This is a genomic window from Rhodovulum kholense, assembly GCF_003053725.1.
Classification (GTDB): domain Bacteria; phylum Pseudomonadota; class Alphaproteobacteria; order Rhodobacterales; family Rhodobacteraceae; genus Rhodovulum; species Rhodovulum kholense.
Genome location: NZ_QAYC01000001.1, coordinates 338,121 through 393,895, shown reverse-complemented (window position 1 = coordinate 393,895; position 55,775 = coordinate 338,121). Strand labels below are relative to the sequence as shown.

Genomic DNA, 55,775 nt, shown 5'->3' with positions numbered 1-55,775 from the left:
GCGCGGCTCTGCCGCCTCATAGGCTGCGGCGATACGGTCCGCGGCGCGGTCGGCCTCGGCCTGGGTCGCGGCATAGGCCACCGCGCTCGGCCCGCAATCGGGGATGTCGGCCGCGGGAAAGCCCATGAAAAGCGACGCCGACCAGGCGCCGGCGGCCTCCTCGGAGTCGAGTTCGGCATAGAGCCCGTCGGCCGGGGCCATCATCGTCGTCTGGAACGGGATCGGCACCAGATAGGACATCTGCCGGAACGCCTTGGCCGGCCGGGTGCCGGTCCGCATCATCCGGTCGAGCAGGCGCGCCGCCGCCGCCCCGGTCGCCGCCATGTCCACATGCGGATAGGTGCGAAAGCCGACGCAGGCGTCCAGGGCCTCGACGAAGGGCGCCGAGATATTGCCATGCAGGTCGAGCGCCGCCACGACCGGCACATCCGGCCCGACCGTGGCGCGCACGCGGCGCGCGATCTCGGCCTCGCCATCGTCCAGATGTTCGGCCACCATCGCGCCGTGCAGGTCGAGAAAAACGCCATCGAGCGTGCCTGCCCCGGCAAGGCCCGCGACGATCTCGTCGGCGATGGTTTCGAACGCCTCGCGGGTGACAGGGGCCGAGGGGATGGCGCCGGTCCAGAGGATGGGGGCTGCGTCCCAGCCCAGCTCCCCGGCGACGGCAAGCGCCCCCGATATGCCGAGGTTCACCCCCTGCGCGGCCGCCGCGATCCCGGCCCCCCGGGACATGGGGATATATCCGCCCCCCTGCCGAAAGGCTGCAAGATCCGCCGGGGTCGGCGCAAAGGTGTTCGTCTCGTGAAGGAAGCCGGCCAGGGCAACCCGCATCTTGTGTCTCCGCTGTTGGTGGGCCTTGCCGGTCTTTGCGCCGACATTGGCTTGTATATCGACTGCCGATACACTAGTATTGCCAATAGAGCGTACTGGCCCGTTTTTGGGTTCGTCAAGCCGGAGATTTTGATGGCGAGCATTCTTCGCGCCGAGCCGGCGCAGGTGACCGATTTTCAGGCAGCGGAAGAAGACAAACTTTTCGTGCGCGCGGCCGGCAGGGCGATGCGGGTGCTGAGCGCGTTTCACCACGCCAGCGGGCCTCTCAGCCTGTCCGAGATCGCAGCCCGGGCCGCGCTCGATCGCTCGGCCGTCCAGCGGCTTGTCCACACGCTGGTCAAGCTGGGCTACATGCGGCGCAGTCCCGACGACCGGGGCTATCTGCCGGGGATCCGGCTGCTGGATCACACGCTCGATGTGCTGCGGCTCGATCCGGTGGTGCAGAAGGCGACGCCCGTGCTGCTGGAACTGCGCAAGACCGTGCGCGAGCGCGTCGATTTCAGCCTCTATGACGAGACCCGGCTGGTCTATGCGCTGCGCATGCAGAGCAAGCGCGAGACCTTCTATGCGACCCTCGTGGGCCACAGCGTGCCGACCTTCTGCACCGCCGGGGGGCGTGCGGTGCTGTCGGCGCTGTCCGATGAGGCCGCCCGCGAGGTCGTGATGCGGTCGCGCCTGCACCAGTTCACCTCGAAGACCGTCAACGATCCCGACGCCATCCTGGCGCTGATCGCCCGGGCCAGGTCCGACGGCTATGCGGTCGTGGTCGACGAATTCGTGCAGGGCGAGGTTGCCATAGGCGTCGCGGTCGCGGGCCGCGACGGGGCGCCGCTCGGCGCGATCCACGTTGCGGGGTCGCTGTCGGAATGGACGCCCGAGGCCTTCGTGCGCCACGCCGCACCGGTGGCGACGGAGGCCGCCCGGGCCATCAATGGCAGCCTCTAGCGGAACGCCCGGAAGCCCATCCCGGACCGTCTTGCCGACGCGGGCACTTCGCGGCGGCTCTGTCCATCCATCCGCCTCGGCCCGGACCGGACGAGTCCCTGCAACGGCGCCCGGAACGCCGCTGCAGGCCGTGTCGGTCTTCGCGTCACGCCTTGCGGATCACACATTCGACATAGGCGCCCGGGACCGACATCGTCCCGTCGCGCGCCACATCAAACCGTGCGATCAACCCCAGAAGGTCTGTCTCCAGCGCCGCTTGCGCATCGTCGTCCAGCGACAGGAACGCCTTGTGGACCGGGCCATAGAGGCTGCGGAAGACCTCGATGAAATGGCCGGGCGCGCGATAGCGGAACACGAACTGCCGCGGGGTGACATCGATCGCGGCGGCGACGGGGCGGAAGGTGTGCTCGATCCAGTCGCGGTCGCCCCAGATCGCGGGCGACCGGAGCCCGGCCGGCGGGGCGACATGCGCGCCGAGCGTGCGGAACAGCTGCCCGATGAACCCGTCGGCGGTCCAGCTTGCAAGGCCGATCAGGCCGCCGGGACGGCAGGTGCGCGCCAGTTCCGCAGCGGCCTTCTGCTGGTTCGGCGCGAACATCACGCCGAAGGTCGAGACCACCGCATCGAAGGCCGCATCCCCGAATGGCAGCGCCTCGGCATCGGCCAGGCCGAAGCTCACGTCGAGGCCCTCGGCCTGCGCCCGCGCCCTGCCCTTGTCAAGCAACGCGGCAACGTAGTCGGTCGAGGTCACACGATGCCATCGGCGGGCAAAGGCGAGGGTCGCGTTGCCATTGCCCGCGGCCACGTCGAGAACGCGTGCGCCCGGGGGCAGGTCCATGCTTTCGGCCAGGGTTTCGCCGACGATCTGCAAGGTCGTGCCGATCACGGCATAGTCGCCCGAGGACCAGGCGGCATTCTGTTGCGCCTTGATCGCCGGGAAATCCGGTTGGACGTCAAGTCTGGTATCCATGATTTCAAATCCCGTGAACTATGTCTCAAATCGCTTTTCGCCTGACCGGGGACGCCGCCTGAAAGGGCCGCCTGACCGGACAGCTTCGGGGATCAGGTCGCCGGCAGGCCCGGCGCCCTGCAAGGCAGCCCCCCCAGTTCCGGCACCCGCAGCAGGCCGATATCCTTGCGCAGGTGATCGCCGAGCTTGGCCATCCCCCGCCTCTGGCGCGCCTTGCGCACCCGGTCGGAGCGGCACTTCATCAAGCGGCGGAACCGGCCCAGGGGCCCCGTCCCGGCCTCGCGGGTGCGGCCGCCCCCGGGCGGCGCGCACGAACGGTCCCGGCCGAGACCGGGGTGTTTCCAGAAGGTCATCGTCCTCTCCTCTCTCTGGACCGCCGAGACATACGGCCAGAGGGCCGGTTTCCGAATGACCGCACGGCCCGAAGACATGACCGATCGTCCGGCCCCGCGCGGCGGCGGGTTCGGCGGCGGGTCCGGCACTGGGCTCAGGGCGCTTGCGCGGCCCGCCAGTCTGCGGGCGACAGACCGGTTTCGCGCTTGAAGCTGCGCGAGAAAGCTTCGGGCGCCTCGTAGCCGACGCGGAAGGCGATCTCGGCGGCGGTGAGGTCGGTGTCGCGCAGAAGCAGGCGCGCGGCCTCGATCCGTTGCGCCAGGGCATAACGGGCGGGCCCCGATCCCATGAGGTCGGAGAAGCGCGCGACGAAGGCCGACCGCGACATCCCGGCCTCTGCCGCCAGCGCGCCGACCGAGACCGGGGCCGCGAGGCTCTGGTGGATGCGCGCCAGGGCCCGCGCGATCCGCGGATCGGCCATGCCCGCCAGCCAGCCCTGCGGCCGGGGCGTCCGCTCCAGATAAAGGCGCAACGCCTCGACCAGCAGCAACTCGGCCAGCTGCGCCATGACCGCAGCCGAAGAAATCCGCCCGGCCGTCAGTTCGCGGGCGACCATCCCGATCGAGGCCTCGATCCATTGCAGCGTCGCGACATGCTGGGTGCGGATCACCAGCAGCGTCGGCAAGGCATCCAGCAGCGGCGTGGGACCGGCATTCGCGGCGATGAACCCGCAAAGGAGCCGCGTGACATCGCCCCCGCCGCCAAAGCTGATCCGCGCCAGCCGGTCCCGGTCCGGCGGAAGGATCAGGTCCCGCCCGGGGACCGGATCGAGCCCCGGCCCGCTGGCAAGACTGTGCCGGGCGTTGGTGGGCAGAAACACCACATCGCCGGGGCCTGCCTCGCGCACCGAGCCGTCTTCCAGCCCGACCCGCATCGCGCCTTCGGTGACGATGTGATACGCGATCACCTGTTTCGGCACGTCCATGAACGGGCGGCAATCGGTCGGCGATATCCGGGCAAGGATCGCCCAGGGCGCGGTCAGTACGCCCTCCAGAAAGACGCCGCCCGCAAGATCGAGGGACCGGACGATCGCCGTCAGCGGATCGGATAGCATGCGCGTGCCCGCACCAGTCTGTCCCCTCGCCACGGGCGTCCTTGGGCCGCCCCCCCTGCGGTGTTCCTCCTCGGATGGGGCGGCACTATCGCACGAATTCGCGGCGGCCCCGGCGATTCTTTTCGCGCGGGCCGAACCGGCGGTCGGCGACCGGTGCGGCGGTCCTGGCAATGCCACGACGCAGCGCCCTCCGACCGGCGCGGGGCGCGCGACAGGGCGGCGCTAGCTGCGCCGGCCGCGCGGCCCGCCCCGGCGGCGGGCGGCGGGTTCTTCGGCAAGCCCCGCGCGCAGCACGGCTGTCATCGGATGATCGGCCGCGCCAGGGCCGTATTCGGCCAGAAGCCGGCGCAGGGCGCGGCTTGTGTCGACCGTCTCGGGCAGCCCCAGCGCCCAGTCGAGAAAGATCGAGCGGCATTCCGAGGGGCCGATCCCCTCGATCCGGTAGGATTCCCGGATCAGCCCCCGCGGGTCCGCCAGTTCAATCCGCATCATCGTCCTCCTGCGGGCTGCGCCCGATCGCCGCCTCGATCACCTCGGCCGCCGCAGCGCGCCGGTCGTCCAGCAGGGCCGCAAGCGCCCCGGCATCGGCCAGCCCCGTGCCCCGCAACAGGAAGGCCCGTCCGCTTTCGCCAAGGCTGCAAGGGTCGAGCGGCAGATCCGCGATCAGCTTGGCCGCGCCCTGCACCTGGCGCTGCAGCCGGTAGGAGGCGATCAGCGTCTGCGCCTCGGGGGCCTCGAGCCAACCCGCATCGACCCCGGCATCGAGCTGGTCGGGCACCGAGGTCGCGGGGTGGGCGGCGATCAGCGCCGCGGCCGAGGCGATCAGTTCGATATCCTGGCCCCGGCCCGGCCCCTGCTTGCCGTCCCAGGCCGATTTCGCGGGCTTGGCCTCGGCCAGCCGCCGCCGCATGTCGACAACGCCCGCCACGGTGCGCGCCACATCGGCCTTGTCGCGCAGCAGCGCCTGACGAAATGCCTCGACCTCGGCGCCAAGCGCGCTGTCGCCCGCCACCGGCCGCGCGCGGGTCAGCGCCAGATGTTCCCAGGTCCAGGCCTCGTCGCGCTGATAGCTGCGAAAGCTCTGCAGCGAGGTCGCGACCGGCCCCTGATTGCCCGAGGGCCTGAGCCGCATGTCGACCTCGTAAAGCCGGCCCTCGGCCATCGGCGCGGTCAGCGCCGTCACCAGCGCCTGGGTCAGCTTGGCGTAATAGGCGCGCGAGGCCAGCGGGCGGCGGCCGTCAGACGCCTCGACCCCGTCGGCATCGTAGATCACGATCAGGTCGAGATCGGACCGCGAGGTCAATGCGCCTGCGCCGAGCGAGCCCATGCCCAGCACCGTGGCCCCCTTGCCGGGCGGCGCGCCATGCTTGGCGGCGAACTGCGCGACGACCTTCGGCCAGAGCGCGGCCAGCACCGCCTCGGCCAGATCGGCATATTCGGCGCCCGCGGTCTCGGCATCGATCAGCCCGCGCAGGAAATGGACCCCGATCCGGAAATGCCATTCCTTGGCCCAGGCGCGCGCGGCATCGAGCTGGGCCTCGTAATCGCCCAGCGTTCCGAGCCGGTCGGCCAGCGCCCCGGTCAGCGCCGCGCGTCCCGGCCAGGCCTCGAAGAAGCTGCCGCCGATGACGGCGTCCAGCACCCGGGCGTTGCGCGACAGGTACTGCGCCAGTTCCGGCGAGACGCTGGTGATGTCGATCAAGAGGTCGATCAGATGCGGGTTGGCCTCGAACAGCGAGAACAGCTGCACCCCCGCGGGCAGCCCCGCGAGAAACCCGTCGAAGGCGGCGAAGGCCTCGTCGGGGCGCGGAGCCTTGGTCAGGCGCGAGAAGAGATCGGGTTTCAGCCGGTGGAAGATCTCGCGCGCCCGCGCGGTGCGCAGGCAGGGATAGCCGGGCCAGCGCTCGACGATCCCGGCCGCGGTCTCCGGGATCTCGGGCAGATCCTCGGCGGGCTTTCCGGGGGCGAAGAAGCCTTCGGTCAGGCCCGCGACCCGGCGCAGCCGCGCGGCCAGCGCGTCGCGCCACGGCCCGGTCTCGGCCGCGCCGCAGAACCGCGCGATCCGCTCGATCCCTTCGGGCGAATTCGGCAGCAGATGGGTCTGGGCGTCGTTGACCATCTGCAGCCGGTGTTCGACCTCGCGATGGGCGCGGTAGTCCTCGGTCAGCGTCCCGGCGATCTCGCGCGGGACCCAGCCCTTGTCGGCCAGCCGCGCCAGCCCCTCGACCGTGCCCCGGGCCCGCAAGTCCGGGTCGCGCCCGCCCGCGATGATCTGCCGGGTCTGGGTAAAGAACTCGATCTCGCGGATGCCGCCCTGCCCCAGCTTCATGTCATGGCCTTCAAGGCACAGCGCCCCATGCAGGCCCTTGTGACTGCGGATCCTCAGCCGCATGTCATGGGCGTCCTGGATCGCCGCGAAATCGAGATGCTTGCGCCAGACGAAGGGCCTGAGCCGGTCGAGATAGGCCCAGCCGGCCTGAATATCGCCCGCGCAGGGCCGTGCCTTGATATGGGCCGCGCGTTCCCAGGTGCGCCCGAGCGCCTCGTAATAGCGTTCGGCCGCCTCCATCGACATGCAGACCGGCGTGACCGAGGCGTCGGGCCTCAGCCGCAGGTCGGTGCGGAAGACATAGCCCTCGCCTGTGGCCTCGGACAGGATCGCGGTCATCCGCCGGGTGATCTTGACGAAGGCGCTGCGCGCCTCGTGGAAATCGGCGGGATCGAAGCGGTCCTGATCGAAGAGGCAGATCAGGTCGATGTCTGACGAATAGTTCAGCTCATGCGCGCCCTGCTTGCCCATGGCCAGCGCCACCATGCCGCCCGCCGTCCCGGCATCGGCCTCGGTCAGGCCGGGCAGCTTGCCGCGTGCGATCTCGGCCGCGACCAGCCGCCGGATCGTGACGTCGACGCAAAGATCGGCGAAATCGGTCAGCGCGCCCGTCACCGCCTCGAGCGGCCAGAGCCCGCCCAGATCGGACAGCGCGATCAACAGCGCCGCGCGGCGCTTGGCCTGGCGCAGCCCGGGCTTCAGCGCGTCGAGCGACAGGCCCCGGACCTCGTCCATGAGCGCCGCGAAGACCGGTTCGGGCCTGCCCGCCAGCAGCTCCTCCAGCCAGTCGGCCTCGCGCGTCATCAGCCCCCAGAGATAGGGGCTGCACCCGGCCGTGCCCTCCAGCAGGGCGCGGATCTCGGGCGGCTGGGCGGCGAAGCGGTCGGCCGCCTCGGCGGCGCGGTCGGGCTCGTAGGCAAGGGGCGCGCGGGTCAGTCGGGATGCGAAGCTCATGGCCGAGTGATGCCGCGCGCGGGCGGCCCGGTCAACGGGGCTTGCACCGGGCGGCGGCGGTGCCGATAGTCCGCGCCGACCGAAGGAGGATGCGATGTCGAAAAGCCTGAACCGGGTGCGCGCGGCGCTTAAGGCGGCGGGGCTGCCCGCGGACATCCGCGAGCTGGGCCAGACCCGCACCGCCGAAGAGGCCGCGGCGGCGGTCGGCTGCGCGCTTGACCAGATCGCCAAGTCGATCATCTTCCGGGGCGAGGACAGCGGTACCGCGATCCTGTTCCTGACTGCGGGCGGCAACCGGGTGTCGGAGGCCAAGGCCTCGGCGCTGGCGGGCGAGCCGCTGGGCAAGGCCGATGCCGCGCTGATCCGCGCCCAGACCGGCTTTGCCATCGGCGGCGTCGCCCCGGTCGGCCATCTGGGCCCGATCCGCGCCTTTCTCGACCCGCGGCTTCTTGATTTCGAAACGGTCTGGGCGGCCGCCGGAACGCCGCGTCATGTCTTCCCGCTCGACCCGCATGTGCTGCCGGGCCTGACCGGCGCCGAGGCGGCCGACTTCACGCTTTAGGCGCTGCGACGCCAGATCATCGGCCCGGAGGCGAACAGGCGCTTGCGGGAGCCTGCCTTTCCGGCAGACACTCTTGCCGAGGACCGGGCGGGAGGGCGACCAATGGGCATCACGGCACCCGATTTCACCATCGGCATCGAGGAGGAATACCTTCTTGTCGACCGCGAGACCTGCGCGCTGGCGCAGGCGCCGAAAGGGCTGATGGAGGCCTGTGCCGCCGACCTGGGCGATCAGGTGACGCCGGAATTCCTGCAATGCCAGATCGAGGTCGGCACCCGGGTCTGCCACACCGTATCCGAGGCGCGCGAGGACCTCAGGCGGCTGCGCGCGACGGTGGCGCGGCATGCCGAAAGCTATGGGCTGGCGCCGATCGCCGCCTCCTGCCATCCCTCGGCCGACTGGCTCGACCAGAATCACACCGACAAGGACCGCTATAACGATCTCGACCGGGCGCTGGCGGCGGTGGCGCGGCGGATGCTGATCTGTGGCATGCATGTCCATGTGGGCATCCCCGATCCCGACCAGCGCATCGACCTGATGGCGCAGTTTTCCTATTTCCTGCCGCATCTGCTGGCGATGTCGACCTCGTCGCCGTTCTGGAAGGGGGTCGATACCGGGCTTGCCTCCTACCGGCTGACGGTGTTCGACAACCTGCCCCGCACCGGGCTGCCGCCGCGGTTCGAAAGCTGGTCCGATTACGAACGCTCCGTCGGCGCGCTGACCCGGCTGGGTCTGATCGAGGACGCGACCAAGATCTGGTGGGACCTGCGCCCCTCGGCCCGGTTTCCGACGCTGGAGACCCGGATCTGCGACATGTGCCCCCGGCTCGATCACACGCTGTCGCTGGCCGCGCTGATCCAGTGCACGCTGAGGATGCTGTGGCGGCTTGCGGGCGAGAACCTGCGCTGGCGGGTCTATGAACGGTTTCTGGTGGGCGAGAACCGCTGGCGGGCACAGCGCTATGGCGTGTCCGAGGGGCTGGTCGATTTCGGTCGCAAGGAACTGGTACCCTTCGCCGATCTGCTGGAAGAACTGATCCAGCTGGTCGAGGCCGATGCGGCGGCCCTGGGCTGTCTCGACGAGGTCAATGCCGCGCGCGCCGTCATCGCCCATGGCACCAGCGCCGAACGCCAGCGCGCCATCCATGCCACGGCGCTGGCCGCGGGGGCCGACCGCGAGGGCGCGATGCGCGCCGTCGTGCAAGGGCTGATCGAGGAATTCGGCGCCGATCTCTGAGCGCATGCCGCGAAACGCAAGGCGGACGCCCCGGCAGGCGCCCGCCCGGGACCCGGCCCTCCCCGGGGTCTGTCAGCCGCGCGGCTTGCGGCGCAGCGCACCGAACCCGGCCAGCCCGGCCAGCAGCAGACCGCCCGCGGCCGGAAGCGGCACCGGCGCCGGGTCGGGCTGCAGTTCGGGCACCGTACCGAACACCTTGGACGACCCGTTGCCGCTGCACTGCGCCGGACCCGGATTGGCGCAGGGGCCGACCGTCTGGCCACGCACCGCGAAGCTCTGGCCGATGAAATCGGTCACGTCGAGATCGGCGCCATAGACGAGGAAGCTGAAGGAATTGTAGAAATCCCCGCTGGACCCGACCGCGCCGATGGCGATGCCGATATCGAACTCGGCCCCGATATTGCCGGCCTGGGCATTCTTGGTGTCGGTGGCGAAACCGAGCGTCGGGCCAAGGTCGGTCCATTTGATCGAGTCGACCGATCCGTCGCCGCCCAGATCGAAATAGACCGCCGCGATGTCGCCCTGGTTGACAGAATCGGTCACCAGAAAGCTCATCTTGACGCCGCCCGCCACGTCTTCCAGCGTGACGGTGGTTTTCATCGGGTCGCTGCCTCGCTGGTCGGCAAGGTCGAAGCTGATCGTGGCCGCGGACCCGGCCGAGGCCGCTGCGATAAACCCGGCAGCGGCGGCGGAAATCAGGAAAAGCCTTTTCAAAGTAAGCCCCATTAAAATGATTCCATACCGATTTCTTAATTCGGCCACGAATTTGACGCAAAGGAAATCTCTGGCGCGGACGCTTGCATGACCCCCTCCCCGGTCGCTAACTAAACGGGTGTTCATTTCTTTCGTGACGGGGGAGCAGCGACCATGGATTTTGCGCTAAGCGAGGAACAGACGGCGATCTTTGACATGGCCTGCGATTTCGGCGCGGACCATATCGCGCCCCATGCCCGGAAGTGGGAGGCCGAGGGCACGATCCCCAAGACGCTCTGGCCCGAACTGGGCGCGCTGGGCTTCGGCGGGCTTTACGTGCGCGACAGCTCGGGCGGCGCGGGGCTGACGCGGCTTGATGCGACGCTGGTCTTCGAGGCGCTCAGCATGGCCTGCCCGGCCGTGGCTGCCTTCCTGTCGATCCACAACATGTGCGCCAAGATGATCGACACCTTCGGGTCGGACGAGATGCGCGCGCGGGTGCTGCCCGAGGCGCTGCCGATGCGGACGGTGCTGTCCTACTGCCTGACCGAACCGGGCTCGGGCTCGGACGCGGCGGCGCTGAAGACCCGCGCGGTGCGCAGCACCGACGGCTGGGCGCTGACCGGGACCAAGGCCTTCATTTCGGGCGGCGGCTATTCCGACGCCTATGTCGTCATGGCCCGCACCGGCGAGGCCGGGCCGAAGGGCATCTCGGCCTTTCTGGTCGAGGACGGGCGGCCGGGGCTGTCGTTCGGCGGGCTCGAGGACAAGATGGGCTGGCGCGCCCAGCCGACGCGGCAGGTGCAGTTCGACAATTGCACCATTCCCGCGGCCAACCTGCTGGGCGAAGAGGGCAAGGGGTTTCGCTATGCCATGGCCGGGCTCGACGGCGGGCGACTGAACATCGCGGCCTGTTCGCTGGGCGCGGCGCAGGCGGCGCTTGACGCAACGCTGGCCTATATGGGCGACCGGCAGGCCTTCGGCCAGCGGCTTGACCGGTTCCAGGCGCTGCAATTCCGTCTGGCCGACATGGAGATCGAGCTGCAGGCCGCGCGCGTCTTCCTGCGCCAGGCGGCCTGGAAGCTCGATCAGGGCACGCCCGATGCCACCAAGTTCTGTGCCATGGCCAAGGCCTTCGTGACCGAGACCGGATCCAAGGTGGCCGATGCCTGCCTGCAACTGCATGGCGGCTATGGCTATCTGGCCGATTACGGGATCGAGAAGATCGTGCGCGACCTGCGCGTGCACCAGATCCTCGAGGGCACCAACGAGATCATGCGGCTGATCGTGGCGCGCCAGTTGCTGGAGGCGCGCGGATGAGCGAGATCGAGATCCGGAAAGAGGGCCGGATCGGCCGCATCACCCTGACCCGGCCGGCGGCGCTGAACGCGCTCGGCTACGAGATGTGCCTGGCGATCGAGGCCGCGCTGGACGCCTGGGCGCCCGATCCCGAGGTGCGGATGATCCTGATCGACGCCGAGGGGAACAAGGCGTTCTGCGCGGGCGGCGACATCGCGGTGATGTACGAGACCGGCACCAGGGGCGATTATGCCTATGGCCAGAAATTCTGGCGCGACGAATACCGGATGAACGCCAAGCTCTTCGAATTCCCCAAGCCCGTGGTCAGCCTGATGCAGGGCTTCGTGATGGGCGGGGGCGTCGGCGTCGGCTGTCACGGCTCGCACCGGGTGGTGGGCGAAACCTCGCAGGTCGCCATGCCCGAATGCGGGATCGGCCTCGTGCCCGATGTGGGCGGCTCGCTGATCCTCGCCCGTGCGCCGGGGCGGCTGGGCGAATATCTGGGCGTGACCGGCCGCCGGATGGGCCCGGCCGATGCGATCTTCGCGGGCTTTGCCGATTACTTCATCCCCGAGGCCGACTGGGCCGCGCTGACCGGGACGCTGGTCGAAACCGGCGACTGGGAGGCCGTCGACCGCGCGGCCCGGACGCCGCCGCCGGGCGAGCTGGTCGCGCTGCAACCCCGGATCGACGCGCTTTTCGCGGGCGAGCGGTTGCTGGACATCGTCAATGCGCTGACGGCCGACGGGTCTGACTTTGCGCTGTCGGCACTGAAGGTGATGGAGCGCAACAGCCCGCTGGCCATGGCCTGCGCCATCGAGATGCAGCACCGGCTGAAGGGCTCGGACGACATCCGCCGGGCGCTGGCGCTGGAATACCGCTTTACCTATCGCGCGCCGGAGCATTCGGATTTCCTTGAAGGCATCCGCGCGGCCATCATCGACAAGGACAGAAACCCGCGCTGGAAACATGCGGGGCTGGATGCCGTGCCCGGCGCCGATGTGGCGCGCATGCTGATGCCGCTGGGCGAGCACGGGCTGAAACTGGAGGAGGAACTGCAATGAAGATCGGGTTCATCGGGCTCGGCAACATGGGGGCGCCGATGGCGGCGAACCTGGTTCAGGCGGGCCATGAGGTGACGGGCTTCGACCTGACAGCCCCTGCCCCCGAGGGCGTCGCCATGGCGGACAGCGCGGCGGCGGCGGCCCAGGGCCGCGAGGTCGTCATCACCATGCTGCCGAACGGGCAGATCCTGCGCGCCGTCGCGGCCGAGATCCTGCCCGCGATGGCGTCGGGCGCGGTGCTTCTGGACTGCTCGACCGTCGATGTCGACAGCGCGCGTGCCGTGGCGGCCGCGGCCGAGGCGGCGGGGCTGATGGCGGTCGACGCGCCGGTTTCGGGGGGCGTCGGCGGCGCGTCGGCGGGCACCCTGACCTTCATGGCGGGCGGCAGCGACGCGGCCTTCGCGACGGTCCGGCCCCTGTTCGACATCATGGGTCAGAAGGCCGTCCATTGCGGGCCTTCGGGCAACGGGCAGGCCGCCAAGATCTGCAACAACATGATCCTCGGCGTCACCATGATCGCGACCTGCGAGGCCTTCGCGCTGGCCGACAAGCTGGGGCTTGCACGCGACAAGATGTTCGATGTGGTCTCGACCTCGTCGGGCTACAGCTGGTCCATGAACGCCTATTGCCCCGCCCCCGGCATCGGCCCGGCCAGCCCCGCCGACAACGGCTACAAGCCCGGCTTTGCCGCCGATCTGATGCTGAAGGACCTGCGGCTGTCGCAGCAGGCGGCCGAAGCCGCCGATGCCGACACGCCGATGGGGGCCCGCGCGGCCGAGCTTTACGCGACCTTCGTCGAGGCCGAGGACGGCGCCGGGCGCGACTTTTCGGCGATGCTGCCCCGCTTCGAGAAACGCGGGCGCGGATGAGCTGGCTTGCGCGCGCCGAAGGCCTTGAGGGCATCGAGCCGGGCATCGCCGCCCGGCTCGGGATGCTGCCGGTCAGTCCGCTGCCGAAGGGCAAGGTGCTGTTCTGCCCCGGCGAGGCGGCGCGCGGCTTCACCATCCTGCTGACCGGCCGGGTCGAGGTCTTTCTGATCGGCCCGACCGGGCGCGAGATCCTGCTTTACGCCATCGAGCCGGGGCAATCCTGCGTGCAGTCGACGCTGGGGCTGCTGGGCGGCGAGGATTATACCGGCGAGGCGGTCGCGGCCACCGATTGCGAGGCGGTGCTGGTGCCGAAGGACATCTTCCTTGCGCTGATGGACGAAAGCCCGGTCTTTCGCCGCTTCGTCTTCGGAGCCTTCGCGCAGCGGCTGCAATCGGTGATGGCGCTGCTCGAACGGGTGGCCTTCCAGAAGGTCGAAAGCCGGCTGGCCGCCGATCTGCTGGACCGCGCGGCCGATGGCGCCGTCCACGCCACCCATCAGGAGATCGCGACCCGGATCGGCACCGCGCGCGAGGTCGTCTCGCGCCGGCTCGACGCGCTGGCCCGGGCGGGGATGGTGCGGCTCGACCGCGGCTGCGTCACCATCGAGGACGCGCCGGGTCTGGCCCGGCTTGCCTCCGCCGACGGGGCCCGGTGATCCGTCAGACGTCTCGCGGCTGGGTGACACAGTCACAGACGGGCCGCGCGGCCCGGGGCAAACTGGGGCCATCCTGTCCGGGACTGCCGGACGAGTCGGACCCATCCATCGGAGGACCCATCCATGACCACCCAATCCCTGCTTTCGAAGAATGTCGGCGGCATCGACCGCACCCTGCGCATCGTCATCGGCGCGCTGATGGTGATCGCCGCGCTGATCGGCTACAGCAAATGGCTGCTGATCGGCGTCGTGCCGCTGGCCACCGGCCTGATGTCGACCTGCCCGCTTTATTCGCTGATCGGGCTGAACACCTGCAAGAAGGACTGACAGGCCCGCAAGGACGACAGCGGCAGGGCGTCGGGGCGCCCTGCCCCTTGCCGCTCGGGTGGCGGATCGGCGCCGAAGCGGCCGGGTTTTTCGGCGCCGCTTGAACCCGTCTGACCGCCCGGACGTTTTGTTCCGAGACATAACCGGAGACCCCGCATGCGTCCGATCCTGCTGGCGGCCCTGACCGCCTTCGCCCTGACCCCTGCCCTCGCCGCCGCCTCGCCCGGGCATTGCCCGCCGGGCCTCGCCAAGAAAAGCCCGGCCTGCGTTCCCCCCGGTCAGGCCCGCAAGGGCGCCGAGCTTGGCCATGGCATTGTCGCCGGATCTCCGGTCGACGGCCGCTATCGCTATCTCACCGATCCGCGCCGCTACCGGCTTGATCCGCAGGGCAGCTATTACGTGCGCGACGACGGCTGGGTCGTGCGCGTCGATCCCGAGACCCGCAAGGTGCTGGACCTGATCGGTGCCATCGACGCTCTGGTCAACTGACCCCTGCCCGCCGCGTCGGGCGGCCGCTTATTCGGCCGCGACCTGGCGCGGCTTCAGCATGTCCTTGAGATAGCGCCCGGTATGGCTGGCCTCGCAGGCCGCGACCTCTTCGGGCGTGCCCTCGGCCACGATCCGGCCGCCGCCATCGCCGCCCTCGGGGCCGATGTCGATGATCCAGTCGGCGGTCTTGATGACGTCGAGGTTATGCTCGATCACCACGACCGTGTTGCCCTGATCGACCAGCTCGTGCAGCACCTCGAGCAATTTCCGCACATCCTCGAAATGCAGCCCCGTGGTCGGTTCGTCGAGGATGTAAAGCGTGCGCCCCGTGGCGCGTTTCGACAGTTCCTTCGACAGCTTAACCCGCTGCGCCTCACCGCCCGACAGCGTCGTCGCCTGCTGGCCGACCTTGATATAGCCCAGGCCCACATGCATCAGCGCATCCATCTTCTCGCGGATCGAGGGTACCGCCTTGAAGAAGGCCTGCGCATCCTCGACCGTCATGTCGAGGACATCGGCAATGCTTTTGCCCTTGAACCGGATCTCAAGGGTTTCGCGGTTATACCGTGCCCCATGACACGTTTCGCAAGTCACATAGACATCGGGCAGAAAGTGCATCTCGATCTTGATGACGCCGTCGCCCTGGCAGGCCTCGCAGCGCCCGCCCTTGACGTTGAAGCTGAAGCGCCCTGGTTTATAGCCGCGCGCCTTGGCCTCGGGAAGCCCGGCGAACCAGTCGCGGATTGGCGTGAAGGCGCCGGTATAGGTGGCGGGGTTTGACCGCGGCGTGCGGCCGATCGGCCGCTGGTCGATGTCGATCACCTTGTCGAGCTGATCCAGCCCCTTGATCGTCTCGCAGGGGGCGGGCGTCTGGCGCGCCCCGTTCAGACGCATCGAGGCGGTCTTGAACAGGGTCTCGATGGTCAGGGTCGACTTGCCGCCGCCCGACACGCCGGTGACGCAGACGAACTTGCCCAGCGGGAAGCTGGCCGTCACCTCGTGCAGGTTGTTGCCGGTGGCCTTGACCACGGTCACCGCCTTGCCGTTGCCCGGGCGCCTCTCGGCCGGCACCGCGATCTCGCGCGTGCCCGACAGGTACTGCCCGGTGACCGAGGCCGGGTCGGCCGCGATTTCCTCGGGCGTGCCCCGCGACACGATCTGCCCGCCATGCACCCCCGCGCCGGGCCCCAGATCCAGCACGTAATCGGCCTCGCGGATCGCCTCTTCGTCATGTTCGACCACCAGAACCGAATTGCCCTGGTCGCGCAGGTTCTTCAGCGTGGTCAGAAGCCGCCCGTTGTCGCGCTGATGCAGCCCGATCGAGGGTTCGTCCAGCACGTACAGCACGCCCGTCAGCCCCGACCCGATCTGGCTGGCCAGCCGGATCCGCTGGCTTTCGCCGCCCGACAGCGTGCCCGAGTTCCGCGCCAGCGTCAGGTAGTCGAGCCCCACATTGTTCAGGAATCCCAGCCGCTCGCGGATCTCCTTGAGGATCGCGCGGGCGATCTCGTTCTTCTGGTTGGTCAGGTGCTCGGGCACCGTCTGCACCCAGGCATGGGCCTCGCGGATCGACATCTGGACCACCTGGCCCACATGGAGCCCGGCGATCTTGACCGCCAGCGCCTCGGGCCGCAGACGGTAGCCGCCGCAGCTCTGGCAGGGGCGGTTGTTCTGGTAGTTCTCGAACTCCTCGCGGACCCAGGCGCTGTCGGTCTCGCGGTAGCGGCGTTCCATGTTGGGGATCACCCCCTCGAAGGGGCGCGTGACCTGATAGACCCGCCCGCCCTCGTCATAGCGGAACGGGATCTCCTCCTCGCCCGAGCCGCGCAGGAAGACCTGCTGCACCTTCGCGGGCAGGTCCTTCCAGGGCGTGTCGCGCTGGAACCCGTAATGCCGGGCGATGGCCTCGATGGTCTGGCGGAAATAGGGCGACTTGCCCTTGCGCCAGGGCGCGATGGCGCCGTCATAGACGGTCAGCGCGGCATCGGGCACCACGAGACGTTCATCGAAGAAAAGCTCGACCCCCAGCCCGTCGCAATCGGGGCAGGCGCCGAAGGGCGCGTTGAAGGAAAACAGCCGAGGCTCGATCTCGGGGATGGTGAAGCCGCTGACCGGACAGGCGAAATTCTCGGAGAAGACGATCCGTTCGGGGTCACCCTCGGCGGGCGCGGTTTCCAGCACCGCGATCCCGTCGGCCAGATCCAGCGCGGTGCGGAAGCTGTCGGCGAGCCGGGTCCCGATGCCCTCCTTCACCACGATCCGGTCGACCACCACGTCGATGTCGTGGCGAAACTTCTTGTCGAGAGTCGGCGGCTCGTCCAGCTCGTAGAACTGGCCGTCGACCTTGACGCGCTGAAAGCCCTGCTTGCGCAGCTCGATGAATTCCTTGCGGTATTCGCCCTTCCGGTCGCGGATGATCGGGGCCAGCAGATGGGCGCGGGTGCCGGGCTCCATCGCTAGGACGCGGTCGACCATGTCCTGTACCTGCTGGGCCTCGATCGGCAGGCCGGTCGCGGGACTGTAGGGCGTGCCCGCCCGGGCAAAGAGCAGCCGCAAATAGTCGTAGATCTCGGTCACCGTGCCAACGGTCGAGCGCGGGTTCTTCGAGGTCGTCTTCTGTTCGATGGAAATCGCCGGGCTCAGCCCGCTGATATGATCGACATCGGGCTTTTCCATCATGTCGAGGAATTGCCGCGCATAAGCCGACAGGCTCTCGACATAGCGCCGCTGGCCCTCGGCATAGATGGTGTCGAAGGCCAGGCTCGACTTGCCCGAGCCCGACAGCCCGGTGATCACCACCAGCGCGTCGCGCGGAATGTCGACATCGACGTTCTTGAGATTGTGCTCGCGCGCGCCGCGCACTTCGATCTGCTTCAGCTCGGCCATCGCTGCCCCCGAAAATACTGGTGAAGAAATAGTTGACCCAAGGGCGATCTCCAACCGGAAAATGAGAACAGGCCGCGAACATTTCCGTGCCTCTGACTGCGTCGGGATGCCGGATTAACATTCGGGCAGGGAATCATATATTTCGGGCGACCAATCCAGGACAGGAGCGCACAATGTTCAAGTGGTTCGACCTCATCGCGCGAGTCTACCCATATATCGAAGAGATTCGCCCCAAGGATGCCAGCGTCCACGCCGAAAAGGGCGAACTGACCCTGATCGACGTGCGCGAGGCCCACGAGGTCGCCCGCTTCGGCAAGGCCAAGGGTGCGATCCACATCCCGCTGATCATGATCCGTCACAAGGCCAATGCCGCAAGCCCACATCACGACCCCGCCCTGGATCCCAGCAAGAGCTTCGCGATCTATTGCGAGACCGGCAACAAGGCCATCGAGGCGGCCCGGATGATGAAAAAGATGGGCTTTGACGACGTCTATTGCATGGGCGCCTTCCGCGAGTGGCTGAACGCAAAGCTGCCGGTCGAGAAGTAACCGCCCGTCCCGAAGGGCGGACTCGTCCCGACGCGCAACAAGGCCCGGACATATCGCCCGGGCCTTTCGTTCGTCTTCGGGATACCCGATCGGTCCGAGGCTCAGAAGTGGATCGCGCGATCCCACGCGTCCAGAACGGATTCGTGCATCATCTCGCTCAGCGTCGGGTGCGGGAAGACGGTTTCCATCAGGTCGGCTTCGGTGGTCTCCAGCTGACGGCCGATCACATAGCCCTGGATCAGTTCCGTGACCTCGGCGCCGATCATGTGGGCGCCCAGAAGCTCGCCGGTCTTCGCATCGAAGACGGTCTTGACCATGCCCTCGGCCTCGCCAAGGGCAATCGCCTTGCCATTGCCGATGAAGGGGAAACGGCCGACCTTGACCTCATGGCCCTTCTCCTTGGCCTTCGCCTCGGTCAGCCCGACGCTCGCGACCTGCGGATGGCAATAGGTACAGCCCGCGATGGAGCCCGGCTTGATCGGATGGGGCTTTTGCCCCGCGATCAGCTCGGCCACCATGACGCCTTCATGGCTGGCCTTGTGGGCGAGCCAGGGCGCGCCCGCCACGTCGCCGATGGCGTAAAGCCCCTCGACCCCGGTCCGGCAATACTCGTCGGTGACGACATGGGTGCGGTCGATCTTGACGCCCAGATCCTCCAGCCCCAGCCCCTCGACATTGCCGACGATGCCGACGGCGGAGATCACGGTATCGACCTCGATCTTCTCGGTCTTGCCGTTCTGTTCGACATGGGCGACGACCGCGTCGGCGCCGCGATCCAGCTGTTTGACCGTTGCCTTCTCGCGGATGGTCATGCCCTGCTTTTCGAACTGTTTCTTCGCGAAAGCCGAGATCTCGGCATCCTCGATCGGAAGGATTCGGTCCATCACCTCGACCACAGTGGTCTCGGCGCCGAGCGTGTTGAAGAAGCTGGCGAACTCGATCCCGATGGCGCCCGAGCCGATGACCAGCAGCTTCTTCGGCTCGTGCGGCGGCTGCAGCGCGTGCTTGTAGGACCAGACCCGCTTGCCGTCGGCCTCGAGCCCCGGCAGGTTCCGCGCCCGGGCGCCGGTGGCCAGAACGATGGCCTTCGCGGTCAGCTCTTCGGTGCCCTTGTCGGTCTTGACCGAAACGCGCCCCCTGGCGGGCAACGTGGCCTCGCCCATCACCACGGTGATCTTGTTCTGCTTCAGCAGATGCCCGACGCCCGAGGCCAGCTGTTTGGCCACCCCGCGCGAGCGCTTGATCACGGCGGGCAGGTCATAGCCGATGCCCTCGGCCTTTAGCCCAAACTCCTTGGCGCGGTGCATCAGGTGGAACACCTCGGCCGAGCGCAACAGCGCCTTGGTGGGGATGCACCCCCAGTTGAGACAGATGCCCCCCAGATGCTCGCGTTCGACGACGGCGACGCTGAGCCCCAGCTGGGCGCCGCGGATCGCGGCCACATACCCGCCCGGCCCCGCGCCGATGACGATCATGTCGAAATTCTGCGCGGCCATGGCGCCCCCCTGTTCCGGTTCCCGTTTTCTCTTGCCCGCATGCGGCCTTCCCAAGCCGACGCGTATCGCCGCCGGACCCGCAAGCGGGCCGGCAGCGTCGTTTTCTGTGTGGATCCGCCTCAGGCCGAGGCGCGCATCTCATCCAGACAGGCGCCGTAGCCGCCCCGTTCGAGGAAGGCAACCTCTTCCTCGGACGAGCCGCGATGCAGCGCGGCATTGCGGAACGGGAAGCGGCCGAAGCGGCGGATCAGCTCGCGATGGGCCTTGGCATGAAGCAGGTTGTCGGCGCCGGTCTCGGGCATGCGGGTCAGCATCAGGCGCACGCAGCGGTCCTGATCCATCAGGCATTCCGAATGCATCAGCGGCATGTAGAAGAACTGCCGCTCGGGCTCGGGGTAGCGCATGTCGAAATTATGCTCGATCGCCTGCTTGGCGGCGGCGCGCGCCAGCACGTCGGTCGCGAAGGATCGCCAGTCGCCGCGGAACATGTTGCGCGGGAACTGATCGGTCAGGATCAGGAAGGCGAAGGCGCCCACGGGGTTGGTGGACCAGTCGTGGAACTCGCCGGAATGGGCCGCTTCCCAGTCGCTCTTGAAACGCTCGGTGATGGCGGCATCGACCTCGGGGTCGGCCTTGTACCAGCCCTCGGGGCCGACCTCTTCCATCCAGAACCTGATGATCTGTTCGCGTCGCGGCATCTGATCCTCCTCGCGCGTAGGGTGCCTGTTCGTGCTGGCCCGGATCGTTTCAGATTTGGCCGGGCGGTTCAAGCCGTCGAACCGGTCAGCCCGGCGATTGCGTCGGGCCGCCGGGCGGCGTCGGTCCCTGGTCTTCCTGGGCGGCCTCGATGGCGACTTCCTGGGCCACTTCGACCGCGACAGGCGTGGCCGAGGGCAGGACCGGCGCGTAGCTGCCGGTCTCGTCCACGGGCACCGGGGCGCGCTGGGTCATCCGGAAGGCGGTGAAGACCGCCAGCGAGGCCATCAGCACCGCGATGAAGAGAAAGAAGCCCAAAGGCCCCATGGTGCCCATCGCCCAGCCGGTCACCAGCGGCCCGACGATCGCTCCGACGCCGTTGAGAAACAGCATGCCCCCCGAGGCCGCGGCCATGTCCTCGGGTTGAAGGTAGTCGTTGGTATAGGCGATCAGCAGCGAATAGAGCGGGTTCGACATGCCGCCGATCACGAAGGCCGCGGCCAGCAGGGCGCTGTAGCTGCCGCCGACCAGCATCGCGGCACCCGCGGCGGCGGCGCCGGTGGCGGCGGCCGCAAGGATCAGGGTGCGCCGGTCGATCCGGTCCGAGAGCCAGCCGATCGGGTATTGAAAGAGCAGCCCGCCCAGATAGATCGCGGCGACGAAGGCCGAGATCTCGGCCACCGACAGCCCGGCCTCGGACCCGAAGACCGAGGCCATCCCGAACAGCGCCGAGAACACGCCCCCCATCAGGAACACCCCGACCGTCCCCGTGGGCGAGGTGCGGATCAGGTCGCGCAGCTTCATGGGTTTCGCGGTTTCGAAGGGCGGCGTCGGGCTGACCGACAGCAGGATCGGCGCAAACGAGATCGACACCAGCACCGAGGGGATGATGAACAGGATGAACCCGCCCGGATCGGCGGTCAGCAACAGCCCCTGCGCCGCGACGATGCCCGCCATCTGGGTGATCATGTAAAGCGACAGCGCCTGCCCCCGCGTCTCGTTCGAGGCGGAGTTGTTCAGCCAGCTTTCGGCGGTGACATAGACGCCCGAGAAACAGAATCCGATCAGGACGCGCCCGATGGTCCAGGCGACGGGATCGGTCCAGGCCGGGTAGAGGATCAGGACGGCCGATATGAACGAGCCGAGCGCCGCGAAGACACGGATATGCCCGACCCGGCGGATCATTTCCGGCGCCAGCCGCGAGCCCCCGAGGAAGCCCACGAAATAGGCCGACATGACGATGGACATCTCGTAGGTCGAGAAGCCCTCGATCCCGCCGCGGATCCCCAGCAGCGTACCCTGGATGCCGTTGCCCACCATAAGCAAAAGAATGCCCAGCAGCAGGGCCCAGGAGCTGGCCAACACCTTCAACACGGAAACGTCCTTTCGAGATCTTGCAGTCTTGCGGTCTTACGCGGTCGGGGCGGAGGGGGGATGCCCCGGGCGACCGCTGTCCAGCCGGTCCCGACCCGGCGGAATCAGAAGCGACGCGTCGCCATAGGAGAAGAAACGATACCCATGTTCAACCGCATGAAGGTAAATATTCCGGATACATCCGACCCCCATCAGCGCGGAAACCAGCATCAGGAGCGTCGAGCGCGGCAGGTGGAAATTGGTGATCAGCGCATCGGTCATCCGGAACCGGTATCCCGGGCGGATGAAGATGTCGGTCTCGCCCCGCCAGGGCGCGATCCGGCCGGTCTCGTCGGCGGCGGTCTCGATCAGCCGCAGCGCCGTGGTGCCGACCGGAATGATCCGCCCGCCCGCCGCACGGGTGGCGTTGATCTCGGCCGCGGCGGTCTCGGACACCTCGCCCCATTCGGCATGCATCCGGTGGTCGGACACGTCGTCGACCTTGACCGGCAGGAAGGTCCCCGCCCCCACATGCAGCGTCACATGGCTGAAGGCCACGCCCCTGGCGGCCAGCGCTGCCAGCAGCGGCTCGTCGAAATGCAGGGATGCCGTGGGCGCCGCGACCGCGCCGGGCCGCGCGGCCCAGACCGTCTGGTAATCCTCGCGGTCCTGCGCATCGGCCGGGCGGCGGGCAGCGATATAGGGCGGCAGCGGCATCGCGCCGGCCTCGGCCAGCGCCGCGTCGAAGGCGGCCCCCGCACAGTCGAAGGCCAGCGTCACGTCCTCGGGCCCGCGCGCCGCGACCTCGGCCGAGAGCGCGTCGGAGAACCGGATGCGATCGCCGGGTTGCAGCTTTTTCAGCGGCCGCGCCATCGCCCGCCACTGCCCGCCCGCCGCCGGTTCCATCAGCGTGACCTCGACCCGGGCCTCGGCCGGTCCCTGCCCCGTCTGGCGCAGCCGCTGACCCGACAGCCGCGCCGGGATCACCCGCGTGTCGTTCAGGATCAGCCGGTCGCCCGGCCCCAGCAGATCGACGAGGTCGCGCACCTGCAGGTCGCGGATCGTGTCGCCCTCGGCCACCAGCAGCCGGGCCGACGAGCGGGGCCGGGCCGGGCGCGTGGCGATCAGCGCCTCGGGCAGGTCGAAATCGAAATCGGAAAGTTTCATGGCGTCTCTTTAAGGGTCGGCGCCGGGCGACGGAAGAGCTCGCGGAACATGCCGGGCGTCAGGATCGACAGCGGGTTCACCCCGACCTCGGGATCGGCGGGATTGCCCTTGAGCGAGAAGTTGAACCCCAGAAGCCCCTCGCCCTTCCGGGTCAGGACCGACCCGATGCCGTTGAACATGTAGACCGGCGACAGCACGCCCCGGAAATCCATCCGCTTCGAGCCGGTCAGGTAGACCCCCTGCAGCGAGACCCCCAGCGACGGCCCGACGGCGCTGCCCTCGCGGATCTCGACCGCGCCCGGCACCAGACGGAACTGCGCCTCGACATTGGTGAAAGCGAGCCCGTCGCCGTCGAGCAGTTCCAGCAGCCCCACCACCGAAATCGCGCTGAGCAGTTCGACCGTCACCGGCGTGCCGCCGACCCGGAGATTCTCGATATGGGCGGTGCCATCGTAATGGCCGGGCTTGCCGGCCGGGTTCAGCACCAGATCGAGCGTGCCGCCGCTGGCGCGCCGGTAGATCCCGGCCGCGCCAAGCACCGCGCCCGCATCCGAGGCCCGTACCCGCACCGCCATGCCCGCGCGCGCCGGAACCAGCGTGGCCTCGATGGGCGCCGCCCCTGCCACCAGGCCGGTCACCTGGCCCGAGGCGCCGTTCACCTGGCCGCGCACCCGGGTCAGTTCGATCCCGTCGCCGACCCGCACCCGGTCGAGCGCCACCGCGATCGCGCCCGAGCCCACCCCCGCGCCGCCGCCGATCGGCGCCCCGGCCAGATCGGCGGTGCCCCCGGTGATCGCCACCGCCGGGGCCTTGCCCGCGCCCTGGCCGGTCAGCGTTACCGAAGCGTCGAGCCAGCCGCCCAGCCGCACCCGCGAGAACCGCGCCACGTCGAGCCCGCCGCCGGGCTTGAGCGTAATGTCGCCCTCCGCAGAGAGACCCGGCGCCTCGAAGCTCAGGCTCTCGACAGAGGGCGTCTCGCCAAGCACCGCCGCAAGCTCCAGCCGCCCGGTCCGGTCCGGCGCCTTCGACCAACGAAGCGCGTCGAGCCGCAGCCCCAGCCCCGCCAGATCCGAGGTCAGAGTCAGCGCGGGCGGCGCATCCGGGGCAAGCGTCAGCGCGAAGGCCCCGCGCGCGGCGCCGCTCAGGCTGTCATCGGGCAGGCCAAGGCCGAAGGCCGCGTTGGCGCGTTGCGAAAGCTCGACCGAACCGGTGACCTGCGACGCGGCCCCGGCGCCGGTCGGCCGGGTCCAGGCCGCGCGCAGCGGCACGCCGTCAAGCGCCGCCTCGCCCGCGATCGACACCGCGTCCTCATCGGCCCGAAACTCGAGCGCCGCGGCCTCCAGACGTCGGCCCGGGACCAGCGTGTCCGAGACCACGTCGCTCAGAACCCCCTCGACCCGATAGCCGATCTCGGTCAGCGGAAGGTCGCGGATCAGCGGCAGCCGCAGCTCCGCCGACAGGCGCGCGCGCCCCTCGGCCGGGTCCTCGGGCAGGGTGACGCGGGCGCCCAGCCGCACCGGCGGCAAGTCGGTCAGCGCCAAAGCCGCCGGGATCGTGCCGTCGGTTTTCAGCCGGAACACGGCGCGGGCCGGATCTTCGGTGACGTCGGGCACCTGCAGGGTCGAGCCCGCAACGTCCACCGTCCCGCCTTCGGGTGCCTCGACCGTGCCGCCCTCGACAGACACGGTCAGCGTCCGGTCGTCGATCGCCAGATAGCCGCGCCCGCCCTGCAGCGGCGGCATCTCGGGCAGGAATTTGACCTCGGCGCCGCGGATGCGCGCCCCGAGCGCCGCCCGCACCGTTCCGTCGGGCGGCCGCCGCAGACCCAGATGGGCGTCGTAAAGCTCGCCCGCCGACAGCGCGCGGTCCAGCCAGTGCCGCGCGCCCTTCGCCACCGTCACCGGCCAGAGCGCCAGCAGGCGCCGGTAGTCGACCCGGTCGAGATCGGCGCTCATCGCCACGTCCCAGCCCTCGGGCAGCGCCCGCACGCGCCCCGAGGCGCGATAGGCGGCATCGCCATCCATCAACACCAGCTGCCCGATCCGCGCCTCGAACGGATCGAGCTGAAACTTGATGTCGAGCGCGCCGCCCGTAAACGCCGCCGGACGCTCGAACACGCCATCGGGGTCGAGCCCGACCTCGCTGAAGCGGACCTGCGCCACCACCGCCTCGGGCCAGCCGCCCTCGGGCGCAACCAGATCGGCATGGCCTTCGCCCGAAAGCCGCAGGGCCGAGGTGTCGAGCGACAGCCGCCCAAGCTCGATCCGGCCACTTTGCGTGTTGTAGGTGAAATAGCTTTGCGCCGAATCGAACCGGATCGGTACCGCGCCGCCCGGCGGGGTCAGCGCGCCCTGCCCGATTTCCAGCGAGGCGCTCAGATCGCCGATCTTCCCGGCGGCGTCGATCTGGCTGCGGATCGCCCCCGAGATCGGTGCCTCGATCAGCCTGAGCGGGGCCAGCGCGGGCGACTGGGTGGCGATGTCGGCCGAGGGCACGTCCGAGAAGCTGGCCGAGAACCGCGCCGCCGGGCTGCCCTTCGACGAGGTGAAGCCGAAGGCGAATTCCGAGGCGACAGGGGCCGAGCCCCGCAGCGAGAAGAAGGCCTGCACCGCGACCGTCTCGGCGGTCTGATCCAGCGTCATCAGCCCGTTCTCGACCCGCCAGGTGCGGCCCGCCCGGGCATCGACATAGGTCAGCGCCAGCCCCTCGACGCTGACCGCGCGCAACGGCGCGAGCGCGGGCGTGTCGAAGGCGCGGTCGATCTCGTCAAGCACCTCGGCCACGCTGCCGCCAAGGCTGAACGGCGCCCCGGTGCCGCCAAGCGCAAGGTCTATGACCCCGTCGGCGCCGCGGCGCAGGGTGAGATCGGCGCCCGTCAGCGCCAGATTTGAGACCTCGAGCCGCCGCTGCAGCAGCGCGCGCCCGTCGAGCCGCGCATCGGCCCGGGGCAGGCGCAGCACCTGGCGCCCGGCGGCATCGGTCAGCGTCACGCCGCCCAGATGCACCTGCGGGGACTCGTTGCGCGAGAGGCTCACGCCCACCCGGTCGAGCCGCAGCACCAGCGGCGACAGACCGGCATTGACCTGCGCCTCGATCCGCGCGGTCGCCCAGTCGGGCAGCGTCACCGTGCGTTCGCTCAGCACCAGCGCCAGCAGCCCCAGCGCGCCCGCCAGCATGCCAAGGCCGATCAGCACCCAGAGCCCGAAGCGCTGATGCGGATGCAGCCCGGAAGGATCCGAGGGGGTGTCTGTGTCGCTCATGCCTCCGGGCGCCCCGCCGCAGCGCGGCCCGCCCGCTCCCGTCTTGCCCGCCTGCCCGCGGCGGCTATTCTTTGCCCCGTCGCGCTACACCGTCGCGCTACACCGATGGCGCCCATCTGCCAACCCGTCCCGCCCGTCCTATCCGGGCCCCGAGGAAAGAGTTGACCATGACCGAGACCGGCCAGACCGCCCCCGATTTCACCCTGCCTCAGGATGCGGGCGACCCCGTGACCCTGTCGGCGCAGCGTCCGGCGCCCGTGGTGCTGTATTTCTATCCCAAGGATGACACGTCGGGATGCACGAAGGAAGCCATCGCCTTTTCCGGCCTGCTGGCCGATTTCGAGGCGGCGGGCGCGCGCGTCTTCGGCATCTCGAAGGACAGCGTCGTCAAGCATGGCAAGTTCCGCTGCAAGCACGAGCTCAGCGTGCCGCTTCTGTCGGACGAGGCCGGGGATGTCTGCGAGCGTTACGGCGTCTGGGTCGAAAAGTCGATGTACGGCAAGACCTACATGGGCATCGAGCGCGCGACCTTCCTGATCGACGGCGAGGGCCGCATCGCCCGGATCTGGCGCAAGGTGAAAGTGCCGGGCCATGCCGAAGAGGTGCTGGAGGCGGTCCGCGCGTTGTGACCGGGTCCTCGGAGCGTCGGAGGCCCCGCCCGGTGACGCCGACGCCCCCTGCCCGACGCCCCCTGCCCCTTGCGAACACGGGCCCTTGCGAACACGGGCGGGGCGGACCGCGCCCCGTGCCTCTCGGCCTTTCGGCTCGACCGTGTCAGACCCTGTGGCCCGGTCGCGACAGGTCCGGATTATCCGGATCGAACCTGTGAGGTTAATGCAACTCCCGCGTGTAAATCGGCAGAATTTCGCCGCCTTCCGCCTAAGTTTCACCCAAATGCCTGAAAAGGGCTTAAGAACCTTGCGATGGGACAGGGCTCTGAGTAGTCACGGGACAAAGGCGTCCCGGCTGCGGAGCGTCTGAACCGGACCTGAAACGGGCAGATGAGGCAGACATTGACGGCGCGATTCCTTCACCGCATCGATGTGGCGCTCGGGCGCTACCTTCCCGAAAAACGACTATTCCTCCGGTCCGACGACAGCACGCGTTTCGTCCGGTTGTCGCCTTTGACCCAGGCGGCGGCCCTCTCGGGCACGACGGCGCTTGTCGCCTGGACCATGGTAGCTAGCTCGATCCTGCTGATCGACCAGGTCGGTTCGGGCAATCTGCGCGATCAGGCCCGCCGCGAACAGGCGCTTTACGACAGCCGCCTGAATGCCATCGCCGCCGAGCGCGACCGCCGCGCCCAGGATGTGCGCGAGGCGCAGGACCGGTTCAACCTCGCGCTCGACGAGGTCTCGAAGATGCAATCCGCGCTGCTGGCCTCGGAAGAGCGCCGCCGCGAGCTGGAAACCGGGATGGCCGTGATCCAGAAGACGCTGCGCCGCACGCTGGCGGAACGCGACGCCGCCCAAGGCCACAGCCAGGAGCTGGCCGCGCAGCTGGCGGGCGAGACGGCGCCCGCCGAAGGGCCGCGCCCGGCCGATGTCCAGCAGACCCTCGCCTTCCTGACCGGCGCGCTCGACCAGACCGCCGAGGAACGCGACCGGATCGCCGCCGACGCGGCCTCGGCCTATGACATGGTCCGCACCATTTCCTACGAGCGCGAGCTTGACGCCGAACGCAACGACCAGATCTTCACCTCGCTCGAGGAGGCGCTGACGGTCTCGATGGCGCCGCTCGACAAGATGTTCAAGGCGGCGGGGCTGAACACCAAGTCCATCATCAACCGCGTGCGCCAGGGCTATTCCGGCGTCGGCGGCCCGCTGACGCCGCTGTCGGTCTCGACCAAGGGCGCCGCGGCCGACCTGACCCCCGACGAGATCCGCGCCCGCGCGATCATGGGCCGTCTCGACGAAATCAACATGTACCGGATCGCGGCCGAGAAGCTGCCCTTTGCCCAGCCCGTCAAGGCGGGCTACCGGCTGACCAGCCCTTTCGGCGTGCGCGAGCATCCGACGCTGGGCGGGCAGCGGATGCATGAAGGCACCGACATGGCCTCGGCCTATGGCACGCCGATCTACGCCACCGCCGACGGGGTGGTAGTCAAGGCGCAATGGGTGTCGGGCTATGGCCGCATGGTCGAGATCCGGCACGAATTCGGGATCGTCACCCGCTACGGTCACATGTCGAAGATCCGCGTCGAGGCCGGCCAAAGGGTCTCGCGCGGGGACCGGATCGGTGATATGGGAAGTTCCGGACGGTCGACCGGCACCCATCTTCACTATGAGGTGCGCGTCGACGGGAAACCCGTGAACCCGATGACCTATATCAAGGCAGCCAGAAATGTTTTCTAAGAGCAGGATCAACGAGCCCGGGCCCAAGGCCGGCGAGGCCGAGAAGGCGAAGGCATTCGAGACGCCCGCCGCTCCCCGCCCCGGCGACAGCCCTCTCCCCACGCCGCCCCGCGCCAAGCCGCCCGCCTCGATGCTGTCCTCCGACCTCGTCGTTACCGGCAATCTCAAGACCACCGGCGATATTCAGATCGAGGGCACCATCGACGGCGACATCTCGGCCCATCTGCTGACCGTCGGCGAGAACGCCACCGTGCGCGGCGAGGTCGTCGCCGATGACGTCGTGATCAACGGCCGGGTGATCGGGCGCGTGCGCGGGCTGAAGGTTCGCCTGACCTCGACCGCCCGGGTCGAGGGCGACATCATCCACAAGACCATCGCGATCGAGAGCGGCGCGCATTTCGAAGGCTCGGTGCAGCGCCAGGACGATCCGCTGAACACCGGCAAGCGGGTGCAATCCGCCCCGGCCGGACAAGCCGCGCAACCGCAGGCCCGCCCGCAGGGGACTGCCCCCGGCAAGCCCGGCGAGGGCGCACCCAAGGCCTGAGACGAACCACGAGCTCCGGGGGGGAGGCCACAAGACCCCGCACCGACCCGACAAACGGGCGGGTGGGGTCTTGATCCTCCAGAGATCATCCCGACCGGGTCCGGCAACCGCCCGACCCTGACCGGGACGATCCGGTTGCCCGGAAGATCCGACAGGATCGAAGGCCGCCCCCCCCGCACGGGCGGCCTTTTTGTCGCGCCGCGCCCTGTCGGCCTGGATCGGGACGGTGACGTCCTCCGCGCCGGTCGGAGCGCCCGGCCCGGCAAGCGTCGGCCGCAATCGCATCCCGCCGCGCTTCGGGAGAACCGTTCGCAGGCCCTGCGCCCGCGAAACGGCGCGGACCTCGCCTCGGGCCAGCGGCGACGTCCTGAACGGCCCTCGTCAGTCTCGCGTCGGAGGACATCCAAGAGAGCGCCGAAATCCCGGCATGAGCGACGCGGTCCGCCGCCAGAGCCCACCGGCCTCTTCCGCGCGCCAAAGCCGATCCGCCCGACAGCGCTGTGACCGAAGACAGGAACGGCTGCCCCGCGATCCGGCAGGGCCGCCATTCCGTCTTTGGCTTGCCTCAAGACGCCCGCGCGGCAGTCCTGCCGGGGCCGATCACCAGCTGGTCAGCACCGCGCCGTGATATTTCTCGTCGATGAAGGCCTTCACCTCGGGGCTGTGATAGGCCTCGACCAGGGTCTTGACCCAGGGCTGGTCCTGATCGCCGTTGCGCGCCACGATGATGTTCACGTAGGGGCTTTCGGCCTTTTCCATCGCGATGGAATCGTCCTTGGGGCTGAGCCCCGCGGCAATGGCGTAGTTGGTGTTGATGACCGCGATATCGGCATCGGCCAGCGCGCGGGGCAGCTGGGCGGCGTCCAGTTCGAGGAATTTCAACCCCTTGGGGTTGTCCTGAACGTCAAGCGGGCTGGGCACCAGCCCGGTCCCTTCGGCCAGGGTGATCAGCCCCAGATCCTGCAGCAGCAGAAGCGCGCGGCCGCCATTGGTCGGATCGTTCGGGATCGCGACCTTGGCCTTTTCGGGCAGCGCGGCCAGATCCTCGATCTTGTCGGAATAGACCCCCATCGGTGTGGTGATGGTGGTCGCGATCTCGACCAGATCGAAGCCGCGATCCTTGATCTGGTTTTCCAGATAGGGGCGGTGCTGGAAGCTGTTGGCGTCGAGATCGCCATCAGCCAGAGCCTGGTTCGGCACGACATAGTCGGAGAACTCGACCACGTCGATATTCAGCCCGGCACCGGCGGCGACCTTGGCCACCTCTTCCATGATCTCGGCATGTTCGCCGGGCGAGACGCCGACACGGATGTCGTCGGCCATCGCGGCGGCGGCCGACAGGGCGAGGGCGGAAACGAGAGGGATCAGACGCAGCATCGGACGGTTCCTTTCTTGTCTGCGAACATTCAGTGGCCGCGGTTGCGCGGCGCGCGGCGGTCGACACGGGCGGCGATCCATTCGCCGGCCGATTGCACGATCTGCACCAGCACGATCAGGATCACGACGACGGCCAGCATCACGTCGGGCATGAAGCGCTGATAGCCGTAGCGGATGCCGAGATCGCCCAGCCCCTCGCCGCCGACCGCGCCGACCATGGCCGAATAGCCGATCAGGCTGACCACGGCGAGCGTGAGCCCAAGCGCGATGCCGGGCAGCGCCTCGCGCAAAAGCACCTTGCGGATGATCTGCAGGGGCGTCGCCCCCATCGCGCGGGCGGCCTCGATCAGGCCCGCATCGACCTCGCGGATCGCGTTCTCGACCAGCCGGGCGATGAAGGGCGTCGCCGCGATGGTCAAGGGCACGATGGCGGCATCGGTGCCGATCGAGGTGCCGACCAGCGCCCGGGTGAAGGGGATGATGGCCACCACCAGAATGATGAAGGGCACCGAGCGCGCGGCATTGACGACAAGCCCCAGCGCCTTGTTGACGAGCGGCGCCGACAACAACTCGCCGCGTTGCGAGGTGGCCAGGAACACGCCCAGCGGCAGCCCGAAGACCGTGCCCAGCACCGCCGACACCGACACCATGTAAAGCGTCTGCAGCGTCGCCTCGATCAACAGCCCGATCAGGTTAGCCGACATAGCCCAGCACCTCCGTCGAAAGCCCGTGGCGGTTGAGATAGTCGCGGGCCTCGGGGCCACGCGCCGCGTCGATGGCGACCAGCAGGTTGCCGAAGGGCCGGGGGCCGATCTCTTCGATGGCACCGGCCAGGATGTTGACGGCGATGCCCCGCTCGGCCGTCATTCGCGCCAGCATCGGATCGGTCGCGTGCGCCCCGGCAAAGGTGATGCGGACGATCTCTTCGGCCGGGCCATGGGGCCGGGCCTCGGTCATGCGGCCCGCGATGAAGCCCGGCAGGGTGATCCCGGTCACGCCCGACAGGAAGGACCGCGTCGTCGGATGCCGGGGCGTGACGAAGATGTCATAGGTCGCGCCCGCCTCGACGATCCGGCCCTGGTCGATCACCGCCATATGGCTGGCGATGTCGCGGACGACGGCCATCTCATGGGTGATCAGCAGGATGGTCAGCCCCAGATCGCGGTTGATGTCGCGCAGAAGCTCCAGCACCGTCCGCGTGGTTTCGGGGTCGAGCGCCGAGGTCGCCTCGTCCGACAGCAGCACCTTGGGCCTTGTGGCCAGCGCCCGGGCGATGCCAACCCGCTGTTTCTGCCCGCCCGACAGCTCGGCCGGATAACGCTCGGCCTGCGCCTCGAGCCCGACCCGGGCGATCAGGTCGCGCACCCTGGGGCCGATCTCGGCCGAGGGCAAGCCCGCGATTTCCAGCGGCAGGGCGATGTTGCCATGCACCGTGCGCGAGGACAGCAGGTTGAAATGCTGGAAGATCATGCCGACATCGCGGCGGATCGCCCGCAGGGCCGCGCCGCGCGCCCGGCCGACATCGCGCCCGCCCACGGTGACGGTGCCCGTGCTGGGGCGTTCGAGCCCGTTGACCATGCGCAGAAGCGTCGACTTGCCGGCGCCCGAGCGGCCGATGATGCCGCAGATCTCGCCCGGCGCCACGCTCAGCGTGACATCGCTCAGGGCCGTGACCTGCCCCTTCCCACCGCCGGCATAGGATTTGCCCACGCCTTCAAAGCTGATCGTCGCCCCGGTCATGCCGTCCCGTTCCGCTGTCGCTGTCCGGGCTGTCGGGTGCCCCAAAGCCGCAGCGGACGCAACCCCACAGAGCCCCGGGCGCGCGAGAAAGCGGCCCCGAAAGGCCGAATAAGAACCGCCTCCCGACGCACCGTGGCCCGGGCCAAGACCATTCCGCCCGCCCCGGGGCCACAGGACGATCCGTTCCGCCCTGCCCGCCCCGCCCCGGACAAACGGCCCCGGCCCCCGGTCGGGCGCGGGTCCTGCCGCCGCGTCAGTCGTCCGGTTGCGACCCTCGCTTCGCCCCCAAGGAACGCGGTAGGAACGCGGTTGAAATGCGCCGCCGGATCGTGTCCTTTGGCGCCGACCTTAAAGGAGAGACCCCGTGACCCTTCGGATGACGCGCCGTTCCGCGCTTGCCTGCGCCGTGGCTCTGACCGCCCTTCCCACCGCTGCCACCGCCGAGGACGCCTGGCCCACCGCGCCGCTGCATGTCTATGTGGGCTTCCCCGCCGGGTCTTCGCCCGACACGCTGACCCGGATCGTGACCGAGCCCCTGGCCCAGCGGCTGGGCCAGCCCGTCGTGGTCGAGAACAAGCCCGGCGCGGGCGGGGTGATCGGCGTCCAGCAGATGCTGGCCAATGCGGGCGACGGTCTCAGCTTTGCCACCACCATCAACGGCCCGCTGACCACCGCCGCCCGGCTGATGAAATCGACGGGCTATGACGTGGCCACCGACATCGCCCCGGTCACGCTGATCGCGACCTCGCCGCTGGTGCTGGCGGTTTCGGCAAGTTCCGACTTCACTGATCTGGAAAGCTTCATCGCGGCGGCCGGGACCGAGCCCGAGTTTCTCAGCTACGGGTCGGTCGGCCAGGGGTCGGGCGCGCATCTGACGGCCGAGCTGTTCGCCGATGCCGCGGGCGTCAGCCTGCTTCACATCCCCTTCACCAGCTATGCCGAGGTCACCACCTCGATCGTCGGGGGCGAGATCGATGCGGGCTTCATGGCGCCCTCGGCCGCGCTGCCGCAGGTCGAGGCGGGGCGGATGCGGATGCTGGGCATCACCTCGGCCGAACCCTTCCCGCAGGCCCCCGACGTGCCGGTGCTGGCCGGTCGGGCCGGGCTGCCCGCAGATTTCCGGGCCGAGCTCTGGAACGCCTTCATCGCCCCCGCCGGGACCGACCCGGCCATCATCGCGCGGCTGAACACCGAGATTGGCGCGATCCTTGCCGATCCCGAGGTGCAACAGAAGCTGCTGGCCATCGGCTGGCAGGCCGCGCCCGGCACGCCCGGGGAACTGGCCGACCGGATCGCGGCCGACACCGCCATGTGGGGCGCGGTGATCGACCGGGTCGCGGCCAAGCCCTGAGGCACCCGCGCCGATGCAACGGGACCCGATGCACAGAGACTGGCCCGATATCCTGGGCGGGCTCGCCCTCGCCGCGATTGGTGCGGCGGCGGCGGGCTGGGCGCTAGCGCAGTATGACATCGGCACCCTGCGCCGGATGGGCCCCGGCTTCTTTCCCGCCATTCTGGGCGGGCTTCTGACCGTGCTTGGCCTCGTCGTGGCCCTGCCCGCGCTGCGCCGCCGGTCGGACGCGCCCGGCATCGAGCCGCTGGCGGCCCTTGCGGTGCTGGCCGCGATCCTCGTGTTCGGGCTCGGGCTTTTCCGGATCGGCCTTGTGGCCGCGACGGCGGCGGCGGTGCTGGTCGCCTCGCTTCCGGCGCCGCGTCCGGGCTGGGGCTGGCGGCTGGCGCTGGCGGCGGCCATCGCGCTGCTGACGGTGGTGGTTTTCGGGCTCGGGCTTCGGATGAGCCTGCCCCTCTGGCCGCGCCTGCCATGACGACCTGGGAGGGGCTGCTTTACGGCATCGGGTTCGCGCTGCAGCCTGCGGTGCTGATCTATTGCGTGCTGGGCGTGGTGCTGGGCACCTTCGTCGGCGTGCTGCCCGGCATCGGCGCGATGGCGGCGATTTCGCTGCTGCTGCCGATCACCTATTACATCACCCCCGAAGCGGCGCTGATCATGCTGGCGGGGGTCTATTACGGCGCGCAATATGGCGGGTCGGTCGCCTCGATCCTGATGCGGCTTCCGGGCACGCCGCAATCGGCGGTGACCTCGCTTGACGGCTATCCGCTGGCCCGGCAGGGCCGGGCGGGGGTCGCGCTGTTCACGGCCATGGCCTCGTCCTTTGCGGGGTCCATGATCGGCATCGCGGTGCTGGTGACGCTTGCGGGGTGGCTGTCGCACGCGGCGACCGCCTTCGGGGCCGCCGATTACGCCGCGATGATGATCCTCGGGCTGGTCGCCGCCTCGACCATCGGGTCGTCCAGCCCGGCCAAGGGCTTTGCCATGGTGGTACTGGGCCTGCTGCTGGGCTGTGTCGGCACCGATGTCAATTCGGGGGTGCAGAGGTTCACATTCGGCCGGACCGAGCTTCTGGACGGCATCAATCTGGTGGCGCTGGCGATGGGTCTTTTCGGCGTGGCCGAGGTGATCGCGAATGTGCGCGATCCCGACCGTCAGGGCGTGACCGAAAGGATCGGCGGCCGCCAGCTTCTGCCCCGCCGCGACGACCTGAAACGGCTGCCGGGGCCGATGCTGCGGGGCAGCGCGCTTGGCAGCTTCTTCGGCGCCCTGCCCGGGACCGGCTCGACGCTGTCGTCCTTTCTGGCCTATGCGCTGGAACGCCGGGTATCGCGCACCCCGGAACGTTTTGGCGAAGGCGCCATCGAGGGCGTCTCGGCGCCCGAGTCGGCCAATAACGCCGCCGCGATCTCGGCCTTCGTGCCGACGCTGACCCTGGGGATACCGGGCGATCCGATCATGGCGCTGATGCTGGGCGCGCTGGTCATTCACGGCGTTCAGCCGGGACCCCTGATGCTGGAGGCCCGGCCCGAGATGTTCTGGGGGCTGGTCGCGAGCTTCGGTATCGGCAACCTGTTGCTGCTGGTGCTGAACCTGCCGCTGATCGGCATCTGGGTGGCGATGCTGCGCATCCCGTTCCGCTGGCTTTACCCCGCGATCCTGATCTTTCTCTGCCTCGGGGTCTATTCGGTGCGGGGCCTCTCGTTCGACATCCTGGCGGTCGCGGCCATCGGGCTTGCGGGCTATCTGCTGGCGCTGGCGCGCTTCAGCCCGGCGCTTTTGTTGCTGGGCTTCGTGCTGGGTCCGCTGATCGAGACCAACCTGCGCCGCGCCCTGCTGATCGGGCGGGGCGATCCGATGGTGTTTCTCGACCGCCCCATCGCGGCGGGATTCGTTCTTGCGACGGTCGGGCTGCTGGCGCTGTCGCTGGTGCAGGTCTGGCGGCGACGGCGCGCCCGCTGAGCCCGACCCGCGCCGCGAAACCGCTCCTTTTCAAACCCTTGCCCGCGCCGCCTGCCGCTTTTAACGGCATGATAAGGTTTCAGGCGCAGAAATCGGGGCACGAGGCCGGGCTGTTGCCCCCCCCCGACCGGCCCGAAGAGCCATCAGAAGGAGGCGACATGGACCGGGCTGCACGTCTGGAACAGTGGTATCGCAGGGTCTATCTCGAAGGCGACCTCGACGCCGTCGACACGCTCTTCACCCCCGATCTTCAGGAACAGGGCCTGCTCCCGGGCCTCGCCGTGACCCCGGGCGATCTCAGCGTCTTCGCCCAGGCGATGATGCATCTGGTCGACGAGCCGTCCTTCCGCCTGGCCAAGGTGATCGAATCGGGCGACTGGCTGTCCGCGCTGATCGAGCTCGAGGCCCGGCGCCCGGGTGACGGGCAGCCGATCAGGCTGATCGGCCAGGTCATGCTGCGCTTTGAGGGAGACAAGGTGGCCGAGGCCTACAACTCTTTGGATTTCCTCGGGCTTTTCCTCCAGCTCGGGCTTTTGCCGAAGGATGCGCTGGAACTGGGCATGACCGGCCAGCGGCTGGTCTGAGGCTGGTCTGGGGCTGGTCTGGGGCTGGGTCTGGGGCCCGCCCCGCCCGGCCGCTGCCCGGCCCGCGCCCGGACGGTCTTCCCCGCACGTCCCGCGGCCCGACAGCCCCGCGCCCGCGCCGCGGCTTTCGGGGGCGCGGGCTCGGGGGCAATTGCATCCGCCCCCTTCCCCTGCCCGTCGAATCCCCTATGCTGGGCGCAACACAACCCAGAGGTATCACCGCGATGTCCGACCGGATCGAGTATGGCAATCTGATGCATGCCGCCATGCGGGGTCTGATCCGCACGGTGCTGTCGGATGTCGCTGCCGACGGACTGCCCGGAGACCACCATTTCTTCATCACCTTCGACACGACCCATCCCGAGGCGCAGATGGCGGACTGGCTGCGCCAGCGCTACCCCACCGAGATTACCGTCGTGCTGCAACACTGGTACGACCATCTCTCGGTCGACGAGGACGGATTCTCGGTCACCCTGAATTTCGGCGACAGCCCCGAGCCGCTGTATATCCCCTTCGATGCGATCCGCACCTTCGTCGACCCCTCGGTCGAGTTCGGGCTGAGGTTCGAGACGCAGGACAGCGACGAGGAGGAGGACGAGGACGACGACGGCCCCGAACAGCCGGGCCCCGACGCCAATGGCGGCAGCGCCGGTCCGGGCGAGGCGCAGGTGGTCAGCCTCGACAAGTTCCGCAAATAGGCCCGCCCGGCCGATCGCGGCAGGTCGGGGGCATTGCTCCGGAGCCCGGCCCGGCCTATTAGCTGGACCGAACTCGACCGGAGGATTGCGATGACCGAAACCCGCACCGAGACCGACAGCTTCGGCCCCCTCGACGTGCCCGCCGACAAGTACTGGGGCGCCCAGACCCAGCGTTCGATCCAGAATTTCCCGATCGGCTGGGAACGCCAGCCGGTCGCGATCATCCGCGCGCTCGGCGTCATCAAGAAGGCCTGCGCACGGGTCAACATGGCCCAGGGCGGGCTGGACCCCCAGCTGGGCGAGGCCATCGTCGCCGCCGCGCAGGAGGTGATCGAGGGCAAGTTCGACGACAACTTCCCGCTGGTCGTCTGGCAGACCGGGTCGGGCACCCAGTCGAACATGAACGCCAACGAGGTGATCTCGAACCGCGCGATCGAGATGCTGGGCGGCGTCAAGGGCTCGAAAGACCCGGTGCACCCGAACGATCACTGCAACATGGGGCAGTCCTCTAACGACACCTTCCCGACCGCGATGCATGTGGCCATCGGCATGATGGCCCGCGACGTGCTGCTGCCAGGGCTGGAAAAGCTGCATGAGGCGCTGACCGCCAAGTCGGACGAATTCGCCTCGATCATCAAGATCGGCCGCACCCATACCCAGGACGCGACGCCGCTGACGCTGGGCCAGGAATTCTCGGGCTATGCCCGCCAGGTCGAAAAGGGCATCGCCCGGATCAAGGCCTGCCTGCCCGACATCTACGAGCTCGCCCAGGGCGGCACCGCCGTCGGCACCGGGCTGAACACCAAGAAGGGCTGGGACACCCGGGTCGCGGCCGAGATCGCCGAGATCACCGGCCTGCCCTTCGTCACCGCCGGGAACAAGTTCGAGGCGCTGGCGGCGCATGACGCCATGGTGATGTTCTCGGGCGCGCTGAAGACGGTGGCGGCGTCGCTGTTCAAGATCGCCAACGACATGCGGCTTCTGGGCTCTGGCCCCCGTTCGGGTCTGGGCGAGCTGATCCTGCCGGAAAACGAGCCCGGGTCCTCGATCATGCCCGGCAAGGTCAACCCGACCCAGGCCGAGGCGCTGACCATGGTCTGCGCCCATGTCATGGGCAATGACGCGGCGGTGGGCTTTGCCGGCAGCCAGGGCCATTTCGAGCTGAACGTCTACAACCCGATGATGTCCTACAACGTGTTGCAGTCGATGCAGTTGCTGGGCGACGCGGCGGGGTCCTTCACCGACAACATGGTGGTGGGCACCAAGGCCAACACCGCGCGGATCGAGAAGCTGATGAAGGAAAGCCTGATGCTGGTGACGGCGCTGGCACCGACCATCGGCTATGACAACGCCACCAAGGTCGCCAAGACCGCGCACAAGAACGGCACGACGCTGCGCGAAGAGGCCATCGCTCTGGGCTTTGTCGATGGCGAGACCTTCGACCGGATCGTCCGGCCCGAAGACATGATCGGTCCGAAGGACTGACCCGATGACGGGCGGCGTCGTCAACCTGCGTCAGGCGCGCAAGGCCCGCGAGCGGGCGGCGAAGAAGGCAGAGGCCGACGAGAACGCCGCCCGGTTCGGCCGGACCAAGGGGCAGAAGGCGCGGGAAGAGGTTGATGCCGCCCGCGCCCGCGCCGCCCTTGACGGCCACAAGCGGACCCCGGACGACGAGGCATGAGCGGGCGGCCGGTCAAGCGGTCGCTGACGCTGAAGGGGCACCGGACCTCGGTGTCGCTGGAGGATGAATTCTGGCGCGCGCTGCGCGAGATCGCGGCCGAACGCGGGATCGCGGTCAATGCGCTGGCCGCCGAGATCGACGAAAGCCGGGGGCTCGACGTAGGGCTGGCCTCGGCGCTGCGCGTACATGTGCTGACCCATTTCCGCCGCGCTCTGGACCGGGATCGGGATCGGGACCGCTAGGGCAGCCGGCGCGGCACGTCTCTGGCGCAAGCAGGCCCGGGGACCGGGCCCGGCCCGGCGCCGGGCGCCGACCTGCGGCTCAGCTTTCGTCCTCGAACATGTCGCCCTGCGCGTCGTCGGTGTCGTCTTCGTCGGTGCCGGGCATCGGGCGGCTGTCCAGAAGGCCCGCGGCGCGCAGATCGCGCAGCCCCGGCAGGTCGCGCGCACTTTCCAGCCCGAAATGGTCGAGGAAGGTTTCGGTCACCACATAGGTCACCGGGCGGCCGGGCGACATCCGGCGGCGGCCGAAGCGGATCCATTCCAGCTCCAGCAGCTGATCGACCGTGCCCCGGCTGACCGAGACGCCCCGGATCTCTTCGATCTCGGCGCGGGTGACGGGCTGATGATAGGCGATGATCGCCAGCGTCTCGATGGCCGCGCGCGACAGCTTGCGCAGCTCGACGGTTTCCTTCTGCATCAGGAAGCCCAGATCCGGCGCGGTGCGAAAGGCCCAGGACTCGCCCACCCGCACCAGATGCACCCCCCGCCCCTCATAGCGGCGGCGCAGCGCCTCGAGCGCCCGGGCGGCGTCGCAGCCATGCGGCATGCGGGCATTCATGTCGGCAACCCGCACCGGCTCGGCCGAGGCAAACAGGATCGCCTCGACCATGCGTTCCTGCTCGCCCAGCGGCGGCGCCTCGAAGAGGCTGCCCTCTTCGTCGTCTTCCGGGCCGTCTGGCTGGGACATCAGTGCGGTTTCCGGCGGATCTGGATCGGCTCGAAGGTGCCCGACTGGCGCAGTTCCAGCTGGCCCTGCTTGACCAGTTCGAGCGAGGCCGCGAAATGCGCGGCGGTGGCCGACCGGCGGCGGGCGGGATCGGCGTGCCAGCCTTCCGGCAGCCAGGTGACAAGGTCCACCCAGTCGCCCGCATAGCCGATCAGCCCCCGCATCCGTTCCAGCGCCTCTTCCATGGTGTAGATCGCGTCCCGGTCCATCACATAGGGCCGGAAGTCGTCCTTGGTGCGGATCCGGGCATAGGCCTGCATCAGATCCAGCAGCGTCGCAGTGTATTGCACCCGCCGCACCCGTTCCACCCCTTCGGGAATGCCGCGCCCGAAGAAGTCGCGCCCCTTCCGGTCGCGCGCCATCAGCCGGGCGGCGACGCCCCGCATCGCCTCGAGCCGTTCCAGCTGGAAGGCCAGGTGGGCGGCCAGATCCTCGGCCGAGGGGCCGTCCTCGGTCGGGTCGGGCGGCAGCAGCAGCCGGGATTTCAGGAAGGCCAGCCAGGCCGCCATCACCAGATAATCGGCGGCGAGTTCGATCCTCAGGCTCTTGGCGGTCTCGACAAAGGCCAGATACTGTTCGGCCAGATGCAGGACGGAAATCTTTCGCAGATCCACCTTCTGCGTCCGGGCCAGCATCAGCAGCATGTCGAGCGGCCCCTCGAAGCCGTCGACATCGACGATCAGCGCCTCGGCGGCCTGCCGCGCGGCGATGGCGTCGGGCGTGTCGGCGGTTTCGCGATCATGGCCCTCAGCCATGGGCGGCCTTCTCCAGAAGTCCGTAAAGCTCGCTCGCGACGGCCGTCACGTCGATCGGCTGGGGCGGGCGGCGGCGGGCCAGCGCGCGGGCTGCGCGGTCGGCGGCGGCGCCCGTCAGCGTGCCGCTGGCTTCGGCCACCTCTTCCATCTCGGCCATGTCGCCATTGCAGTGCAGAACCGCATCGCAGCCCGCCTGGATCGAAGCGCGGGACCGTTCGGCGATGGTGCCACTCAGCGCCTTCATCGACACGTCGTCCGACATCAGGAAGCCGCCGAAGCCGATGCCGCGCCGGATCATCGCGATGGCCTTGGGCGAGATCGTGGCGGGCAGATCGGGGTCGATGGCGTCATAGACCACATGGGCGGTCATTGCCATCGGCATCCCCGCGAGCGCCTGGAAGACGGCGAAATCGGTCACTTCCAGCGCGGTCCAGTTGGCCTTCACCCGCGGCAGGTGCAGATGGCTGTCGGCGGTGGCGCGGCCATGGCCGGGGATATGCTTGATCACGGGCAGCACGCCGCCTTCCAGCAGCCCCTCTGCCGTCGCCTTGGCGCAGGCGATCACCGCTTTGGGCTCGGTCCCGTAACAGCGGTTCTTCAGGATCTCATGGGTTTCGGGCCGGGCGATGTCGGCGACCGGGGCGCAGTCGACGTCGATGCCCAGCATCGACAGCTCGAAGGCGATCAACCGCGCGCGCAGATACATCGACCGCGCCGCATGGGCCGGACCCGCGACAGTGATCTGATCAAGCGCGGGCGCCCAGGGGCGCCAATGGGGCGGGCGCAGGCGCTGCACCCGGCCGCCTTCCTGGTCGATCAGGATCGGCGCCTTGCGGCCCACCGCCTGCCGCAGGTCGCGGGTCAGGCTGCGGACCTGCTCGGGCTCTTCGATATTGCGGGCAAAGAGGATGAACCCGAAGGGCCGGGTCCGGGCAAAGAACGCCCGTTCGGTCGGCGTCAGGACGGGTCCGGAACATCCGGCGATGAAGGCCCCGACGCCGTTGCTCACCGGGCCACCACCGGGATGCAATCCGCCCCCTCGGCCGAGACCGCCGCGCAGAACCGCCGGGCGGCCGCCATGTCGGCAAAGCCCGAGGCGCGCAGCCGGAAGAAGGTCTTGCCGCCGCGGTCGACGGTCTGGATCACCCGGGTCTTGTCGGTGAAGAAGCCCGCGAACCGGCGCTGGCTCGCAAGGCTGTCCCAGACCGCGCGCGCCTCGTCGCCGCTGTCAAAGGCGCCCAGCTGGACCAGGGCGGTCCCGACGGCGACGCTGTCGGCGGCGACCTCGGTCGCGACCGGTGCGGTCATCGCGGCCCGGGCGGCGGCAATGGCGGCACGGGCGGCGAAGTCCTCCTGCGGGCGGATTCTCGGGCGCGGCGACTGGCGCAGCGCCCCCGCGGGCAGCGGCAGCGCGGCCTCGGTGGCGCCCTCGACATCGTCCCCGGCCAGAGCTTCGGGGTCGGCCGCGGCGGACAGGTCGTCGCCCTCGAAGAGCGCGCCGCCATCGGCATCGGGCACCGGCATCGCAGCCCCCCCGACCGCAGCCAGGATCGGCGCGGTCTCGTCCGCTGCGCCATAGGCGGCCGCCTCGGCGGGGGGCGGCGCGATCACCGGGCGGTCGTCGCCCGCCAGATCGACCGGCGCCGGGGCCAGTTGCAGCATGTCGGCCGGAGGCCCGGCCTCGCCCAGGGCCGCGACGCGGTTGACCGCAAGGCCCTGATGTTCGGCCTGGCGCCCGCCCGGATCGTCGGGCGCGATCCGCATCGGCCCTTCGAGGGCGCGGATCACCGGCACCCCGCTGACATCGCGCATGACGACCTGGTAGCCCCAGGTCACAAGCCCCGCCATCAGGGTCAGCGAGACGAGACCGCCGGCCCAGTTCAGCATCGTTTTCGGAGAGGGCGGGACATCATGCCCCCCCGACCCGCGCATTGCGTTGAAATCGATTTCCGCCATTGCCGCCTCGTTTCCAGGCGCGCTTGGCTGCCCGGTTGGTGTTCTTGCCTGTGCCGCTCCGGACGGATTGCGCCTTGTTTTTCAGCGCATTTCCTCGACCGGAGTAACGCCAAGAATACCAAGACCGGCGGAAATGACAACGGCCACGGATCGGGCCAGCGCGATTTTGGCTTGACTTGTGGCCGCGTCGCCCTCCTGCAGGAAGCGCAATTCGGGCAGTTCGTTGCCCCGGTTCCAGAGCGCGTGCAGATCCGAGGCCAGTTCGTACAGATAAAAGGCGACCCGGTGCGGTTCGTTGGTGCGCGCGGCGATCTCGATCAGGCGCGGCCATTCCGCAAGTTTCTTCGCCACCGCGATCTCGGCCTCGTGGTCGAGCTTCGTGAGGTCAGCCGCAGCCAGCGTCGCGTCATCGGCGGCGATGCCCGCCTCGGCGGCCTTGCGCAGCACCGAACACACCCGGGCATGGGCGTATTGCACATAGAAGACCGGGTTGTCCTTGGACTGTTCCAGCACCTTGTCGAAATCGAAATCCAGCGGCGCGTCGTTCTTGCGGGTCAGCATGACGAAGCGGGTCACGTCGCGGCCCACCTGCTCGACCACATCGCGCAGCGTCACATAGGTGCCCGCGCGCTTGGACATCTTGAAGGGCTCGCCGTTCTTCCAGAGCTTGACCAGCTGGATCAGCTTGATGTCGAGCGGCACCCGGCCCCCGGACAGCGCCGCGACGGCGGCCTTCATCCGCTTGACATAGCCGCCATGATCGGCGCCGAAGATGTCGATCAGCTGGTCGAAGCCGCGCTCGACCTTGTCGAAGTGATAGGCGATGTCGGGGGCGAAATAGGTCCAAGACCCGTCCGATTTCATCACCGGACGGTCGACGTCGTCGCCATGGGCGGTCGAGCGGAACAGCGTCTGTTCGCGCGGTTCCCAGTCTTCGGGGGTCTTGCCCTTCGGCGGTTCCAGAACGCCCTCGTAGATCAGGCCCATGCCTTTCAGCCGGTCCAGCGCCGCCTCGATCTTGCCGGTGCCGTAAAGCGCCTTTTCCGACGAGAAGACATCCATCGTGACGCCGAGGGCCGCCAGATCCTCGCGGATCATGTCCATCATCATGTCGGTGGCAAACTCGCGGATCTCGGCCAGCCAGTGCTCTTCGCCCTTGTCGAGAAGGCTCGCCCCGTATTTTTCCTTCAGCGCCGCGCCGACCGGGATCAGGTAGTCGCCCGGATACAGCCCCTCGCGGATCTCGGGTTCCAGCCCGTTGGCCTCGCGGTACCGCTCATAGGCCGAGCGGGCCAGCACGTCGACCTGCGCGCCGCCGTCGTTGATGTAGTATTCGCGGGTCACGTCCCAGCCGGCAAAGTCGAGCAGGCTCGCCAGCGCATCGCCCACCACGGCGCCCCGGACATGGCCCACATGCATCGGGCCGGTGGGGTTGGCCGAGACGAATTCGACATTGACCTTCTGGCGCTGACCGATGTCCGAACGGCCGAAATCGGCCCCCTGCCCCAGCACCGTCGCGACCAGCCCCTGCCAGACCGCGGGCGCAAGCCGCAGGTTCAGGAACCCCGGGCCCGCCACCTCGGCGGTGGCGATGCGCGGATCGGCGGCCAGCCGCGCGGCCAGTTTCTCGGCGATGTCGCGCGGCTTCTGTCCGGCGGGCTTGGCCAGCACCATCGCGGCATTGGTGGCCATGTCGCCATGGGCGGCATCGCGCGGCGGTTCGACCGCGACGTTGGAGGTGTCGAGCCCCGCAGGCAGCTCGCCCGCGGCGGCCATCGCGTCCAGACAGTCGATCACCAGCGCGCGCAGATCGTTGAAGAGGTTCATGGTCGGTCCCTTTCCGGCTGGCGAGCGGTTTATCACGGACGCGCGCGGGGTCAACGGGCCGAGCCGCCCGGGCCGCCCTGCGCCGAAGGGGTGAGGCCGTTCGGGCCGATCAGCCGCGCATGTTCCCCGATCGCGAAACGGTCGGTCATGCCCGCGATGTAATCGGCCACGATCCGGGCAAGCGCGGTCTCGTCGGGCGCGGCGGCCACATCCTCGCGCCATTTGGCGGGCAGGAGCGCCGGATCGCCCAGATAGAGCGGAAAGAGGTCCTGCACGATCTTCGTGACATCGGCCCGCATCTTCACCACCGAGGGCGCGCGGTACATGCGGTGGAACAGGAAGGTGCGGATCTCGCGCAGCGCGGCGAAAAGCGCGGGCGAGAAGCCGATCACCGGACGCCCCAGCGCGCGCACCTCGGCGGCCGAGCCGGGCCGGGCCTCGGCCAGCGTCGCCCGCGCGCCCTCGATCACATCGGTCACCAGCACCCCGAAGAAGCGGCGCAACGCCTCGTGCCGCCGCCGCTTGGGGTCGAGCGCGGGATAGGCCGCGTCGACCTCGGCGAAGCAGTCTTCGAGGATCGGCAGCCCGGCCAGTTCCTCCTCGGTGAACAGCCCCGCCCGCAACCCGTCATGCAGGTCGTGGTTGTTATAGGCCACATCGTCGGCAATGGCCGCGACCTGGGCCTCGGCGCCGGCATGGGTGTAAAGCTCCAGATCGTGGCGCGCGTCGTACTCGGCCAGCGCATAGGGCAGCGGGCGCGGCACCGGCCCGTTATGCTTGGCGATGCCTTCCAGCGTCTCCCAGGTCAGGTTCAGCCCGTCGAAATCGGCGTAATGCCGTTCCAGCCGGGTCACGATCCGGATCGCCTGCGCATTGTGATCGAAGCCGCCATAGGGCGCCATCAGCGCGGCCAGCGCGTCCTCTCCGGTATGGCCGAAGGGGGGGTGGCCCAGATCGTGGGCCAGCGCCACCGCCTCGGCCAGTTCCACGTTCAGCCCCAGCGCGTTCGCCATGGTCCGCGCCACCTGCCCGACCTCGATCGTATGGGTCAGCCGGGTGCGGAAGCTGTCGCCCTCATGGACCACGAAAACCTGGGTCTTGTGCATCAGCCGCCGGAAGGCGGAACAATGGATGATCCGGTCGCGGTCGCGCTGAAAGCAGGACCGGAAGGCGCTTTCCTCCTCGGGGGAAAGCCGGCCGCGGCTTTCGGAAGGTCTGCATGCAAAAGGCGCCAGCATGTCTGCTCCGTCGCTTGTTCCCGTCAGGTGGGGTCATATATTCACTGGGGACCGGAATTGACATGAGGGAATTCGCGCAAGATGGACCTGACGCTTCCGCCCACGGTTACCGAGCGCGCCTATGCGCGCCTGTCCGAAATCGGCGCCGCCAGACAGGGCAAGGCGCTCCGGATCGCCGTCGAGGGGGGCGGCTGTTCGGGTTTCCAATATTCAATCACGCTGGATGCGCCCGCCGAGGACGACCTGGTGCTGGAGGGCGCGGGCGAGAAGGTCGTGGTCGATTCGGTATCGCTGCCCTTCCTGCAGAATGCGACAATCGACTTTACCCGCGAGCTGATCGGCGCCAAGTTCGTGATCGACAATCCGAACGCAACCAGCTCCTGCGGCTGCGGCACCTCGTTCTCGATGTGACCCACCGGGCGCGTCCAGGCTTTGTGTGACACGCCGGGCGCGTCGGGGCTTGATCTGACGCGACCTGCGCGTCGGGGCTTGATCTGACGCGACCTGCGCGTCGGGGGCTCGATCCGGGGTGCCCGGCACGTCGGCCGACACCGAAAGGCAGTTATGGACGGTATTACCCAGCTTTTGCCACGCGACAGGTTCCTGCCGCTCTGCCCGCGCGAGACCCGTGCCGGGCAGATGCGGCGGGCCGGCATCGAGATCGAGTTCGGCGGTCTGACCGAGGCCGAGGCCGCCGAGGTGGTGGCGCGGACGCTGGGCGGCACGGTGCGCGAGATCGCCGCCTTCGATCTGGAGGTCGAGACGCCCGAGCTTGGCGTCGTCTCGATCTGCCTCGATACCGCCTTCCGCGACAAGGCCGGCAGCGCGCTGGCCGATCTGGGACTGCAGCTCGGCCGCGCCGTCGTGCCCGTCGAGGTGGTGACCCCGCCTTTGTCCCCCGACCAGCTGCCCGAGGCGGACCGGCTGCGCGGGGCCTTGCGGGCGGCGGGGGCGCAGGGCAGCCGCGAGGGGATGTTTCTCGGGTTCGGGCTGCATCTGAACCCCGAGATCGCCGGCCCCGAGGCCGCCGATCTGGTGCCCGTCGTGCGCGCCTTCGCGCTGATCGAGGACTGGCTGCGCAAGGCCGACCCGATCGACCCGTCGCGGCGGCTTCTGCCCTTTGTCGACCCCTATCCGCGCAGCTTCGTCGACCGGCTGGCCGCGGCCGGGCGCGGCTGGTCGCGGGACGACTTCGTCGAGGCCTATCTGGCCGAAACGCCCACCCGCAACCGCGGGCTCGACATGCTGCCCTGCCTTGCCCATCTCGCGGGCGACCGGGTGGCCCAGGCGCTTGGCCCCTCCGCCGACGCGGTCGGGGCGCGGCCCACCTTCCATTACCGCCTGCCCGATTGCCGGATCGACGAGCCCGGCTGGCGGCTGGCCTATGAATGGAACCGCTGGGTGATGGTCGAGCGGCTGGCCGCCGACACCGCCGCGCTGGAGGGGCTCGCTGCCGACTGGCTTGACTACCGGGCGGCGCTGACCACCACCCGGTCGGACTGGTTCGACCATCTCGACCGGGTTCTCTGCGGGCTGGAGCTTTGGGACGGCACATGCGGTTCGGACGCCACGACCGGCCGCTGATCGCGGTGACCACCTCGTCCCGCTCGGGATGGCGCGTGTTCCCGCTGGTGGCCTTCAACCTCTGGCTTGCGGGCGGGCGCGGGGTCCGCTGGGGCACCGGGCGCAGTGCCGATATCGACGGGGTCGACGGGCTGATCATCGGCGGGGGCGACGACATCTCGCCCGATCTTTACGGCATGCAGCTGGTGGCCTCGGCCCGGCTCGACCCGGAGCGGGACGCGCTGGAACGGCGTCTGGTCGAGGCCGCCATCGCCCGTGGCAAGCCGGTTCTGGGGATCTGCCGGGGCGCGCAGATGCTGAACGTGGCGCTGGGGGGCACGCTCGATCAGGACGCCTACGGCACCTATACCGCCTCGAAACGGGTCTGGACCATCCTGCCGCGCAAGGCGGTCACGGTGACGCCCGGAACCCGGCTGGCCGAGATCGCAGGCCCCCGCCCGATGCGGGTCAATGCGCTGCATTCCCAGGCCGTGGCGCGGCTCGGCGAACATCTCGAGGTCGCGGCGCGCGACCGGGGCGGCATGATCCAGGCGGTCGAGCGGCGCCGCGATCCCTTTGCCCTGGGGGTCCAGTGGCATCCCGAACATCTGTTCTATGCCCGCCGCCAGCGCGCGATCTTCGCGGCCCTGGTCGCGGCCGCGTCGGCGATGCGCAACGCCCGCGGCCAATGGAAGGCCGTCGACAGGTTTCTGGAACAGGCAAGGCTCGACCGGGCCGGTCCGGGCGGCGATGGGCAGGACGGCGATGGGCAGGGCACCCCCGACCGGGCATCGCGGGACAGGCCTCGCGCGGATAAAGACAACTTGAAGATATAGGTTCTGGGACGGACACCGCAATACCGCATTCGGGCACAGATCCTCTGTGAAAAATGACGTGGTTTTGGCAACGGAAATTCCGCCGGTCCACGTTATAGAGACCGGCGCGCGAACATGAGCCAAACCCGCAACCCAGGACGGAGACCTGCAATGCACAAGATTCTTCTGACCGCTGCTCTGGCCGCGCTGCCGCTGGCGGCCTCGGCTGCCGACGTGAAGGACGACGTCGTCGAGGCCCGCCAAGGCTATTACAGTCTGCTCGGCGCCAACATGGGCACCCTCGTGTCGATGGTCAAAGGCGAGACCGACTATGACGGGGCCAAGGCGCAGACCGCGGCCGACAACATGCTGACCCTCACCCGCTACAATGTCGGCCATCTCTACATGCCCGGCACCTCGAATGCCGACATGCCCGGCCGCACCGATGCGCTGCCGAAGATCTGGGAAGACATGGCCGGCGTTCAGGAAAAAGGCATGGCCTTCGTGAAGGCGGTCGAAAACCTCAACGAGGTTGCCGGTCTCGACAAGGGTGAGCTGGCCAAGGGCGTCCAGCAGGTCGGCGGCACCTGCAAGGGCTGCCACGACACGTACCGCGCCAAGCACTGAGACTGACCTGAGGATCGCACCATGAAGGATACAAGCCCCGCCCCTGGCGACACCGAAACCCTGCAAACCGTCCGGATCTGGGATCCGCTCCTGCGCCTCTTCAAATGGGCCTTGACGATTTCGGTCGTCGCGGCCTGGGGCCTGGGGCATTTCGGCCCCGACCAGATGACCCTGCATTTCTGGTTCGGCTATGCGGTGCTTGGCCTTCTGGCCTTCCGGCTGCTCTGGGGCCTCTGGGGCCCCGAGCATGCCCGGTTCTCTAGCTTCGCCTACGGTCCCTTCTCCATCCTGAAATACGTCTTCGGGATGTTCCGCCGGAAACCCTCCTACTGGCCGGGGCACAACCCGGTGGGCGGGCTCTTCGTCTTCATCCTGCTGGGCGCGCTGCTGCTGCAGGCCGGATCGGGCCTTTTCGTCGACCCCGACGACTACATCAATGTCGGGCCGCTGGCGAAATACGTCGGTTCCGAAACCACCCGAGCCGCGCTGAAATTCCACGTCCAGATGGGCTGGGTGGTGCTGGGTCTCGTGGCGCTGCACGTCGCGGCCATCGCCTTCTATTCCAAGTGGAAGGGCGAAAACCTGGTGACGCCCATGATCACCGGCAAGAAGACCGTCCGCAAGGATCTCTGAACGACAGCTACGCGCCCGGGGCCTCGCCGAGGCCCCGGAGCGGCGCGCTTTCGGCCGCCTCCGGACCGACCGTCCCGCAAGCCCGGCATCCGCCCCAAGGCCGCCCCCTCCCCCTTCATTTCGTCCTTTTCCCCTCCGGCCGGGCGGCTTAGAGCACCGGCATGAATTACGATGCGATCATACTCGGAGCCGGGGCTGCCGGCCTTCTGGCGGCGGCCACCGCCGGACAGGCCGGGGCGCGCGTGCTTCTGCTCGATCACGCCGAGGCGGCCGGGAAGAAGATCCTGATTTCGGGCGGCGGGCGCTGCAATTTCACCAATACCGGCGCGGGCCCCGGGAATTACCTGTCCGAGAACCCGCATTTCGCCAAATCCGCCCTGGCCCGCTATACCCAATGGGATTTCCTCGCGCTGGTCGAGCGTCACAGGATCGCCTGGCACGAAAAGACCCTGGGGCAGCTGTTCTGCGACGGCTCGGCGCGGCAGATCGTGACCATGCTGCTGGACGAATGCGCCCGCGGCGGGGTCGAGATCCGGCTCTCGACCCCGATCGGCGAGATCGTCCATGGCGACGGGATGTTCCGCGTGGCGGGCGCCACGGCGCCGCAGCTGGTGCTGGCCACCGGCGGCCCCTCGATCCCCAAGATGGGTGCGACCGGCATCGCCTATGACATCGCCCGGCGCTTCGGGCTCGGGATCGTGCCGCCAAGACCGGCGCTGGTGCCGCTGACGCTGGGCCCCGACGCGCAGGACCTGACGGGCATTTCGGGGCTGTCCTGTCCCGTGACGGCGCGGGTCGGCACGGCCAGTTTTACCGAGGCTGCGCTTTTCACCCATCGCGGCCTGTCCGGCCCGGCCATCCTGCAGGTCTCGTCCTACTGGACACCCGGCGCGCCGGTGACGCTGACGCTGGTCGAGAACGCGGCCGAGCGTCTGCGCGCGGCACGGCGCAAGGCCCCCCGCGCCCGGCTCCGCGCCGCGCTGAGCGAGATGCTTCCGAACCGGCTGGCCGAGGCGATGGCCGCCCGGATCGGGTTCGGGACCGAGCTTGGAAACACCTCCGATGCCGAGATCGACCGCGCCGCCGCCGCGCTGGGCGGTCTTACGCTCTTCCCGACCGGCACCGAGGGCTATGCCAAGGCCGAGGTGACCGCGGGCGGCATTTCGACCGCCGGGCTGTCCTCGCGCACCATGGAGGCCACGGGAGTTCCCGGGCTTTACGCCATCGGCGAGGCGGTCGATGTCACGGGCTGGCTGGGCGGCTACAATTTCCAGTGGGCCTGGTCCTCGGCCCGGGCCGCAGGCGAGGCCATCGCCGCCCGGGGCCGAAGCTGATCGCGGCGCCGGGCCGGATCGCGGCTCAATCGCAATCGTGGATCTGGAAGAGATCGGCGGTCTCGACCTCGGCCACGAAGGCCGACCAGACACTGGCAGAACCCGCCTTGACCTGGACTGTCCCCGGGCAGTCACTCGGCCTTGGCCAAGGCCCGGTCGCCTTATCGGTCCGGATACCCCGCCGGGCTGCGCCTGCGGTGAGGGACCGGTCTGTGGAACCGGCGGGCTAGTCGAGCCCGTCGATCCCCAGCCGCTCGCGCATGAAGGCCAGCGCGACCGACAGCCCGTCGGGGGCGATGCCGTGGCCCGTGCCCTTCATCACATGGGCATAGACCTCGAAGCCCGCGCCACTGAGCGCGTTGCCGGCCTCGGGCAGGGATTCGACCGGCACCACGTCGTCGGCATCGCCATGGACCAGCAGAACCGGCGGGCGCGAGACGGCTTCGTCCTCCAGCGTCTCGGGCGCCAGCAACCGGCCCGAGAAACCGACCACGCCCGCGACGGGCGCGGGACGGCGCGGGGCGACATGCAGCGCCATCATCGTGCCCTGGGAAAAGCCGAAGAGAATGACGTTCTCGGGCGCGACCCCTTCTTCGGCCAGCACCGCGTCGAGCCAGGCATTGAGGTCATCGACCGCGCGCCGCATCCCCGCTTCGCTTTGTTCCTCGGACGAGCCGTCGATCCAGGGGATCGGGAACCACTGAAAGCCGAAGGGCACGCCTTCGCAACGCTCGGGCGCATCGGGGGCCAGAAAGGCCGTGCCCGGCATGTGCGGCCCCAGCGGCTGCGCGAGCCCCAGCAGATCGGCCCCGTTCGCGCCATAGCCGTGCAGGAAGATCACCAGATGGTCCGCCTTGCCCCTGGCCGCGCCCGCGCGTCCCGATTCCAGAACCCGTGTCACCTGATGCCCTCCCTGTCCTTGGCCACCCGGTAGTAGGCCCAAAGCGCCCGCGCCGCAACGGCCCGCCATGGCGCCCAGGGCTCGGCCAACTGACGCAGGGCGCGTTCGCCGGGGCGGTCGGGCAGCTCGAACAGAAGCCGCGCGGATTCCTGCAGTGCGAGGTCGGCGGGCGCGAAGACATCGGCCCGGCCGAGCGAGAACATCGCGTAGATCTCGGCCGTCCAGCGGCCGATGCCGGGCACCGCGACCAGCGTGGCGATGACCTCTTCGGTTGGTTGCCCGCGCAGCGCGGCGAAGTCGATGCCCGCCCCCGCCAGCGCGCGCGCATAGCGGATCTTCTGGCGCGACAGCCCGCAGGCGCGCAGGTCGTCGTCGCTGGCCCAGAGGATCTTGCGCGGGCCGGTCAGCCGCGCGGTCTTCATCCGGGTCCAGATCGCATCGGCCGCCGCGACCGAGACCTGCTGGCTGACGATGGCCGACAACAGCGCCTCGAACCCGTCCTTGCGGCGGCGCAGCGGCAGCGGCCCGGTCAGCGCCAGCGCATGGCCGAAGCGCGGCTCGACCGCCACCAGATGCGCCGCGCCTTCGGCCACGCAGGCCTCTGTTTCGATGATCCGTCCCACCATGGACCGGACGATAGGCCCGCGCGCCGCGCCCGCCAAGGGCCATCCCGTCCGGGCCCCGGGCCGGACCCGAAATAGCGGCTTCCCCCCCTCGCACCGCCGCGCTAGGTCAGGCGCCATGACATCGGATACCGCCCCCTCCCGCGAAACCGCGCGCGCCCGGCGCAACGTGACCGTCCTGGTGCTGGCTCAGGCGTTTCTGGGGGCGCAGATGTCGATGATCTTCACCATGGGCGGGCTGGCGGGGCAGACGCTTGCGCCCAATCCCTGCTTCGCGACGCTGCCGATTTCGCTGATCGTGCTGGGTTCGATGCTGTCGGCGGGGCCGCTGTCGGGCTTCATGCAGCGCGCCGGGCGGCGGGCTGGGTTTCTTCTGGGCATCGCCGGTGGGGCGGCGGGGGCAGCCATCGCGGCACTGGGGCTGTATCAGGGGTCCTTCGGGCTTTTCCTCGCCGGATCGTTGCTGACCGGGCTTTATATGTCGGCCCAGGGCTTCTACCGCTTCGCCGCCGCCGACACCGCCGAGGGCGCGTTCCAGCCCAAGGCGATTTCCTACGTGCTGGCGGGCGGGCTGGTGGCCGCGATCCTCGGGCCGCAGCTGGTGAAGGTGACGGCCGAGGCGATGGTGATCCCGTTTCTCGGGTCCTATCTGGTCGCCATCGGCATCAACCTGTCGGGCGTCCTGCTGTTTGCCTTTCTCGACATCCCGCGCCCGCCGCCGCGCGATCCGGCGCATCACCGGGGCCGGAGCCGGGCCGACCTGCTGCGCGATCCCGCCATCGCCGTCGCCATCATCTGCGGGATGGTGTCCTATGCGCTGATGAACCTGGTGATGACCTCGACCCCGCTGGCGGTCGTGGGCTGCGGCTTCGACACCGGCACCGCCGCCGACATCGTCACCGCCCATGTGCTGGCGATGTATGTGCCAAGCTTCTTCACCGGCCATCTGATCGCCCGCTTCGGCGCCCGGCCCATCGTGGCGCTGGGGCTTGCGATCCTCGCCGCCGCGGGCGCGGTGGCGCTGACCGGCGTCGAGATCGAGCGGTTTCTGGTGACCCTCATCCTTCTGGGGATCGGCTGGAATTTCGGCTTTATCGGCGCGACCGCGATGCTGGCGCAGTCCCATGGGCCCGAAGAGCGTGGTGCCGTGCAGGGGATGAACGACATCCTCGTCTTCGGCGGCGTCACCCTGGCCTCGCTGGCCTCGGGCGGGCTGATGAACTGCTCGGCCAGCTCGGCGCAAGAGGGCTGGACGGCCGTCAACATGGCCATGGTGCCGTTCCTGGCGCTTGCGGGCGGCGCGCTGATCTGGCTGACCCTGCGCCCGAAGGACCAAGCCTGAACCGGCCCGCGCCCGGCCCCCTTGGCGGGACCGGATGCGGGCATCCAAAGTGGACTAGCCCAGGACCGAGGCGACGGCGCGCGCGGTCACGTCGACCACCCGGTCGGCCTCGTCGCGGGTCAGGCACAGCGGCGGGGCAAAGCCGACGATGTCGCCCTGCGGCATGGCCCGGGCGATCACGCCCTCTTTCAGCATCGCGGCCACCACGGCGCCCGCGACCTTGCCCGGCGGGTCGTAGAAGGTCCGCGAGCCCTTGTCCTCGACCAGCTCGACCGCGCACAGCATGCCCTCGCCGCGAATGTCGCCGACATGGGCGTGCTCGCTCAGCGCCGTCTTCATCGCGGCGACGAAATAGCCGCCGGTTTCGGCCGCGTTCTTCACCAGCCCCAGATCGTCAATGAGCTTGAGGTTGGCGACACCGGCGGCCGCGCCGATGGGATGGGCGGAATAGGTCCAGCCATGGCCGATGGGGCCGAATTCGTCGGTGCCCTGTTCCAGAACCGTCCACATCCGGTCCGACACGATCGACCCCGACAGCGGCGCATAGGCCGAGGTCAGGCCCTTGGCGATGGTGATGAGATCCGGTTTCAGCCCGTATTTCAGCGACCCGAACATCTCGCCCAGACGGCCGAAGCCGGTGACCACCTCATCGACGATCAGCAGGATGTCGTGCTTTTGCAGGATCGGCTGGATCGCATCCCAATAGCCCTTGGGCGGCGGCACGATGCCGCCCGTGCCCAGCACCGGCTCGCCGATGAAGGCCGCGATGGTGTCAGCGCCTTCACGTTCGATCAGCGCCTCGAGCTCGGCCGCGCAATGGGCGACGAAATCGGCCTCGGTCATGTCCAGATCGGGGCGGCGGTAGTAATAGGGCGCCTCGGTATGCAGGATCGGCGCCAGCGGCAGATCGAACTTGTTGTGGAACCCCGCAAGCCCGGTCAGCGAGCCCGTCATCAGCCCCGAGCCGTGATAGCCGCGCCAGCGGCTGATGATCTTCTTCTTTTCGGACCGGCCGCGCACGTTGTTGTAATACCAGACAAGCTTGATGTTGGTCTCGTTCGCGTCCGATCCGCCCAGCCCGAAATAGACCTTGGACATGTGATCGGGCGCGCGGTCCATGACCATCTTGGCCAGCGTGATCGAGGCCTCGGTGCCATGCCCCACATAGGCGTGGTAGTAGGACAGCTGGCGCGCCTGTTCGGCGATGGCCTCGGCGATCTCGGTTCGCCCGTAGCCCACATTCACGCAGTAAAGCCCCGCGAAGGCGTCCAGGAGCCGGGTGCCGTCGCGATCCTCGATGAAGACGCCCTGCCCGCCCGCGATCACCCGTTCCGGGGCCTCGCCGCGCGCGAACTGCGCCAGATGGGTGGAGGGATGGAAAAAGCTCTCCCGGTCCCACTGTTCCAGCATGTCGTTCTTCAGCATACGCGGTGTCCTTTCTTCCGGCACCGGCGCCGCCGAAGCGGCCGGCCGATGCGTTTCGGTCCGGGGCATGCGCGGCCCCACTCGCCCCATACCTAGCCCATGCGGGACCGGGTCTCTACCCCGCCGCCCGGAAAGGGGGCAGAACGCGCCGTCGGTCAGGTGTTGTCGGGGGTCGCCAAGGCTCGGCCCTTGACGGGGAAAACCGGCTTCTGTCTGATCGGGCGCATCGCCCCCCTTCCCCTCTCCGCCCCGGCCCGTCCGGCGGCGGCCTGCCGCGAGGAGCCATCCGCCCATGACCGAAGAAATCGTCCAGTTCGGCTATGCCGCCGAGGGCCGCGCGCCCTTCTCTCTGCCCGAATACGGGCGGCGGCTGGGGCTGGTGCGCCGGGCGATGGCGGAAAAGGGCATCGACATCCTCTTTGTCGAGGACCCCTCGAACATGGCCTGGCTGACGGGCTATGATGGCTGGTCGTTCTATGTGCATCAGGGCGTGCTGGTCTTTCACGATGCCGACCCGATGTGGTGGGGCCGCCAGATGGACGCGAACGGCGCGGTGCGCACGGTCTGGATGGCGGGTGCGCATATCACCCATTATTCCGACGCCTATGTGCAATCGACCGAACGCCACCCGATGCAGAACCTGGCCGAGCTTCTGCGCGATCTGGGCTATGGCGCCCGGCGGATCGGGGTCGAGATGGAGAATTACTATTTCTCGGCCAAGGCCTATGTGACGCTGCGCGATGCCCTGCCCGAGGCGCATCTGGTCGACGCGACCGCGCTGGTGAACTGGCAGCGCACGGTCAAATCGGGCGAGGAACTCGACTTCATGCGCCGTGCCGCCTCGATCTCGGAACGGATGATCGACGGGGTGCTCGAGCGGATCGAGCCGGGCCTGCCCAAGAACGAGCTGGTGGCCGATCTTTACCGCGACGCGCTGGCGGGCAATGGCGACTGGGGCGATTACCCGGCGATCGTGCCGCTTCTGCCCTCGGGAAAGGATGCCTCGGCCTCGCATCTGACCTGGGACGGGCGGCCCTTCGAGAGCGGCGAGGCCACCTTCTTCGAGATCTCGGGCTGTTACCGCCGCTATCACGCGCCCTTCTGCCGGACGATCTTCCTGGGCGAGCCGCCCGACTACATGCGCGCCGCCGAAGCCGCGCTGATCGAGGGGATCGAGGCCGGGCTTTGGGCCGCGAAGGCCGGCAACCGCGCCTGCGACATCGCCAATGCGCTGGCCGCGCCGCTGGAGCGCGCGGGCATCCGGCGCGGCGCGCGCTGCGGCTATCCGGTCGGGCTCAGCTATCCGCCCGACTGGGGCGAGCGGACGATCTCGCTGCGCGAGGAGGACGACACCCTGCTG

General features: G+C 69.0%; 54 protein-coding genes (2 of these 54 cut by a window edge). 29 read left to right on the top strand and 25 right to left on the bottom strand.

Annotated elements, in window-relative coordinates; translation table 11 throughout:
- Positions 1-831, bottom strand: the 5' portion of a protein-coding gene (locus C8N38_RS01835) for a M81 family metallopeptidase (protein ID WP_108023336.1). The gene continues 708 nt to the left of window position 1, outside the view; only the first 831 of its 1,539 coding nucleotides appear in the window; the start codon lies at positions 829-831; its stop codon lies off the left edge, out of view.
- 132 nt (positions 832-963) lie between these two features.
- Here C8N38_RS01835 and C8N38_RS01830 point away from each other — a divergent pair, with 132 nt between their 5' ends.
- Positions 964-1,776, top strand: a complete 813-nt coding sequence (locus tag C8N38_RS01830) for an IclR family transcriptional regulator (RefSeq protein ID WP_108023334.1) — start codon at positions 964-966, stop codon at positions 1,774-1,776.
- 145 nt (positions 1,777-1,921) lie between these two features.
- On the opposite strand, the gene C8N38_RS01825 is transcribed toward C8N38_RS01830, so the two are convergent.
- The 5 genes from C8N38_RS01825 to C8N38_RS01805 all read right to left on the bottom strand — a co-directional run bounded on the left by C8N38_RS01825 (position 1,922) and on the right by C8N38_RS01805 (position 7,476).
- A complete protein-coding gene (locus C8N38_RS01825; protein WP_108023332.1) occupies positions 1,922-2,746 on the bottom strand; it encodes a class I SAM-dependent methyltransferase in 825 nt (274 codons plus the stop codon).
- A gap of 92 nt (positions 2,747-2,838) precedes the next feature.
- The gene (locus C8N38_RS01820; protein WP_108023330.1) at positions 2,839-3,099 is read right to left on the bottom strand and encodes a hypothetical protein; all 261 of its coding nucleotides are present in this window, start codon (positions 3,097-3,099) and stop codon (positions 2,839-2,841) included.
- A 134-nt stretch (positions 3,100-3,233) separates the two neighbouring features.
- Positions 3,234-4,193, bottom strand: coding sequence for an AraC family transcriptional regulator (locus C8N38_RS01815; protein WP_108023328.1), 960 nt, complete (start codon positions 4,191-4,193; stop codon positions 3,234-3,236).
- Positions 4,194-4,415: 222 nt separating this feature from the next.
- Positions 4,416-4,682: a hypothetical protein gene (locus tag C8N38_RS01810; protein WP_342750279.1), complete on the bottom strand. Its 267-nt coding sequence runs from the start codon at positions 4,680-4,682 to the stop codon at positions 4,416-4,418.
- A complete protein-coding gene (locus C8N38_RS01805; protein ID WP_108023323.1) occupies positions 4,672-7,476 on the bottom strand; it encodes a bifunctional [glutamate--ammonia ligase]-adenylyl-L-tyrosine phosphorylase/[glutamate--ammonia-ligase] adenylyltransferase in 2,805 nt (934 codons plus the stop codon). The genes C8N38_RS01810 and C8N38_RS01805 overlap by 11 nt, the downstream gene beginning before the upstream one ends.
- A 94-nt stretch (positions 7,477-7,570) precedes the next feature.
- Here C8N38_RS01805 and C8N38_RS01800 point away from each other — a divergent pair, with 94 nt between their 5' ends.
- Both C8N38_RS01800 and C8N38_RS01795 read left to right on the top strand, forming a co-directional pair.
- The gene (locus tag C8N38_RS01800) at positions 7,571-8,038 is read left to right on the top strand and encodes a YbaK/EbsC family protein (RefSeq protein ID WP_108023321.1); all 468 of its coding nucleotides are present in this window, start codon (positions 7,571-7,573) and stop codon (positions 8,036-8,038) included.
- A gap of 108 nt (positions 8,039-8,146) precedes the next feature.
- Positions 8,147-9,274 carry a carboxylate-amine ligase gene (locus C8N38_RS01795; protein ID WP_108023700.1) on the top strand — a complete coding sequence of 376 codons (1,128 nt, stop codon included), beginning with the start codon at positions 8,147-8,149 and terminating at the stop codon, positions 9,272-9,274.
- A gap of 72 nt (positions 9,275-9,346) precedes the next feature.
- Here C8N38_RS01795 and C8N38_RS01790 read toward each other — a convergent pair whose 3' ends face one another.
- Entirely contained in the window at positions 9,347-10,000 is a 654-nt protein-coding gene (locus tag C8N38_RS01790; RefSeq protein WP_158272281.1) for a VPLPA-CTERM sorting domain-containing protein, read from the bottom strand.
- A gap of 141 nt (positions 10,001-10,141) precedes the next feature.
- On the opposite strand from C8N38_RS01790, the gene C8N38_RS01785 reads away from it, so the two are divergent.
- The 6 genes from C8N38_RS01785 (at position 10,142) to C8N38_RS01760 (ending at position 14,671) form a co-directional block, all read left to right on the top strand.
- Positions 10,142-11,287, top strand: coding sequence for an acyl-CoA dehydrogenase family protein (locus tag C8N38_RS01785; protein ID WP_108023317.1), 1,146 nt, complete (start codon positions 10,142-10,144; stop codon positions 11,285-11,287).
- Complete coding sequence (locus tag C8N38_RS01780; RefSeq protein WP_108023315.1) at positions 11,284-12,330, top strand: enoyl-CoA hydratase/isomerase family protein; 1,047 nt, start codon at positions 11,284-11,286, stop codon at positions 12,328-12,330. Before C8N38_RS01785 ends, C8N38_RS01780 begins: the two co-directional genes overlap by 4 nt.
- Positions 12,327-13,199 (top strand): 3-hydroxyisobutyrate dehydrogenase, encoded by an 873-nt coding sequence (gene mmsB / locus C8N38_RS01775; protein WP_108023313.1) that lies wholly within the window; start codon positions 12,327-12,329, stop codon positions 13,197-13,199. Before C8N38_RS01780 ends, mmsB begins: the two co-directional genes overlap by 4 nt.
- Positions 13,196-13,855, top strand: coding sequence for a Crp/Fnr family transcriptional regulator (locus tag C8N38_RS01770; RefSeq protein WP_108023311.1), 660 nt, complete (start codon positions 13,196-13,198; stop codon positions 13,853-13,855). The genes mmsB and C8N38_RS01770 overlap by 4 nt, the downstream gene beginning before the upstream one ends.
- A gap of 138 nt (positions 13,856-13,993) precedes the next feature.
- On the top strand, positions 13,994-14,182 hold the full coding sequence (locus C8N38_RS01765) for a YgaP family membrane protein (RefSeq protein ID WP_170120294.1): 189 nt from the start codon (positions 13,994-13,996) through the stop codon (positions 14,180-14,182).
- 156 nt (positions 14,183-14,338) lie between these two features.
- Positions 14,339-14,671, top strand: a complete 333-nt coding sequence (locus C8N38_RS01760) for an excinuclease ABC subunit A (protein WP_108023307.1) — start codon at positions 14,339-14,341, stop codon at positions 14,669-14,671.
- Positions 14,672-14,698: 27 nt separating this feature from the next.
- Here C8N38_RS01760 and uvrA read toward each other — a convergent pair whose 3' ends face one another.
- The gene (gene uvrA, locus C8N38_RS01755; RefSeq protein ID WP_108023305.1) at positions 14,699-17,557 is read right to left on the bottom strand and encodes an excinuclease ABC subunit UvrA; all 2,859 of its coding nucleotides are present in this window, start codon (positions 17,555-17,557) and stop codon (positions 14,699-14,701) included.
- 173 nt (positions 17,558-17,730) lie between these two features.
- On the opposite strand from uvrA, the gene C8N38_RS01750 reads away from it, so the two are divergent.
- Complete coding sequence (locus C8N38_RS01750) at positions 17,731-18,105, top strand: rhodanese-like domain-containing protein (RefSeq protein WP_108023303.1); 375 nt, start codon at positions 17,731-17,733, stop codon at positions 18,103-18,105.
- 101 nt (positions 18,106-18,206) lie between these two features.
- On the opposite strand, the gene lpdA is transcribed toward C8N38_RS01750, so the two are convergent.
- The 5 genes from lpdA to C8N38_RS01725 all read right to left on the bottom strand — a co-directional run bounded on the left by lpdA (position 18,207) and on the right by C8N38_RS01725 (position 26,077).
- Complete coding sequence (gene lpdA / locus C8N38_RS01745) at positions 18,207-19,601, bottom strand: dihydrolipoyl dehydrogenase (RefSeq protein WP_108023301.1); 1,395 nt, start codon at positions 19,599-19,601, stop codon at positions 18,207-18,209.
- Between the two features lie 119 nt (positions 19,602-19,720).
- Entirely contained in the window at positions 19,721-20,299 is a 579-nt protein-coding gene (locus tag C8N38_RS01740; RefSeq protein ID WP_108023299.1) for a DUF924 family protein, read from the bottom strand.
- A gap of 85 nt (positions 20,300-20,384) precedes the next feature.
- A complete protein-coding gene (locus C8N38_RS01735) occupies positions 20,385-21,671 on the bottom strand; it encodes an MFS transporter (RefSeq protein WP_108023297.1) in 1,287 nt (428 codons plus the stop codon).
- Positions 21,672-21,707: 36 nt separating this feature from the next.
- Positions 21,708-22,817: a tRNA preQ1(34) S-adenosylmethionine ribosyltransferase-isomerase QueA gene (queA, locus tag C8N38_RS01730; protein ID WP_108023295.1), complete on the bottom strand. Its 1,110-nt coding sequence runs from the start codon at positions 22,815-22,817 to the stop codon at positions 21,708-21,710.
- The gene (locus C8N38_RS01725) at positions 22,814-26,077 is read right to left on the bottom strand and encodes a YhdP family protein (protein ID WP_108023293.1); all 3,264 of its coding nucleotides are present in this window, start codon (positions 26,075-26,077) and stop codon (positions 22,814-22,816) included. The genes queA and C8N38_RS01725 overlap by 4 nt, the downstream gene beginning before the upstream one ends.
- Positions 26,078-26,244: 167 nt before the next feature.
- Here C8N38_RS01725 and C8N38_RS01720 point away from each other — a divergent pair, with 167 nt between their 5' ends.
- The 3 genes from C8N38_RS01720 to C8N38_RS01710 all read left to right on the top strand — a co-directional run bounded on the left by C8N38_RS01720 (position 26,245) and on the right by C8N38_RS01710 (position 28,975).
- The gene (locus tag C8N38_RS01720; RefSeq protein ID WP_108023291.1) at positions 26,245-26,706 is read left to right on the top strand and encodes a peroxiredoxin; all 462 of its coding nucleotides are present in this window, start codon (positions 26,245-26,247) and stop codon (positions 26,704-26,706) included.
- Between the two features lie 384 nt (positions 26,707-27,090).
- A complete protein-coding gene (locus C8N38_RS01715; protein WP_425440000.1) occupies positions 27,091-28,431 on the top strand; it encodes a M23 family metallopeptidase in 1,341 nt (446 codons plus the stop codon).
- Positions 28,421-28,975, top strand: coding sequence for a bactofilin family protein (locus tag C8N38_RS01710; RefSeq protein WP_108023287.1), 555 nt, complete (start codon positions 28,421-28,423; stop codon positions 28,973-28,975). Before C8N38_RS01715 ends, C8N38_RS01710 begins: the two co-directional genes overlap by 11 nt.
- A 600-nt stretch (positions 28,976-29,575) precedes the next feature.
- Here C8N38_RS01710 and C8N38_RS01705 read toward each other — a convergent pair.
- The 3 genes from C8N38_RS01705 to C8N38_RS01695 are packed head-to-tail and all read right to left on the bottom strand — an operon-like array spanning position 29,576 to position 32,092.
- Positions 29,576-30,352 (bottom strand): MetQ/NlpA family ABC transporter substrate-binding protein, encoded by a 777-nt coding sequence (locus C8N38_RS01705; protein ID WP_108023285.1) that lies wholly within the window; start codon positions 30,350-30,352, stop codon positions 29,576-29,578.
- A gap of 29 nt (positions 30,353-30,381) precedes the next feature.
- Positions 30,382-31,056 (bottom strand): methionine ABC transporter permease, encoded by a 675-nt coding sequence (locus C8N38_RS01700; protein WP_108023283.1) that lies wholly within the window; start codon positions 31,054-31,056, stop codon positions 30,382-30,384.
- The gene (locus C8N38_RS01695; RefSeq protein WP_108023281.1) at positions 31,046-32,092 is read right to left on the bottom strand and encodes a methionine ABC transporter ATP-binding protein; all 1,047 of its coding nucleotides are present in this window, start codon (positions 32,090-32,092) and stop codon (positions 31,046-31,048) included. The genes C8N38_RS01700 and C8N38_RS01695 overlap by 11 nt, the downstream gene beginning before the upstream one ends.
- A gap of 364 nt (positions 32,093-32,456) precedes the next feature.
- Here C8N38_RS01695 and C8N38_RS01690 point away from each other — a divergent pair, with 364 nt between their 5' ends.
- The 8 genes from C8N38_RS01690 to C8N38_RS01655 all read left to right on the top strand — a co-directional run bounded on the left by C8N38_RS01690 (position 32,457) and on the right by C8N38_RS01655 (position 38,610).
- On the top strand, positions 32,457-33,443 hold the full coding sequence (locus C8N38_RS01690) for a Bug family tripartite tricarboxylate transporter substrate binding protein (RefSeq protein WP_146176211.1): 987 nt from the start codon (positions 32,457-32,459) through the stop codon (positions 33,441-33,443).
- A gap of 28 nt (positions 33,444-33,471) precedes the next feature.
- A complete protein-coding gene (locus C8N38_RS01685; RefSeq protein WP_158272280.1) occupies positions 33,472-33,918 on the top strand; it encodes a tripartite tricarboxylate transporter TctB family protein in 447 nt (148 codons plus the stop codon).
- On the top strand, positions 33,915-35,405 hold the full coding sequence (locus C8N38_RS01680; protein WP_108023275.1) for a tripartite tricarboxylate transporter permease: 1,491 nt from the start codon (positions 33,915-33,917) through the stop codon (positions 35,403-35,405). Before C8N38_RS01685 ends, C8N38_RS01680 begins: the two co-directional genes overlap by 4 nt.
- Positions 35,406-35,563: 158 nt before the next feature.
- On the top strand, positions 35,564-35,989 hold the full coding sequence (locus C8N38_RS01675) for a nuclear transport factor 2 family protein (RefSeq protein ID WP_158272279.1): 426 nt from the start codon (positions 35,564-35,566) through the stop codon (positions 35,987-35,989).
- Positions 35,990-36,213: 224 nt separating this feature from the next.
- The gene (locus C8N38_RS01670) at positions 36,214-36,687 is read left to right on the top strand and encodes an SspB family protein (protein WP_108023271.1); all 474 of its coding nucleotides are present in this window, start codon (positions 36,214-36,216) and stop codon (positions 36,685-36,687) included.
- Between the two features lie 90 nt (positions 36,688-36,777).
- Positions 36,778-38,172 carry a class II fumarate hydratase gene (gene fumC, locus C8N38_RS01665; protein WP_108023269.1) on the top strand — a complete coding sequence of 465 codons (1,395 nt, stop codon included), beginning with the start codon at positions 36,778-36,780 and terminating at the stop codon, positions 38,170-38,172.
- A 4-nt stretch (positions 38,173-38,176) separates the two neighbouring features.
- Complete coding sequence (locus C8N38_RS01660) at positions 38,177-38,368, top strand: DUF4169 family protein (RefSeq protein WP_108023267.1); 192 nt, start codon at positions 38,177-38,179, stop codon at positions 38,366-38,368.
- Positions 38,365-38,610, top strand: a complete 246-nt coding sequence (locus C8N38_RS01655; protein ID WP_108023265.1) for a ribbon-helix-helix domain-containing protein — start codon at positions 38,365-38,367, stop codon at positions 38,608-38,610. Before C8N38_RS01660 ends, C8N38_RS01655 begins: the two co-directional genes overlap by 4 nt.
- Positions 38,611-38,689: 79 nt before the next feature.
- Here the strand turns inward: C8N38_RS01655 and scpB are convergent, their stop codons facing one another.
- The 6 genes from scpB to C8N38_RS01625 form a co-directional block, all read right to left on the bottom strand.
- Positions 38,690-39,337, bottom strand: a complete 648-nt coding sequence (scpB, locus tag C8N38_RS01650) for an SMC-Scp complex subunit ScpB (RefSeq protein WP_108023263.1) — start codon at positions 39,335-39,337, stop codon at positions 38,690-38,692.
- Positions 39,337-40,131: a segregation and condensation protein A gene (locus C8N38_RS01645; protein ID WP_108023261.1), complete on the bottom strand. Its 795-nt coding sequence runs from the start codon at positions 40,129-40,131 to the stop codon at positions 39,337-39,339. Before C8N38_RS01645 ends, scpB begins: the two co-directional genes overlap by 1 nt.
- Positions 40,124-41,140: a beta-N-acetylhexosaminidase gene (gene nagZ, locus C8N38_RS01640; protein WP_245895475.1), complete on the bottom strand. Its 1,017-nt coding sequence runs from the start codon at positions 41,138-41,140 to the stop codon at positions 40,124-40,126. The genes C8N38_RS01645 and nagZ overlap by 8 nt, the downstream gene beginning before the upstream one ends.
- Positions 41,137-42,087, bottom strand: a complete 951-nt coding sequence (locus C8N38_RS01635) for an SPOR domain-containing protein (protein WP_108023257.1) — start codon at positions 42,085-42,087, stop codon at positions 41,137-41,139. The genes nagZ and C8N38_RS01635 overlap by 4 nt, the downstream gene beginning before the upstream one ends.
- An 81-nt stretch (positions 42,088-42,168) precedes the next feature.
- Positions 42,169-43,914, bottom strand: coding sequence for an arginine--tRNA ligase (gene argS, locus C8N38_RS01630; RefSeq protein WP_108023255.1), 1,746 nt, complete (start codon positions 43,912-43,914; stop codon positions 42,169-42,171).
- Between the two features lie 50 nt (positions 43,915-43,964).
- Positions 43,965-45,152: a deoxyguanosinetriphosphate triphosphohydrolase gene (locus tag C8N38_RS01625; RefSeq protein WP_108023253.1), complete on the bottom strand. Its 1,188-nt coding sequence runs from the start codon at positions 45,150-45,152 to the stop codon at positions 43,965-43,967.
- A gap of 87 nt (positions 45,153-45,239) precedes the next feature.
- Here C8N38_RS01625 and C8N38_RS01620 point away from each other — a divergent pair, with 87 nt between their 5' ends.
- The 6 genes from C8N38_RS01620 (at position 45,240) to C8N38_RS01595 (ending at position 50,124) form a co-directional block, all read left to right on the top strand.
- Complete coding sequence (locus C8N38_RS01620) at positions 45,240-45,563, top strand: HesB/IscA family protein (RefSeq protein WP_108023698.1); 324 nt, start codon at positions 45,240-45,242, stop codon at positions 45,561-45,563.
- 153 nt (positions 45,564-45,716) lie between these two features.
- On the top strand, positions 45,717-46,736 hold the full coding sequence (locus C8N38_RS01615) for an amidoligase family protein (protein ID WP_108023251.1): 1,020 nt from the start codon (positions 45,717-45,719) through the stop codon (positions 46,734-46,736).
- Entirely contained in the window at positions 46,706-47,551 is an 846-nt protein-coding gene (locus C8N38_RS01610; protein WP_108023248.1) for a gamma-glutamyl-gamma-aminobutyrate hydrolase family protein, read from the top strand. The genes C8N38_RS01615 and C8N38_RS01610 overlap by 31 nt, the downstream gene beginning before the upstream one ends.
- Positions 47,552-47,701: 150 nt before the next feature.
- On the top strand, positions 47,702-48,157 hold the full coding sequence (locus C8N38_RS01605; protein WP_108023246.1) for a c-type cytochrome: 456 nt from the start codon (positions 47,702-47,704) through the stop codon (positions 48,155-48,157).
- 21 nt (positions 48,158-48,178) lie between these two features.
- Complete coding sequence (locus tag C8N38_RS01600) at positions 48,179-48,790, top strand: cytochrome b/b6 domain-containing protein (protein ID WP_108023244.1); 612 nt, start codon at positions 48,179-48,181, stop codon at positions 48,788-48,790.
- A 161-nt stretch (positions 48,791-48,951) separates the two neighbouring features.
- Entirely contained in the window at positions 48,952-50,124 is a 1,173-nt protein-coding gene (locus C8N38_RS01595) for a BaiN/RdsA family NAD(P)/FAD-dependent oxidoreductase (RefSeq protein ID WP_108023242.1), read from the top strand.
- Between the two features lie 226 nt (positions 50,125-50,350).
- On the opposite strand, the gene C8N38_RS01590 is transcribed toward C8N38_RS01595, so the two are convergent.
- Complete coding sequence (locus C8N38_RS01590) at positions 50,351-51,025, bottom strand: alpha/beta hydrolase (RefSeq protein ID WP_245895474.1); 675 nt, start codon at positions 51,023-51,025, stop codon at positions 50,351-50,353.
- Positions 51,022-51,651 (bottom strand): DNA-3-methyladenine glycosylase family protein, encoded by a 630-nt coding sequence (locus C8N38_RS01585; protein WP_108023696.1) that lies wholly within the window; start codon positions 51,649-51,651, stop codon positions 51,022-51,024. The genes C8N38_RS01590 and C8N38_RS01585 overlap by 4 nt, the downstream gene beginning before the upstream one ends.
- Before the next feature lie 115 nt (positions 51,652-51,766).
- Here C8N38_RS01585 and C8N38_RS01580 point away from each other — a divergent pair, with 115 nt between their 5' ends.
- Complete coding sequence (locus tag C8N38_RS01580) at positions 51,767-52,990, top strand: MFS transporter (protein WP_108023238.1); 1,224 nt, start codon at positions 51,767-51,769, stop codon at positions 52,988-52,990.
- Positions 52,991-53,044: 54 nt separating this feature from the next.
- Here C8N38_RS01580 and C8N38_RS01575 read toward each other — a convergent pair whose 3' ends face one another.
- Complete coding sequence (locus C8N38_RS01575) at positions 53,045-54,415, bottom strand: aspartate aminotransferase family protein (RefSeq protein ID WP_108023236.1); 1,371 nt, start codon at positions 54,413-54,415, stop codon at positions 53,045-53,047.
- Positions 54,416-54,707: 292 nt separating this feature from the next.
- On the opposite strand from C8N38_RS01575, the gene C8N38_RS01570 reads away from it, so the two are divergent.
- On the top strand, positions 54,708-55,775 hold the 5' portion of the coding sequence (locus C8N38_RS01570) for a M24 family metallopeptidase (protein WP_108023234.1). Its footprint extends 144 nt past the window's final position; 1,068 of the gene's 1,212 nt are visible here — the first part of the coding sequence; it begins with the start codon at positions 54,708-54,710; its stop codon lies beyond the right edge, outside the window.

Bases quoted from the DNA above. Each gene is read 5' to 3' on its own strand.
- C8N38_RS01830 (WP_108023334.1), top strand. From the start codon at position 964: ATGGCGAGCATTCTTCGCGCCGAGCCGGCGCAGGTGACCGATTTTCAG.
- C8N38_RS01825 (WP_108023332.1), bottom strand. From the start codon at position 2,746: ATGGATACCAGACTTGACGTCCAACCGGATTTCCCGGCGATCAAGGCG.
- C8N38_RS01820 (WP_108023330.1), bottom strand. From the start codon at position 3,099: ATGACCTTCTGGAAACACCCCGGTCTCGGCCGGGACCGTTCGTGCGCG.
- C8N38_RS01815 (WP_108023328.1), bottom strand. From the start codon at position 4,193: ATGCTATCCGATCCGCTGACGGCGATCGTCCGGTCCCTCGATCTTGCG.
- C8N38_RS01810 (WP_342750279.1), bottom strand. From the start codon at position 4,682: ATGCGGATTGAACTGGCGGACCCGCGGGGGCTGATCCGGGAATCCTAC.
- C8N38_RS01805 (WP_108023323.1), bottom strand. From the start codon at position 7,476: ATGAGCTTCGCATCCCGACTGACCCGCGCGCCCCTTGCCTACGAGCCC.
- C8N38_RS01800 (WP_108023321.1), top strand. From the start codon at position 7,571: ATGTCGAAAAGCCTGAACCGGGTGCGCGCGGCGCTTAAGGCGGCGGGG.
- C8N38_RS01790 (WP_158272281.1), bottom strand. From the start codon at position 10,000: ATGGGGCTTACTTTGAAAAGGCTTTTCCTGATTTCCGCCGCCGCTGCC.
- C8N38_RS01785 (WP_108023317.1), top strand. From the start codon at position 10,142: ATGGATTTTGCGCTAAGCGAGGAACAGACGGCGATCTTTGACATGGCC.
- C8N38_RS01780 (WP_108023315.1), top strand. From the start codon at position 11,284: ATGAGCGAGATCGAGATCCGGAAAGAGGGCCGGATCGGCCGCATCACC.
- mmsB (WP_108023313.1), top strand. From the start codon at position 12,327: ATGAAGATCGGGTTCATCGGGCTCGGCAACATGGGGGCGCCGATGGCG.
- C8N38_RS01770 (WP_108023311.1), top strand. From the start codon at position 13,196: ATGAGCTGGCTTGCGCGCGCCGAAGGCCTTGAGGGCATCGAGCCGGGC.
- C8N38_RS01760 (WP_108023307.1), top strand. From the start codon at position 14,339: ATGCGTCCGATCCTGCTGGCGGCCCTGACCGCCTTCGCCCTGACCCCT.
- uvrA (WP_108023305.1), bottom strand. From the start codon at position 17,557: ATGGCCGAGCTGAAGCAGATCGAAGTGCGCGGCGCGCGCGAGCACAAT.
- C8N38_RS01750 (WP_108023303.1), top strand. From the start codon at position 17,731: ATGTTCAAGTGGTTCGACCTCATCGCGCGAGTCTACCCATATATCGAA.
- lpdA (WP_108023301.1), bottom strand. From the start codon at position 19,601: ATGGCCGCGCAGAATTTCGACATGATCGTCATCGGCGCGGGGCCGGGC.
- C8N38_RS01740 (WP_108023299.1), bottom strand. From the start codon at position 20,299: ATGCCGCGACGCGAACAGATCATCAGGTTCTGGATGGAAGAGGTCGGC.
- queA (WP_108023295.1), bottom strand. From the start codon at position 22,817: ATGAAACTTTCCGATTTCGATTTCGACCTGCCCGAGGCGCTGATCGCC.
- C8N38_RS01725 (WP_108023293.1), bottom strand. From the start codon at position 26,077: ATGAGCGACACAGACACCCCCTCGGATCCTTCCGGGCTGCATCCGCAT.
- C8N38_RS01720 (WP_108023291.1), top strand. From the start codon at position 26,245: ATGACCGAGACCGGCCAGACCGCCCCCGATTTCACCCTGCCTCAGGAT.
- C8N38_RS01710 (WP_108023287.1), top strand. From the start codon at position 28,421: ATGTTTTCTAAGAGCAGGATCAACGAGCCCGGGCCCAAGGCCGGCGAG.
- C8N38_RS01705 (WP_108023285.1), bottom strand. From the start codon at position 30,352: ATGCTGCGTCTGATCCCTCTCGTTTCCGCCCTCGCCCTGTCGGCCGCC.
- C8N38_RS01700 (WP_108023283.1), bottom strand. From the start codon at position 31,056: ATGTCGGCTAACCTGATCGGGCTGTTGATCGAGGCGACGCTGCAGACG.
- C8N38_RS01695 (WP_108023281.1), bottom strand. From the start codon at position 32,092: ATGACCGGGGCGACGATCAGCTTTGAAGGCGTGGGCAAATCCTATGCC.
- C8N38_RS01685 (WP_158272280.1), top strand. From the start codon at position 33,472: ATGCACAGAGACTGGCCCGATATCCTGGGCGGGCTCGCCCTCGCCGCG.
- C8N38_RS01680 (WP_108023275.1), top strand. From the start codon at position 33,915: ATGACGACCTGGGAGGGGCTGCTTTACGGCATCGGGTTCGCGCTGCAG.
- C8N38_RS01675 (WP_158272279.1), top strand. From the start codon at position 35,564: ATGGACCGGGCTGCACGTCTGGAACAGTGGTATCGCAGGGTCTATCTC.
- C8N38_RS01670 (WP_108023271.1), top strand. From the start codon at position 36,214: ATGTCCGACCGGATCGAGTATGGCAATCTGATGCATGCCGCCATGCGG.
- fumC (WP_108023269.1), top strand. From the start codon at position 36,778: ATGACCGAAACCCGCACCGAGACCGACAGCTTCGGCCCCCTCGACGTG.
- C8N38_RS01660 (WP_108023267.1), top strand. From the start codon at position 38,177: ATGACGGGCGGCGTCGTCAACCTGCGTCAGGCGCGCAAGGCCCGCGAG.
- C8N38_RS01655 (WP_108023265.1), top strand. From the start codon at position 38,365: ATGAGCGGGCGGCCGGTCAAGCGGTCGCTGACGCTGAAGGGGCACCGG.
- scpB (WP_108023263.1), bottom strand. From the start codon at position 39,337: ATGTCCCAGCCAGACGGCCCGGAAGACGACGAAGAGGGCAGCCTCTTC.
- C8N38_RS01645 (WP_108023261.1), bottom strand. From the start codon at position 40,131: ATGGCTGAGGGCCATGATCGCGAAACCGCCGACACGCCCGACGCCATC.
- C8N38_RS01635 (WP_108023257.1), bottom strand. From the start codon at position 42,087: ATGGCGGAAATCGATTTCAACGCAATGCGCGGGTCGGGGGGGCATGAT.
- argS (WP_108023255.1), bottom strand. From the start codon at position 43,914: ATGAACCTCTTCAACGATCTGCGCGCGCTGGTGATCGACTGTCTGGAC.
- C8N38_RS01625 (WP_108023253.1), bottom strand. From the start codon at position 45,152: ATGCTGGCGCCTTTTGCATGCAGACCTTCCGAAAGCCGCGGCCGGCTT.
- C8N38_RS01615 (WP_108023251.1), top strand. From the start codon at position 45,717: ATGGACGGTATTACCCAGCTTTTGCCACGCGACAGGTTCCTGCCGCTC.
- C8N38_RS01610 (WP_108023248.1), top strand. From the start codon at position 46,706: ATGCGGTTCGGACGCCACGACCGGCCGCTGATCGCGGTGACCACCTCG.
- C8N38_RS01605 (WP_108023246.1), top strand. From the start codon at position 47,702: ATGCACAAGATTCTTCTGACCGCTGCTCTGGCCGCGCTGCCGCTGGCG.
- C8N38_RS01600 (WP_108023244.1), top strand. From the start codon at position 48,179: ATGAAGGATACAAGCCCCGCCCCTGGCGACACCGAAACCCTGCAAACC.
- C8N38_RS01595 (WP_108023242.1), top strand. From the start codon at position 48,952: ATGAATTACGATGCGATCATACTCGGAGCCGGGGCTGCCGGCCTTCTG.
- C8N38_RS01585 (WP_108023696.1), bottom strand. From the start codon at position 51,651: ATGGTGGGACGGATCATCGAAACAGAGGCCTGCGTGGCCGAAGGCGCG.
- C8N38_RS01580 (WP_108023238.1), top strand. From the start codon at position 51,767: ATGACATCGGATACCGCCCCCTCCCGCGAAACCGCGCGCGCCCGGCGC.
- C8N38_RS01575 (WP_108023236.1), bottom strand. From the start codon at position 54,415: ATGCTGAAGAACGACATGCTGGAACAGTGGGACCGGGAGAGCTTTTTC.